Raw genomic sequence first — 56047 nt, 5'->3', positions numbered from 1 at the left:
TTAAGGTGTTTTCTGTAATTTTATCAAAATTTTTAGGATAAAGTTTTTCTAATTCCTTTTTATTTTTATTTGATAGTAAGGCTTTGCCTAAAGATGTTGCATAAGCAGGATACGAAGTGCCTATAAAAGATTTTAATTGTACTGTATTATTAGCATCAATTTTTTCTAAATAAAGCACATTTCCATCTTTTAAAATTCCCATTTGACAAGTTTGATTGGTTAAATTTCTTATATTTTTCATATGCTTTTTGATTATTTCAAAAATATTATTTTCATTTTTTATATTACATCCTAATTCTATAATCTTAAAATCCAAATAATAACTTTTATTTTTTAAATCACATTTGATATATTTTTTTTCTTGAAGAGTTTGTAAAATAGGCCAAAGAGTTCCAGCAGGAATGTTTAATTTTTTAGCTATAGCACTTAAGGTAAGCTTTTCTTTTGCAAGTAATTCTAGAATATTTAACACTCTAAGAGTGGGCTGATGCATATTGTCTTTATCCTTGTTTTATTTTTATAAATTTTAGCATATTTTTTACTTTTAGTAACATAAAATCATAATTTTTATTATTTATTAATTTTAATATTTTTTTGTAAAAATTGGCAGTTAATAAGAATAAAATACGAATTTTTACCAAGTTAACAGCTTGATTTTTTTACAAATATTTTGTTATATTTTTTGTATATAAATATATTTTTGTATATACGAAAGGAAAAAAATGGGAATTTTAAAAGGAACTTTACCGGCTTTACTTACTCCATATAAAGATGATGGAAGTATCAATGAAAAAGAATTTATTCGCTATTGTGAATTTGGTATTTCTAAAGGCTTGAACGGATTGTTTTGTAATGGAAGTGCAGGGGATTCTCAAGCTTTGAGCGTGGAAGAGCAAGTTAAGTTAATGAAACTCACCAAAAAGGCTACAAAAAATAATATACCTATCATCACGGGTATTACCTCGACAATTTATGAAAACACTTTTATTTTGGCGCAAAAAGCTTATGAATTAGGTCTTGATGCCTTATTACTTGCTATGCCTTATTATTATAAATTGAGTGAAGATGCACTTTTTGAATATGTAAAATATTTAGCTTCTGAAGTGAAACTTCCCTTATATGTTTATAATATACCTCTTTTTGCACCAGCACTAAGCTTAAAATTTATAGAAAAGGTTTCAAAGCTTGATAATGTTGTGGGTATAAAAGATAGTAGCGGAGATGCTTTGCTTTTAAATCATATTTTAGATGTAGTACCTAGTAATTTTGATGTTTTTGTAGGAAGAGAAGAATTTTATGTAGGTGCATTATTAGCAGGTGCAAAAGGTTCTATGACTAGCATAGGTGGAGTTTTTCCAGAACTTATGAGCGAAATTTACAAATCAATCAATGAAAAAAATATAGGCAGAGCTTTGCTAATACAAAAAAGTTTATTAAAGGCCATAAGATTTGGTATGAGCATAGCTTTTCCTATGGGTTTTGCTTTGCTTTTAAAGGCCAGAGGATTTGAATTTGTAAATGCTAGTATTCATCCTTTATCACCTGCTACAAAAGAAGAATTAAACACTCGCTTTGATGAAGCAAAAGAGCTTATTAAAACTATAGAAAAAGAAACAGGTATAAAACTATGAAAGGATATATTATAGTCAATGAAAAAGACAATGTTGCCACAGCTTTGCGTGACTTTAAAAAAGGCGAAAAAGTGGCAAATATTGAGCTTTTAAATGATATTGCAAGCGGACATAAATTTGCACTAAAGGATATAAAAAAAGATGAAATTATTATCAAATACGCAGAAGCTATAGCTAGTGCAAGTTGCGATATTAGTACAGGGGAATGGGTGCATATCCATAATACTGCGGGAATTAGAGGTCGTGGAGATAAGGAATGAAAATGAAAAAGATAATGGGTTATAGAAGGGAAGATGGAAAATTTGGCTTAAGAAATAAAGTCATTATCATACCAAGTGTACATTGTGCTAATAAAGTGTGTGAAAATATAGCTAGAAAATGTAATGGAGCAGTTTATATCAACCATCAGCATGGTTGCTCCCAGCTTGAATTTGATGCTTTACAAACTAGAGATGTTTTAATAGGTCATGGGAGCAATGCCAATGTTTTTGGTGTTTTAATTATAGGGCTTGGTTGTGAGGTAATACAAGCCAAAGCAGTAGCAGAAAAAATCAAAGAAGCAACGCCTTATAAAAAGGTTGAATATTTAGTGATACAAGAATGTGGTGGTAGTAAAAATACCATTGAAAATGGTATCAAAATAGTCAATGAAATGCTTGAAAGTGCTGCAAAATTACAAAAAAGTGAAGGAGATTTCAGTGATTTGATTTTAGGCACAGAATGCGGTGGAAGTGATAGCTATAGCGGACTTAGTGCTAATCCTGCTTTAGGAAGTTTGAGTGATTTTGTAATCGATGAGGGTGGTGCGGTAATTTTAGCAGAAACTACAGAACTTATAGGTTGTGAAGCCATACTAGCTAAGAGAGCAAAAAACGATGAAATAGCTAAAAAGGTATATGATAAGATTTTAGCTTATGAGAATTTAGTCAAATCTTTTCATGCTGATATTCGAGGAGCAAATCCTAGCCCAGGAAATATGGCAGGCGGGCTTAGTACTATAGAGGAAAAATCTTTAGGCTGTGTTTATAAGGCAGGAACTAAAACCTTAATGGATGTGATTGATTATGCTAAGCCTGTAGTTTCTAAAGGTTTAACTTTTATGAATACACCAGGCAATGATATAGAACAACTTAGTGCTATGGTTGCAGGTGGAGCAAATATTTGTGTTTTTACTACAGGTCGTGGCACTCCAACGGGTTCTGCTATCGTGCCTACTATCAAAATGAGTTCTAATACTTTTTGTTATGAAAATATGAATGATGCTATTGATATTAACGCAGGAAGCATTATAGATGGGGTAAAAACAAAAGAAGAAGTGCGTGATGAGCTTATAGAATTAATCGTGCGAATTTCAGATGGAGAATTGGTAAAAGCCGAGCTTAACGAGCAAAATGATTTTTCAGTTTGGAGACTTGCTACAACTTGTTAAAGGGTAAAGTGATGAAACATGCAAATTCAATAAAGTTAGAGTTAGTATGTAAAAAAATATCTTGGCGTATTTTGCCTTTGATTGTTTTGATGTTTTGTCTTTCTATGCTTGATAGGACAAATATTAGCTTTGTGAAATCTCATATAGAAATTGATGCAGGCATCGGTGAGGCTGCTTATGCTTTGGGTGCTGGAATATTTTTTATAGGTTATGCCATTTTTGAAGTGCCTTCAAATTTATTTTTGCATAAATTAGGAGCAAAAATTTGGTTAAGTCGCATAATGATCACTTGGGGACTTGTAACTATGGCAATGATTTTTATACAAGGAGAAATAAGTTTTTATGTATTAAGATTTTTATTGGGTTTAACTGAAGCAGGTTTTAGTCCAGGCATTATTTTATACCTTAGTTATTTTTTCCCAGCTATATATCGATCAAAAGCTTATGGAATTTATCAAATGGGAGTTCCAATTGCTTTTGTTTTTGGTTCTTTAATTAGCGGTTTTATACTTGATTATACACCAAATATATATTTTAAAAATTGGCAATGGATGTTTTTAATAGAAGGAGGTATTACCGTTTTAGTAGGTATTTTTTGTTTATTTTATCTTGATTCACATCCAAAAGATGCAAAATGGTTAGATATAAAAGAAAAAGATATTTTGCTAAAACATATTGAAATTTCCAATACTAAAGCTAAGGATTATTCTATAAAAGATATTTTTAAAAGTATTTTGGTGTGGAAATTTGTATTTGTTTATTTTTGTATTCAATTAAGTGTTTATGGAGTGCTTTTTTATTTACCAAGTAAAATTGCCCAAATATTGCAAATAAATGTAGGTTTTGAAGTTGGACTTTTAAATGCCATACCTTGGATTTTTGTTTTTATCGCCTTGCCAATATTTACCTCATTGGCTGATAAAAAACATTCTTGGAATTTACATGCGATTTTATTTTTACTGCTAGCAAGTTTGAGCATGATAGCTTCAACTTTTGTTACAAATTTGGCGGCATTTTTATTTTTTATTAGCTTGGCTGCTATAGGTTTTATAGTCATTCAGCCTATATTTTGGAATTTGCCAACTCAAGTTTTAAAAGGAAAAGGAGCCGCGGCTGCTATTGCTCTTATAGGATCCTTGGGAAATTTAGGAGGTTTTGTAGCTCCTACTTTAAAAACATATATAGAAAATCATTTTGGAGTTGAGTTTGGACTTATAGTGTTAGCATTGATAGCAATTTTAGGTGTATTGGTATTAATACATTTAAAAATAACTTTAAATTTAGATAAAGGAGAATAAATGGATTTAAAAATTAAAAATAAGGTTTGTATTATTACAGGAGGGGCTAAAGGTATTGGGTATGGTATTGCTAAATTATGGGCAAGCGAAGGCGGAATTCCTGTAATTTTTTCAAGATCTATGCCTAAAGAGCACGATAAAGAATTAAAAAAATTATCTAGTGAGTATGAATTTTATGAAATTGATTTAAAAAATTATGAGCAAATTGAAAAGCTTGTAAAAAAAGTTGCTATCAAACATGGTGGAATCTATGCTCTTGTAAATAATGCAGGTACAAATGATAATTTACATATTGAAAATACAAGTACTCAAGATTTGATAAAATCTTATGAAAATAATCTTTTTCATTATTATACTATGACCAAAGAATGTTTGCCTTACATTAAAAAAGAACAAGGCAGTATTTTAAATATAGTGAGTAAAACAGGCATCACAGGACAAGGAAGAACTTCAGCTTATGCTTCGGCCAAAGCGGCTCAAATGGGTTTTACTAGAGAATGGGCTTGTGCTTTTGCTAAGGATAATGTTAGGGTAAATGCTATAGCTCCTGCTGAAGTTATGACTCCTCTTTATGAAAAATGGCTGCAAAATTTTCCTAATCCTAAAGAGCAATATGAAAAAATCGCAAAAGCTATACCTTTAGGCCATCGTTTTACTACCATAGAGGAAATTGCAAATACAGCGGTTTTTACACTTAGTCCCCTTGCTTCACATACTACAGGGCAAATTTTAATGCCAGATGGAGGTTATGTGCATTTAGATAGAGCATTAAATTGGGATGAAAACTAAGGAGTAAAAAATGACTGATTCTAAAAATATAAAAATAGCTATTGTTTTGGTAACTTCTCTTTTCTTTTTATGGGGAGTAAGCTATGGACTTATTGATGTGATGAATAAAAATTTTCAAAATCATCTTCATATTAGCCAGCATGAAAGTGGTTTTTTACAGTTTGCTTATTTTGGTGCTTATTTTATCATAGCCTTACCCGCAGGTTATATAGCCAATAGATTTTCTTATAAAATGGGAATCATTTTTGGCTTAGCTCTTTATGCCATAGGAGCTTTGCTTATTATACCTGCTACAAATTTGGCTTCTTTTCATTTGTTTTTGTTTGCGTTTTTTATTTTAGCTTGTGGTATTGGTTCTTTAGAAACTAGTGCAAATCCCTACATGACAAAGCTTGGTGATGAAAAAAATGCGAGTTTTAGAATCAATGCTGCGCAAAGTTTTAATGGTTTGGGGCAATTTGTAGGACCTATTATAGGCGGAGCTTTATTTTTATCTATTACTAAACAAGAAGAGGGTGCGAGTAAAGAGCAAATCGAGGCTGCATTGGTAGCTAATATGGGAAATGTCCAGCTTGTTTATATAGGAATTGCTGTCATTGTTATTTTGATTTTAATTGCTTTTGTTGCAAATAAGCTTCCAGAAGGAAGTGCGGTAAGTGATGATTATAAGCAAAAAGATGATTCTAAGCCCATATATGTTTTTAAACACAGACATTTTAACTTAGGGCTTTTAGCACAGTTTTTGTATATAGCCAATCAAGTTGCAGCAGGAGCTTTTTTTATCAATTATGTTGTGGAACATAATGAAGGTTTAAAAGATGCGCAAGGTGCTTATTATTTTTCTATAGCTTTGGTTGCATTTATGTTAGGACGCATTGTTTCTACTCCTTTGATGAAGATAATCAAAGGTGAAAAAATTTTAGGATTTTATTCTCTAATCAATGTGCTTATATGTCTTAGTTTATATTTTGTTAGCGGGTTTTTTAGCATAGTGCTTTTAATAGCTTTATTTTTCTTTATGTCTATTTCTTTTCCTACTATTTTTGCGGTAGCAACAAAAAATTTACCTTTAAATCAAGTAAAACTAGGCGGATCTTTGCTTGTGATGAGTATAGTAGGTGGAGCGATTATGCCTATAATTATAGGCTTTATTAATGATCATTATGGTACAGGCACTGGGTATTTAGCAATCGCACCTTTGTTTTTATATGTGGCTTGGTATGGCTTTATAGGTTCAAAAGTGAGAAAAAATGCAAAAGATTTTTGATGCTCATCTGCACCTTTGGGATTTGGGAAAAATACCTATTTCATGGATGAAAGACGATGAAAAATTAGAGCAAAATTATGATTTTTTTAGGATGAAATAAGAATATAAAGAATTTGAATTTATAGGTGCTATGTATGTTGAGGTTAATAGTGATGATTTGGAAAAGGAAATCTTGTTTGCTTTGGAACAAAAAAAGCTTCATAATCTTTTGCTTTGTCTAGCAGATTTAAAACATAAAGAAAAACTTAATTCTTTTAGAGAAGTAATGCATGTAAGCAAAAAAGGAGCTAAAAGATTGTTTGAAGTAGATTTTGAAGAAAAAATAGAAATTTTAAAAACTTTTAATATACCTTTTGAAGCTTGTATGAAAAATGAAGAACTCAGTTTTTTGGAAAATTTTTTAAATAAAAATTCAAATTTAAAAGTAGTTTTAAATCATCTAGGAAGTCCAAAAATAAATCGTTTAAATGAATACAAAAAAGATTTAAATCTTTTGAAAAAATTTCCAAATTTATATATCAAGCTTTCTACTCCTGATGATTTTTCACAAGAAACTCCTAAGGAATTTATTTTTGAACTTTTTGCTTTTTTAAAAGAAAATTTTAGCGAGGATAAGTTTATATTTGGCAGTAATTATCCAGTGTCTAATTTGTCTCCAAAGCAATGGATTGAGTTGATTATACAAAGTAAGGTTTTTAAAGATTTGGACTTGATATTTTATAAAAATGCTTTATCAATTTATAAAGGAGAATGAATGCAAAGATACGGTCAAATCATAAAGATAAAAAAAGAGAAGATACAAAAATATAAAAATCTTCATGCAAAGCCTTATGAAAGGGTTTGTGAGATGATTAAAGAATGTAATATACAAAATTATTCCATTTATTTGTTTGGAGAATATTTATTTGCATATTTTGAATATGTGGGTGCTGATTTTGAAGCAGATATGGCTAAGATGGCAAGAGATGAAAACACGCAAAAATGGTGGAAAGTAACAGATCCTTGTCAAATATCTTTAGGTTATGCAGGACAAAAGTGGCTAAATATGGAAGAAGTGTTTCACTTAGACTAAAAAAGGAGAAAAAATGACAACTTATTTAAATTATATTGATGGAGAATTTATCTCACATAATGGGGATTTTATCGAAGTTTTAAATCCAGCTACTAAAGAAGTAATTTCAAAAGTAGCGAGTGCTTCTTTAGAAGATGCCAAAAGAGCGATTGAAGCAGCCAAAAAAGCACAAAAATCCTGGGAGACTAAGCCAGCAATTGAGAGAGCAAATCATTTAAGAGAAATAGCTAGTTTAATACGCAAAAATGCTAATTTCTTAACAGAAATTTTAATGCAAGAGCAAGGAAAAACTAGAGCTTTAGCCAGCGTGGAGGTTAATTTTGCAGCAGATTATATGGATTATACGGCCGAATGGGCTAGAAGATATGAAGGTGAAATCATACAAAGCGATAGAGCTAATGAGCATATATATTTATATAAAAGTGCTATTGGGGTAATTGGTGGAATTTTACCTTGGAATTTTCCATTTTTCTTAATCGCAAGGAAGATGGCACCTGCTTTACTAACAGGAAATACCATAGTGATAAAGCCAAGTAGTGAAACTCCAAACAATGCTTTTGAATTTGCAAAACTTGTTTCGCAAAGTTCTTTACCAAAAGGTGTGTTTAATTTGGTTGCAGGTAAAGGTAGTGTAGTAGGATATGAATTATCAAGCAATGAAAATATAGGCATGGTAAGTCTTACAGGAAGTGTTGAAGCAGGGGCTAGAGTAATGGAAGCTGCAGCTAAAAATATCATAAAGGTTTCTTTAGAACTTGGCGGAAAAGCTCCTGCTATAGTGTGTAAAGATGCGGATATTGATTTGGCAGTAGAAGCGATTAAGGCAAGTCGAATTTGCAATAATGGACAGGTTTGTAATTGTGCCGAAAGAGCTTATGTGCATACAAGCATTTATGATGAATTTGTAGATAAATTTGTAAAAGCCATGAGTAAGGTAAGTGTTGGAAATACCTTAAAAGGTGATTTTGATATGGGACCATTGGTCAATCAAGCAGGGGTTGATAATGCTTTAGCAATGCTTCAAAGAGCTACAGCTAAAGGAGCAGTTGTGGAATGCGGTGGAAAAATCACTGATACAAGTGGGTATTATTTTCCTGCAAGTGTTCTTACTAATGTTAAGCATGAGGATGAAATTATGCAAAAAGAAATTTTTGCTCCCATTTTGCCTATTGCTAAATTTGATACACTTGATGAAGCTATTGATATGGCAAATGATTGTGAATATGGTCTTACAAGTTCTATTTATACACAAAATTTAGATATAGCAATGAGAGCTAGCAGAGAAATTAAATTTGGTGAAACTTATATTAATCGTGAAAATTTTGAGGCTATGCAAGGTTTTCATGCAGGCTTTAGAAAAAGTGGCATAGGCGGAGCTGATGGAAAACATGGTCTTGAAGAATATTTAGCTACCCATGTGGTATATTTGCAGTATAATACTAATAAACAATGATTTTTATCCTATCTAAATTTTTAGATAGGAGTTATTATAATCTTGGAATCAAGTATGATGCTTTATAACTATGGATTAAACACTTTTTTAGTAATTTCTTAAAATCAATTTTGGAATTTTTCATTTTGTCTAAAATGAGTAAGATTATTTTTATAAGTAAAACAATAATTAAAAATTAGTTTATGTTTTATAAATATTAATGTAAATTATGTAGGTTTATTTTATAAAAATTTTTAAAAGCATTTAAATTATTTCTAGTTTATATTTTTATAAGTAAATTTTAGATATCATCCAAAGTTTATTACATTTTTAAAGAAAGGAATTATTGTGCCTACCATAAATCAATTGGTTAGAAAAGAGCGCAAAAAAGTTTTAGAAAAATCTAAATCTCCAGCGCTTAAAAATTGTCCACAAAGAAGGGGAGTTTGCACTAGGGTTTATACTACAACACCTAAAAAACCAAACTCAGCGTTAAGAAAAGTTGCCAAAGTAAGACTTACTAGTGGCTTTGAAGTGATCAGCTATATCGGCGGTGAAGGTCATAACTTGCAAGAACACAGCATTGTTTTAGTGCGTGGTGGTAGGGTAAAAGACTTACCAGGGGTTAAATATCACATCGTTCGTGGTGCTCTTGATACAGCAGGTGTTGCAAAAAGAACAGTTTCTCGTTCTAAATATGGTGCTAAACGTCCTAAAGCAGGCGCTGCAAAATAATCATTCATACAGACAAATCCGTTAGATTTGATTTTGTTTGAGTAAAATTTAAAATTTGAAGGAAAAATAATGAGAAGAAGAAAAGCTCCGGTAAGAGAAGTCTTGCCTGATCCGATTTATGGTAATAAAGTAATCACAAAATTTATTAATTCTTTAATGTATGATGGTAAAAAAAGCACAGCTACAACAATTATGTATGGTGCTTTGGAAGCTATTGATAAAAAAGGTGGCGAGAAAAAAGGTATTGATATTTTTAATGATGCGATTGAAAATATTAAGCCTTTATTAGAAGTAAAATCTCGTCGTGTAGGTGGTGCAACTTATCAAGTTCCAGTTGAAGTTCGTCCTGCTAGACAACAAGCTTTGGCGATTCGTTGGATTATTTCTTTTGCAAGAAAAAGAAGCGAAAGAACTATGATTGATAAACTTGCAGCTGAGCTTTTAGATGCAGCAAATAGCAAAGGTGCTTCATTTAAGAAGAAAGAAGATACTTATAAAATGGCTGAAGCAAATAAAGCATTTGCTCACTATCGTTGGTAAGAAGGAGTGTGTATGTCAAGAAGTACTCCTTTAAAAAAAGTTAGAAATATCGGTATTGCTGCTCACATTGATGCGGGTAAAACGACTACATCTGAAAGAATTCTTTTCTTTACAGGCATGAGTCATAAAATCGGTGAAGTTCATGATGGTGCTGCAACTATGGACTGGATGGAACAAGAGAAAGAGCGCGGGATTACTATCACTTCTGCGGCTACAACTTGTTTTTGGAAAGATCATCAAATCAATCTTATTGACACTCCAGGCCACGTGGATTTTACAATTGAAGTTGAAAGATCTATGCGTGTTCTTGATGGTGCTGTTGCGGTATTTTGTTCAGTGGGTGGGGTGCAGCCTCAAAGTGAAACAGTTTGGAGACAAGCAAATAAATATGGTGTTCCAAGAATAGTATTTGTAAACAAAATGGATAGAATCGGTGCAAATTTCTACAATGTAGAAGATCAAATTCGCAACCGTTTAAAAGCTAATCCAGTTCCACTTCAAATTCCAATCGGTGCTGAGGATAATTTTAAAGGCGTAATCGATCTTGTAACTATGAAAGCTTTAGTTTGGGAAGATGATACTAAGCCAACGGATTATGTAGAAAAAGAAATTCCAGCTGAACTTAAAGAAAAGGCAGAAGAATATCGCACAAAAATGATAGAAGCAGTTTCTGAAACTTCAGATGAGTTGATGGAAAAATATTTAGGCGGAGAAGAATTAAGCCTTGAAGAGATTAAAACAGGGATTAAAGCAGGATGTTTAAGTCTTTCTATCGTTCCTATGCTTTGCGGTACAGCGTTTAAAAATAAAGGGGTTCAACCTTTACTTGATGCTGTTGTGGCTTATTTACCAGCTCCTGATGAAGTGGCAAATATCAAGGGTGAATATGAAGATGGCACAGAAGTTTCTGTAAAATCAACTGATGATGGCGAGTTTGCAGGACTTGCATTTAAAATTATGACAGATCCATTTGTAGGACAACTTACTTTCGTGCGTGTTTATCGCGGTTGTTTAGAAAGTGGTTCTTATGCTTATAACTCAACTAAAGATAAAAAAGAAAGAATTGGTCGTTTGTTAAAAATGCACTCTAACAAAAGAGAAGAGATTAAAGTGCTTTACGCAGGCGAAATTGGTGCTGTTGTAGGACTTAAAGATACTTTAACAGGGGATACTCTTGTAAGTGAAAAAGATAAGGTAATCCTTGAAAGAATGGATTTTCCAGATCCAGTTATTTCTGTTGCAGTTGAGCCAAAAACTAAAGCAGATCAAGAAAAAATGTCTATTGCTTTAAATAAATTAGCACAAGAAGATCCAAGTTTTAGAGTTTCTACAGATGAAGAAAGTGGCCAAACTATCATTTCAGGTATGGGTGAGTTACACCTTGAAATTATCGTTGATAGAATGCTTCGTGAATTTAAAGTTGAAGCTGAAGTAGGTCAACCACAAGTTGCTTATCGCGAAACTATTAGAAAAACTGTTGAACAAGAATACAAATACGCTAAACAATCAGGTGGTCGTGGTCAGTATGGACATGTATTCTTACGCCTTGAACCACTTGAGCCAGGTAGTGGATATGAATTTGTTAATGATATCAAAGGTGGAGTAATTCCAAAAGAATACATTCCTGCAGTTGATAAAGGTGTTCAAGAAGCATTACAAAATGGTGTTTTAGCAGGTTATCCTGTGGAAGATGTTAAAGTAACTGTTTATGATGGAAGTTATCACGAGGTGGATTCATCTGAGATGGCGTTTAAACTTGCTGCTTCTATGGGCTTTAAAGAAGGTGCTAGAAAAGCAGGTGCTGTGATCTTAGAGCCTATGATGAAAGTTGAAGTAGAAACTCCTGAAGATTACATGGGTGATGTTATTGGAGATCTTAACAAACGCCGTGGTCAAGTAAATAGCATGGATGAGCGTGGTGGAAATAAAATCATCACAGCATTTTGTCCTTTGGCTGAAATGTTTGGTTATTCTACTGATCTTAGAAGTCAAACTCAAGGTCGTGCGACTTATTCTATGGAATTTGATCACTATGATGAAGTTCCTAAAAATGTTGCGGATGAAATCATCAAAAAAAGAAACGGTTAAATTTTTAGCGGGATTTTTCCCGCTTTCTGTCCTCGTAGCTCAGCAGGATAGAGCGCAAAATTCCTAATTTTGAGGCCGTGAGTTCGAATCTCGCCGTGGACACCAAGTAGTAATTCATTAAGTAATATTAAGATACAAAATACACTATTTTAACAACTTTTCTACATTAAAATTTTTCATTATGATTGAAATTTTTTCTATTTTTTCTTATAATTCTGTAGCCATTTATGTAGCCAAAGTAAAAAAGCTAATTCTGGCTACAAAAATACTAAAAAAAGGTTTTTTTAATGCTAACTCAAAAAGATATAGACAATTTAGAAATAAAAGATAAAAGGTATATGATTAGCGTAGGAGAACCAAAAGAATTATATGTCCGAGTTAATCCAACAGGTAAAAAAGTTTTTTATTTAAGAGCTTCAAAATTTAAAAATTTTATAACAATAGGGGAATGCCAAAAAGGTGTTTTAAATGTTACAAATGCAAGAGAAAAAGCAAAAGATCTTTTAAAATCAATGTATGATGGAAAATTTATCGGCAAAAATGATAAGGTTATGACACTTGAAAAAGCAAATTTTCTTTATGTTGATATAAAATCTAAAAAATTAAATTCAGCTACAATCAAAAAAGAACAGTCAATTTTTAAAAAATATATTATTCCAACTTTGGGACAAAAAGATATAAATGAATTGAAAAAAGATGATTTTCTACCTATTTATGATTTAATGCAGAAAAAAGGAATATACGAAACAATAAATAAAAATATATCTTTGCTATGTAGGATATTTGAGATTAGTAGACAAAGAGGTGACTTAAAAACAGATATAATACTTCAATTGAAAGATTTAAAGAAATTTTACAATGAAGCAAATCACAATAAAGTTAAACATTTTAAAGCTATAGTAGAAGAACAAGAAATAAAAAATATGTTAGAATGTATGAAAGAATATAAAAATCATCCACGGACAAATACAACTATAATTAATGCAATTTATTTTACGCTTTTAACAGCACAAAGAAGTAAAAATATTCGATTTGCCAAATGGAGTGATATTGACTTTGAAAACAATCTTTGGATTATAAAAGCAGATGAAATGAAAGTAAGAACTAATGGTGATAATATTATCCCTTTAAATAAATATGCTTTAAAGATACTAGATATACAAAGAATTTTAAATGGAGATAAAAAGTATATTTTCGCTAATAATAATGGAACTATTAGCGAAAATTTTGCTGTAAGATTTTTTAAATTTTATAATTTAGAGCACACTATACATGGATATCGTTCTACTTTTAGAAGTGTTTATACTAATAAAAGCAATGAGTTAATTCAGCAAGGTATTAGTAAGGATATAGCAGAAATGATATTACATCATATAAACGGTAATGAAATAGAAAGGGCTTACAACAGAGCCAAGGCAATTGATTTAAGAGTAAAACTTATGCAATGGTATGGAAATTACTTAAACTCTCTTTGTGAGTTTTGCTTTTAATGTCTTTTAGCTTTAAGCCATTTTTCTATTTCTTTTATTTCATATCTTATGGATTTTCCTATGCGAATGTAAGGTATTTTACCATCTTGTCTTAACTTAAATAATGATGTTATACTAACTCCTAAATATTCGCTCAATTCTTTTTCTCTAAAATATTTTTTAACCATTTTCAACTCCTAATCTTTTATCTATAATTTCAAAAATAGTATCCTTGTAATAATTCCAAAGCCATTTCTGTTCTTCATCTTCTAAATCATCAACGCTTAAATTACGCCATTCTTTTATTGTTTTAGTATCACAACCTAAATTCATCATGGTTTTTGTAAAAGTCATAACATAGGTATCAACGACAACACTAAAGATATTTTTCATATCTCCTATACAATCCCTAAGATCTACATTTTCAAATATACAATTTTCAAATTCTGTTCTTAAGAAATTACAAAAATTAAAACTTGCACCGCTGAAATCACAATCTATAAAAGATGCATTTTTGCTTGAAATATCATTTAAATTAGAATTTTTAAAACTAGCACCATTTATAAATACATTATCAAAATCCAAACCACTTAAATTTAGATTTTCTAAGTTTGCATCATTTAAAGAAATACCTTCTAAAATGCAATACTCAACTAATTCTTTTTCACTTTTTCTATCATCTTCGATAATGATAGTTTCATCAAGTCTTTTTAAAATTCCCATCTTATTTCCTTAATATTTTTTTCCATTTTTCTTCAAATTCATCATAATTTTTCCAATACTTAAGCTCTTTTTCTAATTTATTTAAAACAGCTTCAAAAACAGTATCTTTACCTATTTTTTCGGCAAATAAACTCATTTCCCATTCTTTTATGCAAATCATTCCATAATCACGAGCAAGTATTTTTCTAAGCTCAAGCAATTCTTTTTGACTAAGCTTTCTTTTAAAGCTTAACTCGTTTTTATGGTCTAGGTCGTATTTTAGGGCTTTGATTTTGTTTTCATATTTTTCCTTTTGCTGTGCTAATTGTGATTTGTAGCCGATTTTTTGATGATGATTTAAAGAATTTAGTCTTTGATTTTCATCGCTTATTTTGTTAAGTTTTTCAGCAATCCATATTCTTATAGAGCCTTTTTCTATAGATTTAATTTGAATATTTATATCAATTTCTATACCAAAAACAGATACTAATGAATTATTCAACTTATCAATACTTAGTAAAAAATCTGTAATTTTTTGGAAAAATAATGTAGCATTTTCTTCATTAAAATATTCAAATCTTAACTCATAAGTTTGTTCTGACATGTATTTCTTTCTTTATTAATAATTATTCTTTTATTATTTTATCAAAATTTTACTTAAGCAAATAGACTTCTTTCTATATGTTTAAACATAATTTCATTAGCACTTTTAAAAAAGTCTTTTTTAATCTCAAAGCCATAAGCTTTGCGGTTTAAATTTGTAGCTGCTAAAAGAGTGCTTCCGCTTCCAGCGCATGGATCTATAACAACATCACCTGCATCTGTAAAAATAGTGATTAATCTTTCTAGCAATTTAATAGGCTTTTGTGTGGGATGTACTTTAGGAATACCTTCATCTTTTTGCCAATCCATGCAGTTATAAATCATCTTTCCATCATTGTTAAATTTTGGAAGTTTTTCACGATATAAGATTAAAGCATATTCACAATTTCCAACTATTTTCATATTTGCTTTTAAAACTTGAGATGAGCTTTGTTTTCTAAAAACCAAATTTATATAATGATTAAAGCCATATTTTTTAGCTACTTCAATTAACATTACTTGTTGTTCAAAAGAGCAAAAAACAATCATGCAAGGACTTTTACCGCATTCTTTAGGTTCTTTTATAAGCATTTTTGAGCAAAAGTGCATAAATTCGCTAACTCTAAAATCATTATCTGTATCAAAAAATGCCTTGTTTGCTTTTTTGCTTTCTCCATTTTTATTATCCCCATTTATATACCATTCAGGAGATGAAGCATAAGCATTGTTTCTTAGATTATAAGGAATATCAGCTATTACAAGCTGTGCTTTTGGTATATTATATCTTTTAAAATTTTGAAAATGGTCGTTATATAAATTTAGTTTCATTTTTACTCCTCAGCTCCCTCGCATTCAGTGTTTATTTCTTTTAAAGTTTTCCCAGATTTGTCTTCATATATTATTGTTATCCTATAACTATACTCTCCATTTTGTTCCGAGTAACAAGGAATAAAGAATGTTCTGTTTTTATCTCCAAATCTGAAACCATAATCATTTGGCACCAGTTGAAAACTTTCTTCATCAAAGTCATAATTTAACGCTGATGGTTCTAATTGATCCCACTCTGCGTAATTGTATTCACAACAACTTTGACTATAAGTGTCCCACAATGAGTTGCCATTGTCGAACACAATTCCTTCATCATTTCCATATTTAATTATTTTCATCTTCATCCTTTCAATAATTCTTTATTTTCGTGTATATTGCCTACGACATATACATCTTCAATTGTTTTATTATTTTTATGTCTACGAAGGTCAAATAAGTACCCACCATCTCCATTAGATAATTTAGAACACAATCCCAACTCCATATCAAAACAAATAATTTCATAAAATATTTCTGAATTTTTTTCATTAGTAAATACTAAGCATTCTATAATATCTCCTATATAGATTTTATTACCTTTGTAATCATAGTAGCCTGTAAATAACTCTATCTCTAAATCATTCTTATTCTTTACAAACTCTACTTCATTAATTCTGTCAGTTTCAGTAAATGTGGCTCCTGCTTCTACAGGAGATTTGTCATATTTATGAAGTTCTATTTCATTAAGATATCTCTTTTCAGTATTATCCCAAATTCTAAAATCAAAGTCTTTTAGTTTCATTTTTATTCCTTAAAAATTTTTCAACATCTTCAAAAGCTTTAATAATAAGCTTTTTTTCATGAAAGTAATTTCTTCCGCTTGGCTTACTTTTGTAAATTTTGTAAGCCTTTCTGAGTTCTTTTTTACTTATGTGATTTTTATAATTTATTTTTTCAATTGCAATCCCATTGCTTCTTAAAAAATGACAAAAGCAACTTCTCCTCTCGCTAAATGGAACGATTTTTACAATTTCAAGATAATTAGAACGGCAAACTTTCATCATCATCATCTCCTATTTCGATATATTTTTCATTGTTATTGTTTTTTACTTCATTTCCATAAGGATTATAGCTTTGATTTTCTTTTGGAATAAATGATTTATTATTGTCGTTATTTAAAGATTTATGCCTTGCTTTAAAAGATTTTATAGATAAAGGCTCTTTATTATTTTGAAACTCATCCATGCTTTGCATTTTTTCATTAAAAATTCTATCAAGAAAGATTTTGTTAGCAAGTTCTCCATTTTTACTTAAATATTCTTCTGTTCCAAAACCTAAAACTAAAAGTTTATTAACTAAAGAATTTAGATAAATAACTTCAGTCTGCACCCCAAAAACATTCTCATTTCCCTTTTCGCTAAAATCAAGTTCATCAATTCCAAAGAATTTCATAATAGCATTTAATTGTCTAAATCCTAAATAATTTTCTTTTTCTCCATTTTTATTGATATAGCTAAAATCGTTATTTTTAGCTACAAAAAGATTAAAAATAGCTAGTTTTTGCTCTTTTCTGGTTAAAAATTCAAAACAAATAAAAGTATTATTGCTTCCATCGCTTGCCAATTTATCATATAAAAAGGCTTTGCGGAAAACTCCGCTATAAAGCCCACCTTCACTTAAATACTCTACGCTTGGCGAATAATTTGCCACTTCAAAACTTGCCTTAAATGCTGGTAACATTATAATCCTCCTTTTAATTGTGTTAAAAATTCATCTTTATTACTTAGAACTTCTTGTATTTTTTCACTTGTAAATAAAGAATGTTTTTTTATAAAATTGTTTTGCTCTTGGGTGTTTAAACCATTATCACTCATAAATTTTCTAAGTTCAGCACCTAAAGCTTTTATCTCTTTTGCTTTATTTTCTAAAGCTATTTTTTCATCACTACCCCAAACTTTTAAATCTTCATTTGGATTTAAAAATCGCTTTTCCTTTATTGTTTCTAATTCACTTTCATCAAGCATTCCAAGTCCGCAAATACTTAAGGTTACACGCCTTTTTGCTTTTGTGATAGCTTTCATTATTGCGTTTGCTAAATTATCGCCACCTAAATTTTTAATATTTAAAGCACCTGTATCGCAATCAGTTCTTCCATCTGGTGTTGCTGCGTAGGCTGTAACCATATAAATATCGCCAACTTGTGCCACTTCTGTTTTTGTAATACTTACTTTTCTTATTTGTCTTAGCTGATCTGTTGCTGATTTATTTGCATATAAAGTAAGTTTGCCATTTAATACTATATATTCAAAAGGCTTTGTAAGCATGTTTAAGCTTAAACTTTCACAAAGATTTTTAACATAACTCGCTCGTTCTACATCACTAAGTTTTGATAAATCACCTTTTACCAAAGCCAACTCATAAGGATTAAAATTTATTTCTAATTTATTTTCTTCTTTTAATACAACTTCATTACTCATTTTATGCTCCTTTTTTGATTTTTAAACACATTGAAATACTTTCTTTATAAAACTCTTTAGGCACAGTAATATTTTTTTGCTCTAAAAAGCCCTTATAATCAATTGTAGTTCTACTTTGCGGATAAATTGTAATATCCAAACATCTTGCTTTTTCTCCATTTGCTAAGGCTATGAGTTCTTTTTTAAGACTTTCTAGCTTTTCTTTAATAGGTTTAATCGTGTTTTCAAGCCTTATAATTTCAATCGTTAGATTTTTTGCTTTAGTATCTTCAAGCTCTTTATATTCACTTTTTTGATCTATGATATAATCTAATATAAATTGCTTTATATTTTTAACCAACCATTCTTGATAAGCTTCATCTTTTGAAACTTCGCACTCTACAATCTCTTCTTCTTTATTCATGGCTACAAAAATGCATTTTTCTTTACCACTGATATAGAGTTGAAATTGCACTTGAGCGTAGTATTTATCACTTGGCTTTTTATTTCTTTTGATAAAATCATACTCATCTTGCGAATATTTAAACTCATAAACAACCCCATTTTCATCAATACCATCTAAACTTGCTATAAACATTTCATTTTCTAGACTTTGCAAAACTACAGGAGTGATACTCACAGAATGTAAAAACTCAACTCTAGCTCTAATCAAAGCTTCATAGTTATTGCCTTTTTTCATAGCTTCATTTTGATAAACTTCTTTAAGTCCCAAGATGATATCTTTTGCTTCTTCTTTGGAATTAAAAGCACCTTTGATACCTACGCAAGATGCTACCATCGATGCACCTATTTTTCCTTTTCTAAAATTTAACCATTCATGGCTACCTTGTTCTAAGTTAATTATTCTGCAATTCATTTTATCCTGCCTTTTTTATTTTTGGAGTGCTTTTTAAAATATAAAAAGTATTTCTCGTTTCTTTGTTTCTAACTGTTTCTATTTCATAACCTTTATTTCGAAGATTATAAATATAAGCTCCAAGCCTTGTAGTAATTCTTTTATCAATGCAATAGAAATTATCTATAATTCCATTTTTTAATAATAGTTCTAAAACTATTTTTTCTTGTTGTTTTGATGTTATTTGCATTCTTTATCCTTTAATCTTTTTACTTCTTTAATAGCTTTATCATCATTTTTAAAAACGCCTATAAGCCCTAAAGCATCAAGTATTTTTATACGAAAATTACTAAGTTTTACATTGATTTTAATTTCTTCTTCTAGCTTCAATGAAATTTCATTTATAGCAGTATCTTTTAATGCTATTACACCTTTTAGCCTTTGAATTTCTTTTTCTAAATATCTTATTTTTTCATTTTTTTTACTATTTAGGAACATAGTTTCGACCTTTCTTTTATATAAAGAAGCTCATAAATTTTATTTTGCAAAGAGCTAATTTCTTTTATATTTTTCATATTTGCTTCTATTTGATCTTTTAACTCTTTTAAAAGTTCTATTTTTTCATTTTCAAGATTAGAAATTTCAGTTTTTAAAGATTTATTTTCATCTTTTAAAGACTTATTTAGCTTCATTTCTTTTCTATATTCATCTTTGCTAAGTTTAATGATGACTTGTTCTTTTGTGTGATAAGCTTTCATTTTTTTCTCCTTTTAGATTAATGCTTAAAAGGGACAACTGAGTTCTTTAGAATAGGAAATAAAACAAAAAGGTAAATTCTCAAGTAGTTAATTTGTAAAAGTTGCCCCATTTAAGCATTAAAGGAGTTTAAGAAAAGCCGAGTAAATCCGCAAGTCTCGGCATTGTATAATCGTTTAAGTTTATGCTAAGCGGATTTAGTTAAAATTTATCTGTGTTAAAAAATATTAGAGTTTTATAAGCTCTCTAATTAGCTCTAAGATTAAGATTAAAATTGTTAAAATTTTATCCCACATTTTAGAGCCTCCTTTCTCAACACCGAGACAAGTTAGCAACTTAAACTTTATAATTATACTTTCTTTTTCTTAAACTCTTGATTTTCTGTCGTTTTTAAAGTGCAAGAAAACCTTAAAAATAGCACTATAAACAATAATAGCGAGCCAAGTTTATGGATAACTTGCTAACCCTTCCGCTATACAGAACTATCAACGCAATAGTAAAGCTTAATTTTCAAGCGGTCAAAAGCTTAATAAAGCCCTTTTTTAAAGGACTTGTTAAACTTTTAAAAAAGCTTTTTGCAGTGTTTTTCGAATTTTCTAACTCTATCTAAAAGCTCATAAGCATTTCTTATAAATTCATCTCCATAAGCCTGTAAGGATATTGCTATTTCTTCATCATCTTCTAAGCTTATTTCCAAAGAGTTTTTAAAATCTTGCAAGTTTGCAAATATATTTTCTAAATTCTCTTTGCTTTCAAACTCATTTGCAATTAATTCTTTTGTTTGGCTAGAAATTCTTTTTTCTTCTCTATCAAAATAAAAATCTGTAAAACTCATTTTTTCTCCTTTTTGTTTTGTTAAAATAATTGTAGTATTACTACACTTAAACTATGCTTAAATAATAGTAGTATTCCTACATTTTTTAAAAATATTTTTTTGGTATAATTTCTTAATAGAAAATAATTAAAAGGATTGATTTTGTTTATTAGAGCATTAAGAGTTCTTTTCATCTTATCTTTTGTTGCGGATTTGACTATCATAGGACTGTTTGTTGGTATTCCTTTGTTTTTGATTTTATGGGGAATTCAATATATTATTTATGGTGAAAAAAATCCTTTTTTTGTATTTGCAAAACACAATTCTAAGCCTTACCAAGAAGATATTATAGATGTTGAAGTTGAAGATGAAAAACCAAAAAAATCCTTAAAAACATTTTTAGAAAATTGGAAGGATTAATGCGATGGATATAAAAGGTTGATGGAGTATTGAGAGTTATAAATATATGGATAAATTATTTGATATCCAGTTTTACTTGCTAATTGTTTTAGTATTTGGATTATATTTAAGTCTTAAGGTGTTGCTTGAAGTAAGCAATGGAAATTTAAAGTTTTTCTTTTTAAATCGAGACGTATTGTTTTGCATTATAGTATTTGCTTGCGGATTCCCAGTATATACTATAGCCGCATATCTTTTTTCAAATTTTTCGTTAAGAAAATCATGTGTAGTTAATATTTGCTCAATAGCTTTTTTTATATCTCCACCTTTTAGCTCTATATATATAATTATTTTCTTTAAGTCGGTTGTGGTAGCAACATAATCACATCTTGTGACTTTATTTTCTATTTTGTTGGTATCTTTTGTATCAATTAGAATTTTATAAAATTTCTCTCCATTGCAATGTAACTCTAGCTCTACATTTTGCTTACATTTTAATATCCTATCATGCTCTTGCTGATTTGGTTCTATAAATCTATTTATCATCATCCAATTCTGCTATTTTGTAAAAATCATCCATTATTTCACTTGATGCGATATCTATATATTCAGCATCAATTAGGCCTGTTTCTTTATGTATAATTAATTCAACTTTTCCATTTTCTAATTTATAAGCCGCTAGGTCTTTGTGATCCATAATATTTTTTTTATTAATTATTTCATAAATATTATTTTTTTTATTATCGTGTAGTTTTTGTTCAACCATTGAAGCATATAAGATATTATTCAATGATGTTAATATATACGGGCTATGAGTTGAAAATATGATATTTGGTTTATTTTTTGAATTCCTAAGGCTTGCAAGATAATAAGCCATATTTTTTTGATTAATTGGAAATAGATTTGATTCTGGCTCTTCTATAAAAATATCCAAAGATGGTTTATTTTTCTGAGAAAAAAGAAATTTAAGAGAATCAACGCGTTCCGATATTTCTTCTTCGATTCTTTGGTATTGCTCTTTTAAATTGTTTTTATTTATAATGAATTTATTTAATATGTTTTCAAGAATAATTTTTTTAACGCTTTTTTGTTCGATATCATAATCATAGGCAAAATAATTACATATTATTTCTAATATACTAGCACTTTTCTCCCCAGAACTTGATTGTTCAAATGGTATTTTAATGTCATTATATTTTAAATAATATCTATCAAAATTTGCTTCTCTTTCAGATGTAAATGTTATATTTTTTATAATATTTAGTTTAAAGTTCTTTGAATTTTTAACACTTTCAATAAAATTTGCTATCATATCATCTGTATGGTATGATAATTTGATTTTTCTTTGTTGAGGAAGTGCAAACAACTCTGGTAAAAAATTTCTAGTATCATTTATAAATATTATTTTTCCAATTGGTTTTTTACTTTTTATTTGATGTATGGTTATATCTTCATTTTTTATTTCTATTATTGGAGTTTTATCATCTATTAATTTAATTTCGGTTTTTGTATTTATATAAGTATCTAACATAGATTCTTTAAGATATTCATTAAATTTTTCTTGACTTATAGAATTAAGTAATTTTGGATCATGAAACGATTGCATCCATTCATGTTTATATATCCATTTAAGCAGACTAACTGTCCTTAAAAGGACACTCTTTCCACTTCCGCTTTTTCCTATAATTACTATAAAAGGTTTTAAGATTATTTTTGCTTCTTGTATAGGTCCTAAATTTTTAATTATTATTTTTTGCATTAAATATTACCTTATTAAAATATTTACAATTATATCTTATAAAAATAAAGAAAATGTTTTTGATATTAATTATAATTTTTGCTTTGTGGGATTTTGACCTTAAATATGAATTTTACCACAATTAACCTTATATTTTCTTATACTCTCATCTTCTACTTCATGATTTGGCACTTGGTAACATTCTTTAAAATTATCACCTTTTAAAATCTTAGTGTAAGAGCTTGGAATAGCAATTTGATTTCTTATTCTTTGTGGATTATTATCATAATTAACTAAATTTAAAACTTCTAAACTTCCAAGCTTCAAAGCTGCTTGTCTTTCTCTTTTTTCAATTTTATTCCAAACTCTTTGATTGATTTGTGGATTTTGTGGAGTAATATTACTCATTAAAAAAGTGCTTCTTTGAGCTTGAGTTGTTTTTCTCATTGAAGCATTAGAAAGAGTGTGCCCTCTATCATAACCGCTGTTTTTATAATCACTCCATGTAGTGCGGTATTTTTTAGGTATATTTGTATCATCTTCAAAGCGTGGGCGTTTTTTGATTTGTTCGCCTTTTAAATTATCCGCTTCTAATCTATAAGCTACGGCTTTAGTGCCTTTATAATTATAATCATAGCAATTTAGATAATAGAATTTATCTAAAACTTGTGAGCAGTTTTGTTTAGTAAAATACTTGGCAAAATCTTCGCTTGGCTTGTATTGTGTGTAATCAGCTAAAGCTAGAGTGGATAACAATGGTAAAAGTATGAGTTTTTTCACTGGCAATTTCCTCTTTATTTTAATTACAATCTTTAGTCATAAATTTATATAGCGTGTTTTTATCCAAATGAAATGCAAATTTTTCATTAAATGGTGATATTGAAACCTTATTATCTCCCAATAAATGTATATAAGCATTAGGTGAAACTTTTGAACATATTGTATTATTTTGATAATACGAAGTCATGTGGATAATGCTAGATGCAATATTAAGTATCTGAAAATAGCCAAACATTAAAAAAAATAAGAAATAAAAAATAGATAAAATGCCATAAAAAATAGAGCAAAATATATGAGTTCTATTTTTAAAATGAGTTTTTTGTATTATATAGTCAATAGGTTTTTGAGTTAAGAAATCAAGATTTAAAAATATAATTTTTAACAAATTTGGAAGCATATAGATTAAAAGGGATACTGCTATAATTAATAATAATATAAAAGTTGTTAAAATAGTTATTATTAGAATAATGTGAATAATATTAAAAATATTTATAGCATAATTATAACTGTCTGGCATATAATTCACTGTGGTATAAATTATATGTCTCGAAAAAAATTCAGCTATATAATATAATCCAAAAAAAATTAACAAATTATATATTTTAGCAAAATTAACTCTTTTAATAACTTGATATAAGTCTAAAAATCCCAAAATAAGAATTAAAATAAATCCTATAATACAAATAAATTTATTAATTTTAAAACCAGTAAAAATAACTGCAAAACCTATAAAATATAATACATAATAATTATTTTTTAGATAAACTATTATTTTATTTAAATTCATCCCACCACTTCTATAAAATTTTTAAAGGTTTCAATCGCCATTTTTGATACTACAGCACCTAAGATCTCGCATTGTTCAAATTCGCTATTATCTACTTTTTTATCCTCGTATTTTTTATTTTCAGAAACTAAAAAAATATAATCTTCAAAAGGTTCTTTTTTAATTTTTTTGCAAAATAAATCATCATTTTTTCTAAAAATAACAATATCTGCATTTGAAATAGTCTCAAGTGAATTTTTACTTCTATCTATAATAATAAAATCTCCATTAGATAAAATAGGTTCCATGCTATCGCCATTAATTTTTATAATATCATAACTCTTCTTTATAGGTATATCTAAAATTTCTTTTAGAAAATTTTCATCAACGGAAACTATTTTAACTTCTTCACTTTGAGATGAGGTTCCAAGTCCTGCACTTGCATAAATATCTGGAAAATATCTGAAATTTATTTGATTATCATCTTGTAAAAAAGATTTTATACTATCATTTACTGGAGCAAGTTTACTAACTGGTACTTCTAAAACTTTTGCCATAGTTATAATATTTTTGTAATCTTCAGGTTGATTGCTTTCACTTCTATACCAATAAGTTATTCCATCTAAAGTGATTTCATATCCATTTTCTGAAAGCATCTGTGCAAATTTTGCTCTGCTTATTTTTTTTTCTTTTAAAATTTGTGATAAATATTCTTTATCAAGCTTATAAAATGTTTTATTTTTTTCCATTTTTTATCCACCTTATTAATTGTAGTAATTATACATCGACTATTTAAAAAAATATATGTAGTATATTTACATATTTTTTAAACTTAATTTTATAGTAGTTATGCTACATTTTTAAAAATATTTTTAGGAATTGTAAGAATATGAATAGAAAAAAATTAAAAAAAATACTACTTGATTATTATAGTAAAGATGGCGTTGGAAGTATTTTAAGCTCTAGAATAGGAATTAAAGTTCAAGTAGCTGGAGAACTTTGGGAAAAACATCAAATACCACCTAATATTTGGGGTAAAAATAATAGGAATAAATTGCTTAAATTTTTGGGAGAAAGCGAAAGGATAGAGAATGAAAGTGATTAAAATCAACTCTTCTTTTATTAGACCACATACAATTAAAAGTTTTAGTGTTTATGCTGAGCAAGAATTTATTGTTCTTAAAATTTTTAATGGAATAAATTATATACAGCATTTTAAAATATTTCAAAACAAAGAGTTGGATTATCATTATATTTTTGGAGCAAAACAAAATTCAAAAACAGTTATGATATTGGATGAAATAGATAACTTGATGCAAAAACTCGCAGCAAATACTAGCCTTGAGGTTAAAAGACTTTTATCAAAAAGAAAGGGTTCTATTTTTAAAAATGAAACAATGTTTTTAGATTGTGAATTATTTAATTTTTTAGCGAAAAGCGAAGAAAAAAATAATATAGAACTACTTGTAAAAGAATATCGCAAAGAGCAAAGAAAAATAGGATTTTTCAAAAGGTTTTTTTATGAAATTAGTTTTTTTGATTTACATAGCATCAATACTTGACGATATCAATCGCGTATTCTTTACCGCAGGCATTTTGACTCTTGCTTGTGGTATTTTTTCAATTATTCTCTACTATGGTAGCAAATTTGAACACAATGAAGAATTTGCAAATATAGCAATAAAAGGAATGAAAATCTTTATTCCTATTAGCATAATAACAGGATCTATTGCAATTCTTACTCCAAGCAAACAAACTGCTTATTTAATGGCTGGTGCTTATATAGGAAATCAAGTTGCTACTAGTGAATTTGTAAATAATAGATTAGAAAAAATCATAGAAATTATAGATTTGAATCTTGATAAGCAAATCAAAGAATTACAAGGATTTAAAAAATGATACCAAGTTTTATAGCAAGCTTTGATGTGGCTGTCGGGCGAAAAAGATTGAGAGAAAGAAAAGGCTATTTGAAATTATCAAACACTATAGCTTATGGAGGACTTAGTGTTGATGCTCTGGCATTATATATACAACTAGCTAAACTTAGTGAAAAAACGATTATAAGCGAGATCTATCTAAGAGAGTTTATAAAAGTTAAAAATAATCAAAGAATGAGTTTAAATAGATTAAGAATTGCCAAAAAAGAATTAATTGAACTCAGACTTTTAGAAATTAAAAAGGTTAGAAATGGCTCTTTAAATTTTTATGAGTGGATTTTAAAAGATGAAAATTATCAAATTAAAAAACATTTTAACAAAGCTTTATCTTTGCTTAAAAGCAGTGATGAAAAGCTAAGCAAAACTCTTAAAAATAACACTTCATCAATCGACAGAAAATCAACTACTGAAAACGAAAAAAAAGAGAATTTACATTATATAGAAACACGCACGCACGCACACGATAATAAATTTATAAATAATATAAATATTAATAATAATAAATTTATAAAAAAAGAGAATTTAGAAAATTTAAAAAATAATCAAGAAAAGAAAGAATGCGTTTCTAATCAAAACGCCTCTTTTGTGACGAGCTTTATTGATTTTGGCAAAAAGGAGTTAGAGAAAATGGCAAAAAAAGAGTTTAAAGTCCCAAATGCAAATGAACTTATGAGACAAATAATAGCTTTTAATGAGAAAAATGGCACAAACTTTGGTGAAGAGTTGGCTAATGATTTTATAGGCTATTGGGATGCTAGAGAATGGAAAAGAAATGGAAAAAGAATGTCAAGTGTGGCAGGAAGTCTTTATACATGGCTTAAATACGCTAAAGAAAATGAAGCAAGAAAAAATCAGCGTTTTAACAGAAAAAAAGAAGCCAATCCTAGTGTGGTTGATAGCTTGATGGAGTATTACGGAATGAAAGATGAGAACAAAGACAAGATCTTAGGATGCTTTTAAGGAGTAAAAAATGCAAGAAAAAATACAAATTTTAATGGACTTATTGGAAATTAATAAGGCTCAGGCAACTGATATTGTAGGTAGATATCTCAAAAGCGTTAAGGATATTCATGCTTTCTTAGATTTTTATTTCGAAACTTTAGAAAGAGAGAATATCGTAGGGACAACCTATGAGAAATTAAGAAGAGTTTGCAAAAGGGCTGAAATCGAGTTTAAAAAGCGTTTTGAAGACAAAGAAATTTTTTTAGAATGGTTAAAAAATAAATATAAAAATAGTCCATTTTTTAGATTGCTTGAAAGTGATTTTAAATACTCATATGTTTGTTATGATGGACAGGGCAACCTTTTTAAACGATTAGCAAAATCAATTAATATGTTGGTTTGTCTAAATAATTTTGGAGAATTAACCTACGAAGATGGAGAAATGCTAAAAAATAACGAATTTAAACACGCTTTAATAGATTTTATATTTAAAAATCAAGAGCGCATAGGAAAAGATATATATATAAATACTTCTTATAAGATAAAAGGATATACATCTTTAAGCCATGAAGAAGAATATAATAACTTTAAGAAGGTACAGAAAAAATTTTTTAAGGAGAATCAAGAAGAATTTCAAAAGAAAGTAAAAGTCAAAATGGCTTTTAAAAATATAAGCTAAATTTAAGAAAGTCTGAAATGGAAAAGTATATTTTAAAAATTGATTTAAAAAGCAACCCAGTTCCTTATAAAAGAACCACGCAAAGATCTAAATTTGCATGTAAAGATTATCTTAAATATTTAGATTTTAAAAAACTCTTGCAAATGGAGTTTAGAAGACAAAATAATATTAGCTGTTTTCAAGCCTTTGATAAGCAAAAGAAATATGAGTTTTCTTTAAAAATAGGATTTAACAGCAAAAGGCATGGCGATGGGGACAATATCGTAAAATGCGTGTTAGATGCGTTATTTGAAAACGATAAGAATGTTTTAAAAGGCGATTATGAGATTATTAGTTTTAAAAAATCTTTTTTAGACTTAGAAATCAAAGAATTTAATTTTAAAGAAGGGGTGGCTTGATGGCTAGAATGATGACAAATGGCAAAAGTATGACAAAAGAAGAGCTTGTTTCAAAAATAGAGAGTTATTTTAATGAAAGAGTTGTCTTAAAAGAAACTAAGGAGAGTATTATTTTTGCACCTAAAACAAAAGTGGGATTAGCTGTGTATTTAGGAATTACAATACAAACTTTAGGCGAGTGGGAGAAGGATAAGGATTTTGGAGAAATTGTATCTCAAGCTAAGCAAAAATGTGAAATGGATATTTTAAACCATTCCTTAATCGGCACTTATACTCCTAGCGTTAGTATGTTCTTGCTAAAAAATCAACATGGATATGTGGATAAACAAGAAGTTGTCAGCGATAACGTTCAAAAAATTGAAATTATAAGAAGTGAAATCAAATGAAATTAAAAATCGATTTTTCTTACACTCCGGCACAACTTAAAGTTTTTGATGATAAAAATCCACGCTTTATAACTGTAGCAAAGGGCAGAAGACTTGGTTTTACAAGGGGAAGTGCTAAGTTTGTTATCGAAAACTTGCTTTTAGGACAAAATGTTTTATGGGTGGATACCATACAAGCAAATTTACAAAATTATTACGAGTTATATTTTACACCTGAGTTAAAAAACTTGCCAAAAGATTTTTACTCATGGAGTGTGCAAGATAAGAAACTAATTATTAATGGAGCAGTGCTTCATATGAGAAGTGCTGAAAGAAGTGAAAATATCGAAGGTTTTGGATATGACCTTGTTATCTTAAACGAAGCAGGAATTATTTTAAAAGGTAGTAAAGGAGAGTATCTTTGGTATAACGCCATACGCCCTATGTTGCTTGATAACCCTAAATCAAGAGCGATTATCGGTGGAGTTCCTAAAGGAAAAAATCTATTTTATGAACTTTGCAAAAAAGAATTAAGTGATAAGAATTGGAAACATTTTCAATTCTCAAGCTATGATAATCCATTTTTAAAAGAAGAGCAAATTAAAGAATTAATTGAAGAAGTAGGCGGAGAAGGTAGTGAAGTTGTCAAGCAAGAAATTTATGGCGAGTTTATAGATAGCTCGAGTGCTGAATTATTTTCTCTAAGTGAAATTGAAAATGCGATGAGCAAGAACTCTTTTAGTATTGAAAAAATGCAAGGCGAGAATATTTGGGGGCTTGATGTAGCAAGATATGGAGATGATAAGAGTGCTTTAGCAAAAAGAAAAGGTTTTGTAATTTATGAGATTAAAAAATACTCACAACTTGGAACTATAGAATTAGCAAACAAAATACTAGCCGAATACAATCAAAGCGAAGATAAACCAAAAGGTATTTTTATAGACACCTGCGGTCTTGGCGTTGGCGTATATGATGTCTTGTTAAATTATGGTTTGCCTGTATTTGAGGCAAATTCTGCAAATTCTGCAACCAGTAATGAATACTTAAATAAAAGAGCGCAAATGTATTTTACATTTGCTAAAAACTTAAAACACATGGAGCTTGTTAAAGATGAAGAATTAAAAAAAGATATGAGAATGATTGAATATGAATATAGCGACAAGGGGCTTTTAAAGATAGTTTCAAAAGAACAATTAAAAAAGAACTATGGCAAAAGTACTGATGTTAGCGATGCGGTGGCATTAACTTTTTTTGAAAAACTATACAGCAGAAACAATACTAATGAAGATTGGAGTTATGATGGCTGGTGAGTTTTTAATGATCTATGATGCAATTGATGTAAACAAAATAAAAAAGCTTTCAAATTTAAGCGATGAGGCTATAAAGTCAAGTCTTGCAAATGAATTTTTAGAACTTGTATCAGGATTTAATAATATTTCTAAAAAGAAATTTAAAAGAGAATTTGCGGAGTTTTTATTTGAAAAAGGAGTGAATGAAAAAGATATTTTAAAAATAACAAATTTAAGCAAAACAACAATATGGAGAATTATGAATGAAAACAAAAAGAACTAATGATGAGAGAGTATCGTTTTTAACGCAACTCATTAGCGAAAGTAAAAGTGGATATGAAAATTACAAACCACACTTTAAAGAATTGCAAGATGCTTATTTGCTTGAAAATAAGGTAATGCAAAAATTGAGAAAAAGAAATAAATCAAGTATTTACATACCAAAAATAAACGCTAAGGTAAAGTATTTAATTACTAGCTTAAATGATGTATATTTTAATAGTGAGAGAATGGCAGATATTGAAACTTACATTAATAGCGATGATACGATTATAGAGCTATGGCAGAATGCAATTGATTTTTATAGTGGTAAAATCAATATGTTTAAGATTTTTCAACCGCTTTTCTTAGATGTTTTACTTGTGGGAACAAGTATAGCTAAGGTTACTTGGCATAAGGGAATGCCACGCATTGAAAGAGTAGATATTGATAGTATATTCTTTGATCCAAATGCGTTAAATAGCGAGGATGTAGGATATATAGTCAATGAAATTTACCTAACCTATAATCAAATCCATGAAAGACAAAAGCTAGGTTTTTATAAAAAAATTGAAATTAAAAAGCTTTTTGATGAAGATGATGAGTATAAAAAAGTAAAGCTTTATGATATTTATGAAAGAAAAAACGATGATGAGTGGGTGGTTTCTACCTTATTTGAAAATAATTTACTTAGAAATGAAGTTACTTTGCAAGATGGACAGCCTTTTATCTGGGGTTCAATGCTACCACAACTTAAAAAGATAGATAACGAAAACTATGTAAGTGCTTATGGCGAGCCTATAATGGCTTCTGCTATGCCTTTGCAAGATGAAATTAATATAACTAGAAATCTTTTAATAGATGCAGTAAGAACTCATATCATGCCTAAAATAATGATGCCAAAATCAATGGGAGTAAGCAGAGAAGATATAGAAACCTTAGGAAAACCAATATATACAGACGATCCAAAGGGTGTGCAAATATTACCACCACCAAATGTAAATAGTGCGGGAATGAATTTACAGCTTTTAGAAAGCGAACTCACAGAAGTTACAGGAGTTAGTCCACAAAACAATGGAGCTCAAACTGCACAAAATGAAACAGCAACAGAAATTAGCATAAAAGCACAAGAAGGCGGAAGAAGAAGTGCTGACTATATAAGACAGTATAACGAAACTTTTATAGAGCCTTTATTTGATAGATTTGCAATGCTTGTTTTTAAGTATGGAGAAGATAGTTTTTTTAATGGTTTTCAAAGAGAGGATATACCTAGTTTTAGATTTAAAATTCAAACCGGCACAGGTGCCATGAATAAAGAAATTAGACGCGCAGGAATTCAAGCTAGTATGCAAGTTTTTTCACAATTATATCAAATGTATATGAGCATAGGCGATGCAAATTCTGCTTATGGGATTATAAATGCTAGTAAAGAACTTACTAAAGAATTATTACCAATTTTAGGTGTAAAGAATGTAAATAGTTTATTTGCTTTTGAAAATAATGAAGATATTAATCCACAAATGCAAGGAGAAGCTAATGCTTAATATTGAAATTAAAAGTGATATATCTAAAACTAAAGGAGGAAAGAAATTAATAGATTTTATCAAAGCAAAATATAGTGAATGTTTTTATATAGCAAAAAATAACGATGAGAAAGAGTTAAGGTTAAAAGCTTTAGATACTATGGCTTTTTTAGACATAATAATCAATAAAATAAAGGATGAAGAAGATGGAAAATGATGCTTTAAAAGATTTAATAAATGTCATAACAGATGATGATAAAGGACAAGCTGCTAATAATGGCGATGAACCTACGCAAGTAGTAGATAATGAATCTACGCAGGTTGTTAATGAGAACGAGCCTGATTATAAGGCGATGTTTGAAGCTTATAAAAGTGAAAATGACAACAAATTAAATGCTTTAATGAGTGAGCTTGAAGCTTTAAAAAATCCAAAAAAAGAGCCAAGTGAACAAGAATTACAAAGAGAGCAGTATTTAAAAGAATTAGGACTTGATGGACTTGATGAGAAATTAAAAAGGCTTGAAGAGCTTGATAAAAAGCAAAAAGACAAAGAAGAGCAAGATGCACTAATCGCTAAATACGCACAAGTAGAAAGTGAGTTAAGAAAAGCCTATCCTGATGCGGATTTAAAGGCTATGGCAGAACTTGCAACAAAATTAAATGGTTTAGGCGAAGGTAATATTGACAGCTGGAAAACCTTGCTTAATTTGGTCGGAAAATCAAATAATGCCAAAAAAGCTGAAGATTTATCAAGTGCAAATAATAATGTAAGAACTAGTGATTTTAACGATAAGTTAAAAAAAGGCGAAGTTAGCGAGATAGATCTAGGCAAAGAATTATTAAGTTTAGTATAAAGGAGAAATTATGGATTTTATAACAGCTTTAAAAGGTGGTACGGGATTAGGATCTAGCTTTGCAGATACTTTGATGAAAACAAGCAATTTTACTCAAAATTTAGCAAGTAGCAGTGGTGGTTTTTTAAATGGATTAAAAAATTCTTTTAGTAATTTTGGAGATTGGTTATTTAAAAGTTCTGATGCAAATAAAGTAACTAATTTTGATAGATTGGGAAATGTTTTAGGCGGTGCCGGCGCTTTATATGGTGCTTATAATCAGCAAAAAATGGCAAAGAAAAATTTTGATTTACAAAAAGATGCTTATAACTTCAATAAGTATCTAGCCAATGAAGAGTTAAACAGAAGAAAGAATATGGAAAATAAACTTCAAAATGTTTGGAGTAATTAAATAGATTTGGATTTAAGGAAGCCAAAGGGAAATTATAGCTCCCCTTAAAAAAGGGGAAATCAAGTATTAATAAACCTTGACTATAATTATACAAAGTAGTATAATTATAACTATAATTTTGGTTAGCAATTTAATCACCTCCCAACTGGGCGGTAAATTAACGCTAAAGGGCGGCAACCCTTTGGCGTTGCACCCTTTTAAAATTATACACAAACTTCCTTAAATCCTTTATTTTAAAAGAAAGAATAAAGGAAACAAAATGGCATTTTATAACCCACAAAGAGTAGTATTTAATCCTGATACAGGCGTTATACAAAACGCAGGAAAAGTCGGTGGTGTCTTATATGACATCATGAGCAAAAGTTTTGATGATAAAGTTAAAGCTAATGAGTTTCAGCAAGAGCAAGATTTAAGAAAGCAACAAATGGAATTTAATCAGGCTATGCAAAATAATCAGCTTTTGCAAAATGAGAGAAACTTTGATTATCAAAAAGAAAGAGCAAATATAGCAGATCAGCAATGGCAAATGAATTATAACCAAAGAGCTAGACAATATGCCATGCAAAATGCTTTAAGACAGCAAGCAATAAATGCAAGACAGCAAAAAGATGAAATTTTAGCAGGCCAAGCAATACTTAATCTACCAAGCTATACAAAGTCAAATCCTGAGATGAGAGCAATACAAGAAAGATTTAATACCATAAAAAAAGGTGGTGGTGATTCTTATTATGATGGGCAAGGTCTTTTTGGTGGAACATGGCAAAACATAAAAGGACTTTTTGGTGGAGATAATATAAATGATGCTCAAGATAGCTTATTTAAATTTATAAGCGATAGTATTTATAATGAAAAGGTTAGAAGAGACACAAACTATAATAGAACAAGGCATGATGAAATTTACAAAGAGCCTTCAGCTTGGAAAGCTCAAACTATAAATGCTAAAGAATATGAAAAAGCAATAAGGGATTATATAGCCACTAGTGAAGCTAAGATTAATGCTTATTATGATGAGCAAATGGCAAAGATTTCTAATTTAAAAAATCCATACATCAATAATCTTTATGAAGAGCAAAGACAAAAAGATTTAAAATATTTTAGAGAGGGATTGGCAAAGGATCTTGAGTCTTATTACATTAAAGATGAAATCTCAAATAAACCTAGTAAAAATGCAGTAATTATAGATAATTCAACAACTAATCAAAATATACAAAACGATTTAGCCAAAAATATATTAGAAGTGCAAAATCAAAATACACCAAAATTACATAGCGTTAGTTTTAATGGAATTAATGCTCAAATATCAGAGCCTGATGCTAATGGTAATGTAATATTAGTTAATCAAGCAGGTAGAAAAATGCAAGTTAGCGTAGAAGAATTAAAAAAACAAGGATTAATATAATGAATATAAGAGAATTTTTATTAGAAAAACCACAAGAAAATAACATTATTTCATTTTTGCAAGATGGAGCAAGTCAAAGTGAAAATCAAAATACAAGTGAATATTTATCAAATTTAAAAAATGAAGTAATAAATGATTTTTATAAAAATAAAGATAAATATGCTAAAGAATATGAAAAATATAATTTCAAAGACCAAAATTTAACAAATCATATGGGAAATATTAGTGAATATAAAAGGGATTTATATGATTATAATAAAAATCCATCCATGAATGCTGATGATTTAAGTAATTATATTTTAGATAAGCAATCTAAATTTAATGCCTCTAAACCTATTTTTACTGATGATAATGAAGTAGCAAGAAAAAGTAATCAGTTTATGAGAGATTTAGGCGATGAGTTGCAAAAATCAGGGCGTGGAAGATTATTGCAAGATGATGATGGATCTTATTGGGTGCAAGATAATAACGGAAATTATTCTAAAGTGCAAGGTAGCACAATGGGTGATTTATATCGTGGATTAAGAGATAATGGTGCTAGTATGGCTTTAGGAACAGCAGGTGCCATTGGCGGTACAATGCTAGGTGGCGGAGTTGGTATGGTTGCAGGTGGTGCATTAGGTGCATCTTTAGGGGCAGGATATGATTACTACGGAAATACAAAAGATACAAATCAAGATATGAATTTAAAAGAAGCTCTTATGCTTATGGGCGAAAATGCAGGACTTTCTTTAATAGGAGATGCAGCTTTTGCAGGAGTTGCCAAAGGAGCAAGAGCTTTAAAAAATACCTATAATATGGCAAAAACAGGAGCACAAGCCGGTAAAGATATGATAGATGGCATGGCAGTAAAAGGTGGTAATTTAGGTAATAGGGTTATAGATAAAATCACCCAAAAAGATATCCCTATGATAGGAAAATTTACAGATGGTGGCTTACAAAATGCAGAAACAATTTTTAATAATCTTACAAAAAATGTAGAGAATAAAAAACAAATAGATGAACTTATAGCAAAAGAAAATCCAACATACCTAGAAAATGGAAAGCCTACAATAGAAATATTAAAAAACATTGTCGAGCAAGGACTTAACAAAAATAATCCACAATTTATACAAGATAGCGCTAAAAGAACAAGTACTATTTTAAAAAATATTTCTAATAGTTTACAAGGAATGCCAACTACACATAGAAGAGAAGTATTATTAAAAGCAGCACAAGCTTATCCAGAAATAGGAAGTTTTTTAGATGATGTTTTAAAGGCTGATAAGGATGCTAGTATTTCTTTTTTAAATATGATTAAAGGACAAGATGAAGTATTTAAAAATAAAACAGGTTTAAATGGTGAGTTTGATTATAAGGCTTGGCAAAAAGATAATCACGCTTATGAGAATAGAATAAAACAAGAGTATGGCAGTGCTATAAGTAAATTAGATGAGCTTAATAATGGAAAAATAGTATTAACTAGTGAAGATTTAGCAAAGCTTGAAAATTTTAAAAATAATAATTTTTTAGAGCAAGATGTAAAAAATAACATACAAAGCTATTTAGATGAAATAAAAGGAAAAGAAGTAAGTGTGGAGCAAATCTTTGGATTAAGAACAGCTATAAATAAGCAATTAAACACAGGAAATAAAACATATAATACAAAACAAGCTTATGGAATAGTAAAAGAAATTTTAGATGATGCGTTGATAAGAAATGCTAGTGACAAAGTATTAGCAAAAGAAATCCTAGATAATGCAAATAAAAATTTTGCTTTAAAGGAAAATTTTAAAGAAAGTTATTTAGGCATAATGAAGTCTCAAGAAACAAAAGAAGGGCTTACCGATAGATTGGTTAAAGGGCTTAGAAATATAAATGAAGATAAGAATTTAGAAAATGCTTTTAAAGGAATGAATGAACAAGAAAGATTGGCTAATGAAACTCATGCGATGAATTCTTTATTGGAAAAACATAGGATTGAAGGTGTGGGGTATGATTTTAAATCATTAGCAAAAGATTTAGAAGATGTCAATTTTTCAAGCAAAAAAATAAAAGATGCTAAAGATGTTATTAATGCATACGCTTTGATATATAATAATAATAGAGATTTGATAATGACAGCCTTAGCAAGTAGTGGAAAAAAGACAAACTCTTCAATGGCTACAACAATACAGGGCGTTTTTGATAGAATATTAATAAGTGGTATTTTTGCTAGATTACATGCTTTAGCTCCTTTTTTAAAAAGTGCTAAAGAACAAGCATTAAGAAATCAAATACTAGATGCTATAAAACTTGCTAAAACCAATAAAGAAGTTATATCTAATCTTAAAAACATAAAAATAGCAGATCAAGAACAAAGTAGAATTTTTAAAGATGCTTTGGATAATTATATTAAAGTAGATAAAGAACAAAATAAAATATTAAAAGATGCACTAATAAAAGAAGGTGTTATCAAAGGCGACAACTTCTTCATGGATAAGGCTGATCCTAAAGATAATTCTTTAAGATTTATAGGCAAAAATGGCAAAGAGTATACTATAAATAAAGATGTTAGAAATGAATGGATGAAAACTTTCAATCTTAAAAATATCGACGATGAATATATCCCTAATATACCAAAAGAAGCAAAGATAGCTTTAAAAGATAGAGAAATAAAACTTACAAAAGGAAGTTTACTAAAGCTGATTGAAAAAGATAGAATTAAATACATACCACATATCAAAGAAACTTTAGAAAGCCCACAGGCAATCTTAAAAGATAAAGATGATTTTATTTTTATTAAAAATATAGATAATCAAACTTATTTTACAAGTATAGGCAAAGACTATGAAACGCACTTGACTATAATTAGCAATTCACCAAAGAAACAAAATAATATAAGAAATAAAATTAAGAATGCTGAGGTAGTGTATTATAATAATGCGAGAGCCTTACCGACATCTAGGGCATCTTCAGAGACAAATCAAGTGTCGTTCTCTGATAAACATTCTACCCAAGCTAAACATAAAGAAAGCTTAGAAAAATACAATAGAAATTTTTATTTAAAACATTATAAAGACTTTATAGATAAAAGCGAGAATAAAAAGATTTTTTTTAAATATAATTTTGGAGATTTTCTAGACATAAAAAAACTAGAAAAAAGTCTTGAAAAATATAAAGAAAGCAAACCTCAAGAAATCAAGTATAAAGAGTTAAAAAGAGGTTATATTTTAGATGATTTACTTAATGTAGATGAAGATGTAAGTTATGCGGTTGTCAATAAAGACGATTTAAAACCTTCTTTGACAAGAAGTTTATCGCAATTTAGAAATAAACATTCTAATTCCACAATTAGCGATATAAGAAATTCTTTTAATGAAAGGGAGCATTTTAAAGAAAGTTCAAATTTTGATGGAATACCAACCATAACTAAGGACGGACTTGTTATTGCTGGAAATCATAGAACCACCGCTATAAGAGATTTAAAAGGAGAAAACTTAGCAAGATATATCAAACAAGCTAAAAGGGTTTATGGAGAAGATGTATTTAAAGGTTTTGATGAAAATAAAGCTATGATAGTAAGAATTTTAGATAAAAATGATGATGATACAATTATAAGACTTTCAAAACTTTCAAATGATGGTAGATTGAGCGATGAGAGTGAAAAGCTTCAAGCTTTAGGAGCTAAATATAAAGAAAAACTTTTAAAAATAGAAAATTCAAAAATTAATACAGAAAAAGAACTAATGAATTTTTTAGGTTCAAGAGATATTTTAGAAAGTAAAAGAGCTTTGTTAGATCATTTAATGCCTAATATTCATGACGCTTTACTCTCGTGGGAAAGAAGAAGTGGGGGAGATACTGAATTTAGTAAAATACTTAATGATAATGCCTTAAATTTATTACATTTAAAACAAGCTCTTAATAAAAATAAAGTATTCAAAGATAATGGAAATAACTTTTTTTCTCTTTTTAAAAGAGCTATTGAAAGCATAAACCAAAGTAATGTTTATAAAAATAATAATGAGCTCTATGATATTATTAAAAAATATACAGAACCAAGTTTAAATTTTGAAAAAGAATTTATATCAAGCAATAAAGATTTACAAGCTGATATTTTAGGTTTTATCATTAAATATAATGACACTCTTACAAATCCTAGCGAAGCTTTTGGTAATAAGATTAAAAAAGCTATAGAATTTATTTATGATAATGATAGTTTTTCTTTGTTTAATAATATAAAACTAAGTAATTATGATGTTTTAAATCAAATGCTTAATATAAACATTACAAATAGTATAAAATATCAAGAACTTTTAAATAAAGCAATTGATAATTTGTCTGATGAAAAAAATATAATAAAAAAGTTAAATGAGAATATTAAAAATAAAAAAAGCGTAAAACAAAGACTTGATGAAAAAATACAAGATGATAAAAAAGCTAGAGAAGATATTCTAAAAAGATATGATAATTTTCTAAAAGAAAATAAAGACAATAAACTTGATTTTTTAGATAAGATGAATTTAAATACTATTGAATACAACCTAACTAGACAGATGATAGTCAATGCTAAAGAAAGCACAAGTAAAGGGGTAAAAAAAGATATTCCAAGTGATTTAAGGGGTAAAATAGAAAAAGAATTAAACATACAACCTTTAAAAGAATTTGGCGAAAATTATACAGAATATTATCACGATGGAAAAGGTGCTTTACAAAAACTACTTATTGAAAAACAAGGACAGGTAGCAGGTGCTTTTCATAGAAAAGATTTAGGGGATATTGATTTGGTTTGGGGAGAGGTAACAGATAAGATAAAACATAAAGGTTATGGTTTAGCTCATATTATCGATAAGCATCCTGAGTTGGACTTGAAATTAATTAGCGATATTGTCGATAAGGGGAAATTAAATAACCAAAACAACATAAGATATAGAATAGAATATAAAAATTATATTATAGGTTTAAGCAGTGAATATAAAGGAAATAAAAGAACTTTTATAATTACAGCTTTTGAAAGATACAAAGGATAAAAACAACACTTTCACCGATTGTTTTTTTGCGGTTAGCTCGGACAATTTACTAACCAACCTTTTATCAATTATAGCATAAATTCATGTAATTATTTTTTAAAATAAAAAAGATAATTGGAAGGGAGATAATAGGATTGTGACTGCATATGAAAAGATTTAAGAGAAAAAGCCAGAAGGTAGTTCTCTCTTGCTTTTACAAAGGTCGAGATTCTACTCTTAAGTTCTTAATCAAAATTCTAATAAACAAAACTAAAAACAAAAATAAATTAGTTTTAATTTGTCTTGTTTTTAAAAATATCTAATTTATTTCAAAACACACTATATTTGAAATAGTCATTTTTGGAAAAATCCTTAAAACTAAACTAAGGAGAATTCAAAAATGGCTTTACCTTCAATGGGACATACCTCACCCGCAACAGAAAATGTTAAGTTAAAACAATCAATATATGAAACGATTATTAAAATTGGAGCTACTGAAACACCAATTTTAAATAAAATAGGTACTTCAAAGGTTACAAATCCTTTAACTCATAGTTGGATTACTGATACTTTTGAAGAACCAAAAAAGAATGCAAATTTAGAGTTAAGTAAATTTGTAGGTGAAACAAAAAACACAGCCCAAAAAACTACAAATGCTATTCAAATATTCATTACTGAAGCCATGGTATCAAAAGCTTTATTAAAAGCAAATCAATATGGTGGAAATGAAATGGAGTATCAAATAGGCAAAAAAACCAAAGAACATAAAATGGATATGGAATATGCTTTATTTGGTCTAGGCAGAGATAGTGATGTAAAAAAATCAGTTTTCAAAGATTATGTTCAAGCACAAGAAGCAACAAGTGGAGAAATGGCTGGACTTTTTCATTATATCGCTAAAGGAAAAGATAGCTTTTCTGATGGAAAGCGTGGAAATGTATTAGCTTTTGATGAAACAGGAGATTGGAGTGGAACTGCAACAGAACTAACAGAAGATAAACTTAATCAAATTTTGCAAACCATTTGGAATAGCGGAGTGACGCCTAAAGATGTCTTTTTAGGAGCTGACTTAAAAGGAGCTATCAATAAATTCGCTACAAGAATTTTAGGCAATGAAACAAAACTAGCAGGACAAGTAGTGAGCCTTGAAACAGATTTTGGAACGGTAAATTTCCATATGCATAGATTATTAAGCCCTAAATATGGTTTGGGTGATGTTTTAATTGCTGGGGATTTTGAGTATATGAAACATGGGCTTTATATTCCTACTATGATTGAAGATGTTCCAACTGATATTACTGCAAAAGCAAAAAGATTTTATACGCAAAGCACTTTAGAAGTAAGAAATGCTGATGCTTTTGCTATAGGCGTGGGATTAACTAGTGGAAATAATGCAAAGGCTAAAGCGGTTTTAAAAGCAGCAAAAGGTGCATAATGCTTTGTGCTACGGCTAAAAAACTCATTATCGCTAAAGTTAAAAATTCTTACAAAATGATAGAAGATGATGAAGTTTTGAAAGCCTATTTTATGGAAGCATTTTATTATATTTTATCAAAATGTGTTCCTAGCGTTCTTTTAAAAAATGTAGAGCAAGGCGAAAAAGTTTTTAGGCAAGTTAGAAATAATCATTTTTTGATTATTCCTGATGAGCCTGATTTTGACAATGAAAAAGAACATTTAATGATAGATGAAACACTTAGTTTTGCTGTGATTAATTATGTTTGTTATTTGATTACAAGATGCGAAGAAAAAGACTTTCTGGCATTATGTGACAAGATAATTTATGAGTATATAGCTAATGATGGCAAGGAGCTTGATGATGAAAGAACATGGTTGTAATTGTAATTTCACAAAAAAAATTAATAGAGCTTTGAGTTATAAAGACTATGTGCAAAGTATAAATAGTGCTGATTTTATAGCTTATTTAGATGATAAAAAATGGCTTTTAGCCATGGATGATCTGCTTTTCTTTTGCGAAAAGAGAATTAAAGATAGTGATTATTATGAAGGTTAAAAATGGGAACAAGCTTAAATGAATTAAAAACAGGTAGAGAAAAACTTGAAATCATAAATCAAGTTTTAGCTAGAATAAACAGCATTTCAGAAGCAATAGACAATACAAGACTTGATGAAGTTGTAGGCTTAAAACAAGCTTGCGAATCTTTAAAAAATGAATGTTTAAAATTTAAAAATGATATTGTAGATAAAAATGATGATATTTTAAGCAAATATGATGATATTAATAAAAAATATTCAAATATAAGTGAAAAATACAACAATGTAAATGCAAAATTTGATTATATTAAAGAAGCGTATGAAGATTTTTCTTTAAATAAACAAGAAATACAAAACATTAAAGATTTTTTAGAAAATAATACAGAAGAGTTTGAGAATTTAAAAAAAGATATACAGAAATATGAAGAAATAAAATTTAATTTAGATAATTATATTAATGAAATTAAACAAAATAAAGATTTTGTAAAAGAATATTTTGATTTGAACACAAAAATTAAAGATGAAATTTTAAGTGAACTTAATCATGCTTTAGAAATTGTAGATAGCTTACATTTAAATGTTGATGAATTAAAAGAAATAAAACCTGAATTAATAAGTATTAAAAAAGAAGTAAAAGATTTAGCAAATGAAGCAAAATTAGTAGTAAGTAAAGCAAGCGAAATTATAAAAAATAAAATTAACACTATATTCTTTGAAAACCAAAGATTAAATCAAGAAATGATAGATAGTGTTAAAAAGCTAGAAGAAATTAAATTTGATATTGGAGTTAAATATAAAGAAATAGCTAGTGCATATGAACTACTTTTAGAAAGCAAGCAAAATATAGAAGATTTAAGAGAAGTTATAGCTTTATATAAAGAATTTGAAAATGATATAACATCTTATTCCCAAATTATAAAAGATTTTAAAAGTAAAATAGAAAATTTAGAACGAGATTTAAAATCACAGTCTGAAAGTATCTACTCTTCTTTAAATGATAAACAAAATGAAATATTAAAAAAATTAAATGAAGTAAAAAATGAAGCTTTAGTTAAATTTGATGAACTTACAGCAAAATGTGAAGGGTATAAAATACATTTTGAGCAAAGTTATGATAGGTTTAATCAAAGAGCTTTGATAGCTAATGAAGATTTAGGTAGGTTAGCTGAAGTTGCTAAAAAAGAACTAGGTAATGATAAGTTAATTTATGAAACAGAATTAAAAGTTTTAGCTGAAGAAACAATAAAACAAATGGAAGAAATGCTCAAAGGTTTAAGTGATGAAAGAAATGAAGTCACAGAGGTTTTTGAAACTCAAAAGAAAGAATTTACTACTCTTGTAGATACTTCTAAAGTTATGATTGACAACTTAAATCATATTTTTAATGCGAATTATCAAGCAAAGAAAAATGAGTTTAGTATTATTTTTAATGAAAAATTACATAGTTTAAACGAGAATAAGCAAGATTTTTTAAATGAGCTTGTGAGCGCAAAAGAAAACGGACTCAATAAAATAAATGAAACAAAAGAGCAAAGCCTTAATGAAATAATCCAAACAAAAGAACAAGGACTTAATGAGCTTGAAACTAAAAAAGGTGAGTGCATAGATGAGATTGACAATCAAGCAAGAATCTATGATATAAGTGGTGTTAAGGCTAATGTTGAATATCTTCTTTCTTTGCTTAATGAGAAGGATGATGGTAAAGATGATGGAATTAAAGATGAAATTGCAAATATAGAGCAAGGTATAAAAGATAAAGAACAAGAGCTTGAAGAGATAAAAAAGCAAATTGAAGAAGCTTTAAATAATAATGATGAATTAAAGCAAAAAAATGAGGAATTAAAGGAAATTAAAAATCAAATCTATGAGGCTTTAAGTCAAGAACCACCTGCTGATACAAGCGAACTTGAAGAGAGAAAAGAAGAACTTGAAAATCAAATTGCTGAGCTTGAAAAAGAGATTGCTGGTGAATTAATTAACAAAAAAGAGGAAATTGAAAAAGAACTTGAAGAAGCTAATCAAAACTTAGAGGACAAAAACAATGAGTTAGAGCAAAATGAAAAAGATAAAAAGCTAATTACACAAAAAGTATTAGATATAACTATTAAAACTTTAGAAGCACTTATAGATATAAAAGTAAGTTTAAATGGCGATGAAGAGATAAATGGAAATAAAACTTTTGCTAATCCTATTTTAGTAAAAGTAGATCCAACTAATGATAACCATTTAACAAATAAAATCTATGTAGATACCGCTTTAAATACAAAAGCAAATTTAAATGGAGATAATATATTTAATGGCGCAAATACTTTTAATCAGGCATTAACTTCTCGGGCCGATCCAACAAATGATAATCACTTAACTAGAAAATGGTATGTAGATTATGGTGGTGGAATTAAAAATCTTGGCACAACTGGCAGTATAAATCTAGATTTAAGACAAGCTCAACATTTTATTTTAACAGCAAATGCAGGAACAAGCATAGGAATAGCTAATTTTGGAGGAGTAGGAAAAAGCGGAACAATAACTATAAATAATTGTCAAAATGTAGTAGCTTTTAATGCCCCTTTTAAATTTAGAATAGCTCAAAGTGGATTTAGTGGCACTGAAACTTTTGCTTATTTTTGCATAGCTTCGAATAATGTAAGATTAGTAAGGACTTAAAATGAACTGCCTCCTTCTTTCTAATAATGGCATAGCACTAAATTTACCTCCATCTTTAGGAGGCTCGGTTGCAAATTATAATTATATGTTAAAGCTAGACATGATTTATAAACAAGCAGTGGTATTGCCATCAAATATTAATAATAAAGAAGTGGTTATGTTAGGCGAAGTTTGGACGACTGGAAATATGTCTAATAAAACTTCTGGAAATACTTTAGAAATAACTTGGAATAATTTTAATTCAAAAGTAACACTACATGCTTTAAGTAAATATTACACTGCCAATGCAAAAATCAAAGTAGAGAAAAAATTCAATTTTGGAAATATAAATAACTTACAAATAATGCTAAGTTCTTATCAAAGTGGTAGTGCAAATGCAAGTGCTGGTTGGAACTTAAATGATGGGAATAGATTAAACCCAAGAGCAAATTTAACATTATACTGGAATTAAGAAAGGATAAATATGTTTTATGATTTAAAAAATAAAAGTTTAAAATATGATGATATTTTTTTAAAAGATGTAAAAATACAAAACGAAGAAGGTGAAATTGATGCACAAGATACTTATTTTTTAAGTGCTTGCGATGATAAGCTTTTAAAAGAGCTTGGTTTTGCTAAAGTTAAAGAAGAAGAAATCCCAAGTTTTAATGAAAAAATTGAAGAACTTCGCCAAATTCAAACTTATGATGAAGAAAATAATCTTTATATTATTTCTTATAAGATTAAAGAAAAAGCATTAGAAGAGTTAAAAGAATTAAAATTAGAAGAACTAAAAGCTATAAAAGAAGAAAAGCTTTTGTTTATGCCTTTTAAAAATACTATATTTCAAATTGACACGGAAGCAAAAATTAATATTAGCGGAAAAGTTAGCGAGATAATGTTAGCAAATCTCAATAATACTCCTTTGGAAAATATTGCTTGGATTGATAAAGATAATAAAATCACTACATTTAACAAAGAAGAATTTTTGGAATTTGGGGTTGGTATCGCTAAATATACTGAAAGTATTATTTTTAAAAATGATGAACTAAGAAATAAAGTGAAAAATGCGACATCTTTAGAAGAATTAAATTTAATTGCATGGGAGAGTGAAAAATGAGTACTGAAAATATAATAAAAGAAGGTGCTATACTCGGTTCTTTAAGTGGATCTGCATTATTAGGATTGATGGTTTTTGTCTTAGCTGGGATTGCATGGCATTTATATAAAACTTTACATAAAGAAGCTGGGGAAAGAACAAAAGAACTTATAAGTGAAACCAAAAATACTAATGTTCTTATTAGAGAACAAATTGCAGTATCCAGAGTAAGTAGCGATAGTTTGGTTAAATTTATAGAAACACATTGCTCAAAAACCAATGACAAGCTAGAAGCTATAGAAACAGATCTTATGAGAATGGATGAAAGGCTTGTTAAGCTTACTCAAATAAGAAATGATGAATTAAGAAGTATTTTTAAAAAAAAGGAAAACAATGACTAAAACAGAATTAAAAAGGGTTTGTGTAAAGCCATACGATAAGGACAGGTTTGAAGTGATACAAGATTATGAGTTTATTTTGCCAAATTACAAAGGCATTGTACCACAAGGTTTTAAAACTGATGGAGCGAGTATTCCACGCCTTTTTTGGTCTTTGTTTCCACCTTTTAAAAGTGAGTATTTTAGCGCTTGTGTTGTCCATGACTATTTGTGTATAAATGCAAAATCAAGAGATGATTATAGGCTAGCTGATCTTGTTTTAAAAGAAGCAATGCAAGCTTTAGAAATAAATAAATTTAAGATTTTTGTTTTTTATTACTCTTGTAATTTATTTCATCAGATCAAATGTTTAATAAAGGGGATAAGATGAGTTTAGAACAGGTTATAAATACTCAAAATGAAAGTTTAAATCAAATTATAAGTAGTTTACAAGAATTAGTTTTAAGTTATAAAAATGGTAATTTGAGTTTAGAAGATGTTAAAAAATTAATTAACGAAACTATTGAAAATATATCAAATGATTATATAAAAGAAAGCGAGCTAAAAGAAAAACTAGAAGCCTTGCTAGAAGAGCTTGGCATCAATGCAAATATCAATAAAGAGAGTTTAAAAGAAGTTGTATTAAAAGTTGTTTTAGAAAATCAAGAAAGTTTAAAAGGTGATAAAGGAGATCCTTTTACTTATGAAGATTTTACAGAAGAACAGCTTGAAAATTTAAAAGGGCAAGATGGAGCTAAAGGAGCTGATGGTAAAAGTGCTTATGAACTTTGGCTTGAAAATGAAGAAAACACTGGAAAAAGTCAAGATGAATTTTTAGAAAGTTTAAAGGCTCAAACACCAACAAAAGAAGAAATTAAACCTATTATAGAAGAGACGCTCGAAGATATGAAATTAAATTTAGGCATTAATGGAATAAAAGTATCTAATTCTATTCCCACTCCAAAAACAAAAGCTAATGTTAATGATTTAATTATAACTTATAATGAAAATGTAAAACAACTTTGGCTTTGTGTGGCAAGTGATGATAAATACACAAGTTGGATTAATTTGCTTGGAAATGAAAATATTACAGCACAAGAGTTGATTATTATTAGTTTTGATACAAATTTAAATAGTGGTCAATATGGCGGATGTTTAAGTGATTTGCGTTTTGGTTTTGAAAATTCTTTAGCAAGCACTACGCAAATTATAAAAGGACTTAATGAAGGCAGTTTTTTAATCACTAAAGATGGAATGGGTTTAAAATCTAAAAATTATACTGAAGTTAGCGTTCTTTCAAAACCAAGTAAAAATCAAATAGAAGGAAATATTAAAACGAGCGGAATTTATAATGATCCTGCTTGGCATAATATTACCAATGCTTTAAAAAAATATGATGGCAATGCAAATGAATGCTGTCTTTGGGCTTCTAATATAAAAAATAGTGTAAGTATAGAGCTTTTTACAAATGAAATTCCTATGAGTCTTTTTTATAGGCAAGCTGGATATTATGGAAATGTCAATCTTTCAAATATAAAAATGCAAAAAGCCCTTAGAGTTCAAAATGAAATTATAGTCGAGAGAAGCTTTATAGGAATAAAAAAAGAAATTGATAAAACTACCTATGGTGATAATGCTTTTTTATTTGAATTTGAAGAAGAAAAATGAGTTTAAATCTAAAAATAAAATACAAAAAATAAAAAGAAAGGAATTATAATGAAAGTAACAATTAATAGAAGATACACAGGTAAAACTTGTGTTATTGGTAAATTTAAGGTTTTAGATGATGAAGAAAAAATTCTTTTTGAATGTTTTTCTTTGGAAGAAGACAAAGAAGGTTTAGAAAGTGGCAAAGATTTAAGAATACCTGAAGGAAATTATAATTTAAAAAGACATAGTCCTTCACGATTTGAAAATACTTTAAGAAGTATTACAAAAAAAGATGATACAATGATAAATGTTTATAATGATGAAGTTCCTTCAAGTCGTGCAATTTTAATACACTGGGGAAACACTGACAAAGACACACAAGGTTGTATCTTGCTGGGGCTTACTAAAGATAATAATAATGAAAGTGTCGGTCAAAGCAGACAAGCTTGTAAAGAATTTTATGATTTGGTGTATGGTAAAAATCTTGAAGACATTAAATTAGAAATAACAAATGAGTTAGCATGAAAGGAGATAAAGTTTAAGTAGGTTAAAGTTTACACCCCACACTTAAACTTCTAAACAAAATATGATAAATCTTTTATTTGGAAATGCAAAGCTTTATATAGCCTTAGCTTTAATGGCAATCTTAACAGGATATTTTTATCTAAGACTTGATAGCACAAAGGCCAAATTAGAAAAAAGTCAAAGTGATTTAGCTTTGGCTTTAAAAATAAATGAAAATAATCAAGAAAAATTAAAAGAATTAAATCAAATTCATAAAACAGAATTAAAGGCTTTAAATGAAGCAAACAATCAAAAAAATCAAGTACAAGAAAGGGTGCAATATGTTAAAGAATACATTTATAAAAGCAATGAAAATAATATTACCAAGCTTTTTAACGATGTCGTTGATAGGTTGTGGGATGCAAACTCAACAAGTAGTAACCAAAATAGAAATTCAAAAAGTAAGAATTCCGCAAGAACTACTAACATTAAGTCCTCTTGAAAAGCCAATAGCAAAAAATGAACTAGATATTTTAAATGCTTATTCTATGCTTTTTTACAAATACAAACAGTGTGAAATTCAGATAAGCAAAATAAAGGAGCTAAATAATGAGTAATACAAATGTTGATTACAACAAAAGACTTGAAGCATTTAAAGAAATTTATCCGCAAATTTTAGAAATGAGTTTAGCGGAAAAATCTCCATTTGGAGAATTTAAAAAGCTTTTAGAACAATTTGGAAACGATAATGTTATAAGAAATGACCAACAATTTCAAAGCTTGGCACAAGCGTTGGTAAGTGTTGGACAAACCATAGTGGCTCAAAGTCAAAATACAGCTTTATCCATGATTTTACAAGGCGATGAAAACGAGCTTAACGCTGAAAAATCTTTACTTTTAAGAGCTCAAACAGAAACAGAAAAAGCAAAACCTGCATTAATAGCTAGACAAACTTCACAGATAGATGATAATTTAAGAATAGAAGCTGCAAAAGTTACACAGAGTGTTCAATTTGGATATTGTACCGGTGGTCTTGATATACCACAAGAAATTATGAAGCTTGTTAAAGAAAAGATAGAAAATATAGAAAAGTCTTCATAATGCTTATAGATGAAAAAAGGCTTATGAGAAATTATACTCTTAAGCCTGCTTATCCATCAAACATAGGAGAATTGGATACACAAGAAGTATATAAACAATGGTTTACCTATGCTATGATAGGGGTAAATAAATATGTTGAGCTTTTACATAAACAACTTGTAAGAAAAAGTAGAAGTCAAATTCAAAATATAAACCATCCGCTATTTAAAAATTCGTATATAGTGAAAAAATATAACATTAAAAGTTCTAGCACTGCACCTTATAATAAGGAAAACTATAATGATTTAGGACTTAACCAATTTTTCGTAGGGCAAGATCCATACAAACCTTATCAGGGAGATCCTAGTAGTGAAAATGGAATATATCATGATATTTGCGAAATAAGAACTAATTATAATTTAGGAAGTATGCAGTATTATTATGGTTTTCCAAATAATTTAGCTCTTTTATTTGAAAAAGAAAAAGCTTGGAAATATAATGGAAAAGGATTTTTTTATATTGATGAAAAAATAAATTTCAAAGATATATTAAATAAGGCATTGGAAAATATAAATTATGAAATGCTTATAAATGATATAGAAGTAGTTATTTTTTCTCAAACCATCCAAAAAAATAATGAATGGATATATCCTAGTATTGATGATATTAAAATACCAGAAATTAAAGTAGAAAATGTTGAATTTAAACCAACTTTTGGAAAACCTTATAAAAAATTATGCATTGATGTTGAAAAATTTTATAATGATTTTAAAGAATTAAATAAAAATATATTTAGAATCGAAAAAGTAGAAATAACCTATAATGTATATGAGAAAGCACAAAAAACTAGAGAGAGTGATCCGAGTAAAATATATTATACTTTAACAAGCAAAAAGATATCTTTTTTTGAAGTATTTAACTCAATAAAAGAAAATTATAAATGCAAATATGCAACTCCTTTATGTTTTTATAATGGGTTTAATTTAGTTTGTTATGAAGAGCCTTATGTTGCTTATTCTTACCTCAATAATCAAAGCTTTGGAAAAAAAGATACAAGTGTTACGCCAAGCGTATATCCGTTATATAGAAAAAGTTCAAATTTACCTTATGGGCGTAGAGATAGATGGTTTGCATTATGGGATAGTTTTTATTATCTTTATGTATACGAAAAATCAAGCAAAGGAATTTTAAGCTTTTTGGCACCTATTGTTACTATTATTTTGGCTGTAGCTACTTGGTGGATTGGCGGACAAGGTGCATGGCTAGGAACATTGATAGGAGTGAGTGAGAATGTAGCTGCGGGTATCACACTAGGAATTAGCTTAGGTTTAGCCGTGGGTTCACTTACTGGAAATAAATTATTTTCAATTCTTAATGCTGTTTGGGGTTTGGTTAATTTTTTAGGTGCTTGGGGTGCTAATAATTGGAATTTAGCTGCAGATTTTACAAAAAATACAGCACAAGCAGCACAAGAAATGACAACTTTTGAATCAACTTTAAATATTGTTGGAAATTTACTAAGCGGAGCTAGTAAGATTTTTGATGTTGTTCAAAGCATTACAGCAGAAACTCCTGATATGATAAATGAGCAAAGCGATGATTCTGATAATGAAGGTGGAAATGGAAGTGAAGCTGAAGAATTAGCAAAAGATGCAATTAATCCAACTTTATGGTATAATTTTGAAACTGCAGATATATTAAATGAAAAAATAGAAAAGAAAGAAAAACCTATTTTTATATTTTAATTTTTGTAGCCATTTTGTAGCCAAATTAAATTTGAAATATTTAAAATTTATATTTTATGGTATTTTATAGTTATTGTTAGGTGTTCGCCGTGGACACCATTTTATGAGGTGTTATTATGATAAAAATTGCTTTTTTTATAACTTTTGTAATTTCTTTTTTGACAGCACAAAGCCCAGTAAATTTTAAAGAAGATAATAATATAACAAAAGAACAAAATATATTTAAAGAACAACCTCCAAAACGCATTAAAATTCCAACGCATTAAAATATATGTCAGATTTGATTACGCTAGCACAATTATCACAAGGGTATCGTTACAATAGTGATTCTTTAATTTTAGCTAATTTTATTTTAAAACAAGGAATTAAAGGCGCTGTTTTTGATGTAGGTGCGGGCTGTGGTATCATAGGTATTTTACTTAAAAAAAATATTGCAAATTTAAGTTTATCTTTGATTGATATTCAAAAAGAAAATATAGAATTGATTGAAAAAAATTTAAAATCCAACCAAATACAAGGCGATATTTTTCATGATGATTTCAATCAATTTCAAAGCATAAAAAAATTTGACTTCATAGTTTGCAATCCTCCATTTTATAGACAAGGAGCTTACAAGAGTGAAGATCAGCATAAAGCTATAAGTAAATTTCAGGAATTTTTACCCTTGCATAGCTTTTTAACTAAAGCAAATTCTATGCTTAAGCCAAATGGTACTTTGTATTTTTGCTATGAAGCTTTAGCTTTGGATGAAATTTGTTTTATTTTAAAAGATATGAAAATAAAAATAACAAAGCTTTGCTTTGTACATACACATCAAAACAAAAAAGCAAGACTTGTTTTGATACAGGTAAAAAAAGGTTCAAAATCGCCTTGTGAGATTTTACCTCCTTTTTTTGTATATGAAAATGAAATTTTAAGCAAACAAATGCAAGAAATTCACTTAAGATTTAGGTTAAAAAGTTATGATATTTGATAAAAATTTTTCTTATGCTTTTGATGAAAATGCTTGTGAGAAATGCGGTGGAAAGTGTTGCACTGGAGAAAGTGGCAATATTTTTGCGAGCAAGGAAGAATTAGAAGCATTAAGAAAGCATTTAAATTTAGAAAGCAAAGAATTTGCTGAAAAATACTTGAGAAAAGTGGGCTTTAAAATGAGTTTTAAGGAAGTCGAATTTGAAGATGGTTTTGCTTGCATTTTTTTTGATACTCAAAAAAGAAATTGCAGTATCTACGATTTTCGTCCAAAACAATGCAGAACTTTTCCATTTTGGGAATATTTTAAAACACATCAAAAGGAATTAGAAAAAGAATGTATAGGTATTTGTTATTTGTCTTAGCAGCCTTTTTTTTGGCAGCTTGTGGAAGTTCAAAAATCAATGTTGTTTATCCTGATTATACAAAATATAAAAGCAATGATTTTGATTTAAGGGTTATGAAGGCTTATAATTATGAGTATTATAAACAATACAAAGAAGCCAGAGATGAATTTTTAAGTCTTTATCAAGATTATAATAATACTAATTTTTTAGAAAATGCATTTTTACTTACTTTAGCAAACAATCTTGACAAGCAAGCAGAGTTAAATAATCTAGCAAAGCCTTATTTAAATCAAAATGACAATCTTAAGCGACTTAGTGCTCTTTATGCTTTAAATTCAAATGATATCAACAATGCTCAAAAACTTATGAAAGAGCTTTTAACAAAAAAGGATAGTGATCCTAGAAATTTAGAGCTTTACGGGGATATTTTGGTTAAAAAAAATGATTTAAAAAATGCTACAAAATACTATAGATCTGCTTATAATCAAGTGCAAAATGAAGAAATTTTATTTAAACTCATAGGAATTTATGCGATTTTGAATGATACTTTAAATATTAAAAATGTTTTAGAATTTTCAAGAAAAACCAATGGTTGCACTCTCAAAACTTGCGTCTTGCTTGCTAAAATTTATTTTGATGAAAAAAATATCGAAGCTTTAAAAAGTATATATAAAGAGCTTTATCAACTTACCAAAAATAAAAGTTTTGTATTGGCTTTAGTTGAGCTTTTAAATTCTCAAGGCAAAACAGAAGAAGCTTTAAAAATTTCTTTGCAGTATGATTTAGATGATGACATTAAACTCGCTTTGTATCAGAATTTAAAACGCTTTGATGATGCTAAAAAAATGAGTTTAGCTCTTTATCATAAAACAAAAAATAAAGAATATCTTCTACGAGCGGCAGTTTTTGAATTTGAAGCTGCAAATGAAGCTAAAAAAATCACTCCAAAAGTAATTGATTCTGTAAAAGAAAAATTCGAACAGGCTATCGATAAAGATAGCAATGCTTTGTATTTAAACTACTATGGATATTTGCTTATAGATTATGATTTAGATGTTAAAAAAGGTATAGAGCTTGTGAAACTTGCCTTAGAAAAAGATCCACAGAATTTGTATTATTTAGATTCTTTAGCTTGGGGGTATTATAAACTAGGCGATTGTAAGCAAGCATGGGAAATTTTAAAACAAACATTAGATGATAAAGAATTTGCAAATTCTGATGAGAGCAAAGCTCATATAAAAGCGATAAAGGCGTGTATAAAACCATGATATTGGATAAAATTTTTGAAAAAACAAAAGAAGATTTAAAAGAACGCAAACTAAAACTTCCTTATGATATGTTAGGGCGTTCTTTAGCTTCAAATCCTTTCTTTCCAAAAGATGTGATTAAGGCTTTAAAAAGAGTAGAAAAAGAAGTTAAAATCATAGCAGAAGTAAAAAAAGCAAGCCCTAGCAAGGGAGTCATTAGAGAAGACTTTGATCCTTTGAGTATCGCTTTAAATTATGAGAAGAACAAAGCTGCGGCGATTTCTGTTTTAACTGAGCCGCATTTTTTTAAAGGTTCTTTAGAATACTTAAGTCTTATACGCCGTTATACGCAAATTCCTTTACTTAGAAAAGATTTTATCTTTGATGAGTATCAAATTTTAGAAGCTTTGGTTTATGGGGCGGATTTTGTATTATTAATCGCTAAAATGCTAAGCATGAAAGAGCTTAAAAAACTGCTTGAGTTTGCAAGACATTTAGGTCTTGAGGCTTTGGTTGAAATTCATGATAAAGAGGATTTGAGTAAGGCTATTTTTGCTGGAGCGGATATCATTGGTATCAATCATCGTAATTTAGAGGATTTTACTATGGATATGAGTTTGTGCGAAAAACTTATCCCACAAATCCCAAATTCAAAAATCATCATCGCAGAAAGTGGTTTAGAAAATAAAGAATTTTTAGAGCATTTGCAAAATTTAGGCGTTGATGCTTTTTTAATCGGCGAATATTTTATGCGCGAAAAAGATGAAGGAAAGGCTTTAAAAGCTTTGCTTTAAGGAGGGAAAATGCAGTATTTGTATGCACCATGGCGGAGTGAGTATTTTGAAAAAGAAAAAAGCATTTGTCCATTTTGTGATTGTGCTAATAAGATCAAAAGCGATGAAGAATTAGGCGTGATTTTTAGAGCAAAGCATTGTTTTGGAGTGATGAACCGCTATCCTTATTCTGCAGGGCATTTTATGGTGATTCCTTATATACATGAAGAGCATATAGAAAATTTAAGTGATGAAATTTGGCAAGAAATGAGTTATTTTGTGCGTTTGGGGGTAAAAATTTTAAAAGAGCAAATTCATGCAAATGGAGTGAATATCGGTATGAATTTAAGCAAGGATGCAGGAGCTGGCATAGCTTTTCATTGTCATTATCATCTAGTGCCACGCTGGTCAGGAGATACAAATTTTATCACAACCATAGGAGAAACTAGGGTTTGTGGCACTAATATAGAGCAAGTTTATCAAAAACTTGTTTTGGCTTTTAAAAATGCTCAGTGAAGTTGAATTTGTAGAGTTTCAAAAAGAAAATTTCTCTTTTTTAATCGATGCAAGAAGCCCTAGAGAATTTTTGCATTCTCACTTGATAGGAGCTTTAAATTTTTATGCACTCAATGATGAAGAATATCAAGAAATAGGAACAATTTATAAGAAAAATCAAGCTTTAGCTAAGGCTATGGGTGCGAGTTATATTTGTCAAAATACCGCTAAGCATATATTAGAAATCACTCAAAATTTTCGCATAGGAGAAAAGGTGGGGATTTATTGTTCTCGTGGGGGTTTGCGTTCAAAGTCTATCGCAGTGATTTTAAGTGAGCTTGGCTTTAGGGTGGTGCGTTTAAAAGGTGGGTTTAAAGCTTATAGAACTTTTGTAACGCATTATTTCGAAAATGAAATAAATTTTGATTTTTTTGCTCTTTGTGGTAATACAGGTTGTGGAAAAACAGAGCTTTTAGAACAACTCCCACAAGCTATAAATTTAGAAAAAATGGCAAATCATTTAGGCTCGTCTTTTGGTGATATTTTAGGAAAACAACCTACGCAAAAAGCTTTTGAAGCAGAACTTTTTCACAATATTCAAAATTTAGAAAATTTTGCTTTCATAGAAAGCGAAAGTCGCAAAATAGGGGATATTATCTTACCTTTGAAATTTTATGAAAAAATGCAAAAGGCTTTTAAAATTTATTGTTTTTGTTCTTTGGAAAATCGCGTTAGAAGAATACAAAAAATTTATCAAGAAAAAATGACTCCTTTGAAATTTCAACAATGTGTGCAAAAAATCAGTCCTTATATCAGCTTAAATTTACGCCAAGATTTGCTTCAAAGTTATGAGAGAAAAGAATGGCAAAAGCTTATTGTTATGCTTTTGGAGTATTATGATAAAACTTATAAAAAACCAGATAAGATTGATCTTGAGTTAAATACTGATGATATTTTAAAAGCTAAAGAAGAGCTTTTAGATCATTTTAAAGCACAATTACTTTTTTAATATCAGATAATTTTATTAAATAATCAAATTTTTTCTTCATTATCTTGTAATAATCCTTTTTATCTTTGTTGTTTTTTAACTTGGCTCAAATTTTTATTTTAATGCTAGTAATTTTGAATTATAGAGAAGTAAAATATTTTTTAAAATACCTATTTATAGTAATTTAAGATAAAAAAATAAATTTTTATAAAAAAAATATATAAAATATTTCTTAAATTTATATTTTTTTAAATCATTTTAAATATAATTATCTCGCAATTAAATTTTTGTAAGAAAGGACAGGTAAATGAATGCGATAAATTCAAGTTTTATTGTGTTGTGTACTTTGCTAGTTTTGCTTATGACTCCAGCTTTGGCAATGTTTTATTCAGGTATGGTAAGAAGTAAAAATACTCTTAATACTATAATGAATTGCTTTATTGTTTTTGGTGTTATTACTTTACAATGGGTAGTGCTTGGATTTAGTCTTTCTTTTGGTAAAGATGAAGGACTTGGGCTTGTAGGAAATTTCGAGAATTTCCTCTTAGAGGGTATTAGCGGATACAACGCTTCAGGCGTTCCAAATATTCTTTTTGTGATTTTTCAAATGATGTTTGCACTTATTGCATCTGCCATCATAACAGGCTCTTTGGTGGGAAGAATTAAACTGGGTGTTTTGGTGATATTTCTACTTTTTTGGAGTACTTTAGTTTATGATGTG

70 protein-coding genes, 1 tRNA gene and 2 pseudogenes (2 of these 73 running past the window's edge) are annotated in these 56047 nt (G+C 28.7%); 53 read left to right on the top strand and 20 right to left on the bottom strand.

Annotation, left to right across the window (positions count from 1 at the left end; genetic code table 11):
* Positions 1 to 493 carry the 5' portion of an IclR family transcriptional regulator gene (locus FBF15_RS05975; RefSeq protein ID WP_002793545.1) on the bottom strand. 269 nt of this gene lie to the left of the window's left edge, so 493 of the gene's 762 nt are visible here — the first part of the coding sequence; it begins with the start codon at positions 491 to 493; its stop codon lies beyond the left edge, outside the window.
* A 229-nt stretch (positions 494 to 722) separates the two neighbouring features.
* Here FBF15_RS05975 and FBF15_RS05970 point away from each other — a divergent pair, with 229 nt between their 5' ends.
* The 14 genes and pseudogenes from FBF15_RS05970 to FBF15_RS05905 all read left to right on the top strand — a co-directional run bounded on the left by FBF15_RS05970 (position 723) and on the right by FBF15_RS05905 (position 13771).
* On the top strand, positions 723 to 1631 hold the full coding sequence (locus tag FBF15_RS05970) for a dihydrodipicolinate synthase family protein (RefSeq protein WP_002793543.1): 909 nt from the start codon (positions 723 to 725) through the stop codon (positions 1629 to 1631).
* Positions 1628 to 1891 (top strand): UxaA family hydrolase, encoded by a 264-nt coding sequence (locus FBF15_RS05965; protein ID WP_002779462.1) that lies wholly within the window; start codon positions 1628 to 1630, stop codon positions 1889 to 1891. Before FBF15_RS05970 ends, FBF15_RS05965 begins: the two co-directional genes overlap by 4 nt.
* Before the next feature lie 2 nt (positions 1892 to 1893).
* Positions 1894 to 3060, top strand: coding sequence for a UxaA family hydrolase (locus tag FBF15_RS05960; protein WP_002871641.1), 1167 nt, complete (start codon positions 1894 to 1896; stop codon positions 3058 to 3060).
* 11 nt (positions 3061 to 3071) lie between these two features.
* The gene (locus FBF15_RS05955; RefSeq protein WP_002872874.1) at positions 3072 to 4358 is read left to right on the top strand and encodes an MFS transporter; all 1287 of its coding nucleotides are present in this window, start codon (positions 3072 to 3074) and stop codon (positions 4356 to 4358) included.
* On the top strand, positions 4359 to 5147 hold the full coding sequence (locus tag FBF15_RS05950) for an SDR family oxidoreductase (RefSeq protein ID WP_002825115.1): 789 nt from the start codon (positions 4359 to 4361) through the stop codon (positions 5145 to 5147). It abuts the gene before it with no gap.
* A 10-nt stretch (positions 5148 to 5157) separates the two neighbouring features.
* Positions 5158 to 6414 (top strand): L-fucose:H+ symporter permease, encoded by a 1257-nt coding sequence (fucP, locus tag FBF15_RS05945; RefSeq protein ID WP_038817160.1) that lies wholly within the window; start codon positions 5158 to 5160, stop codon positions 6412 to 6414.
* Positions 6398 to 7168 (top strand): annotated as a pseudogene (locus tag FBF15_RS05940) (amidohydrolase family protein). Before fucP ends, FBF15_RS05940 begins: the two are co-directional and overlap by 17 nt.
* Positions 7169 to 7486, top strand: coding sequence for an L-rhamnose mutarotase (locus tag FBF15_RS05935; RefSeq protein ID WP_038816774.1), 318 nt, complete (start codon positions 7169 to 7171; stop codon positions 7484 to 7486).
* Between the two features lie 13 nt (positions 7487 to 7499).
* Positions 7500 to 8939: an aldehyde dehydrogenase gene (gene aldA / locus FBF15_RS05930; protein ID WP_052803874.1), complete on the top strand. Its 1440-nt coding sequence runs from the start codon at positions 7500 to 7502 to the stop codon at positions 8937 to 8939.
* A 327-nt stretch (positions 8940 to 9266) separates the two neighbouring features.
* Positions 9267 to 9653 (top strand): 30S ribosomal protein S12, encoded by a 387-nt coding sequence (gene rpsL, locus FBF15_RS05925; protein ID WP_002782934.1) that lies wholly within the window; start codon positions 9267 to 9269, stop codon positions 9651 to 9653.
* A gap of 69 nt (positions 9654 to 9722) precedes the next feature.
* On the top strand, positions 9723 to 10193 hold the full coding sequence (gene rpsG / locus FBF15_RS05920) for a 30S ribosomal protein S7 (RefSeq protein WP_002779471.1): 471 nt from the start codon (positions 9723 to 9725) through the stop codon (positions 10191 to 10193).
* Between the two features lie 12 nt (positions 10194 to 10205).
* Positions 10206 to 12281: an elongation factor G gene (gene fusA, locus FBF15_RS05915; protein ID WP_002797112.1), complete on the top strand. Its 2076-nt coding sequence runs from the start codon at positions 10206 to 10208 to the stop codon at positions 12279 to 12281.
* 28 nt (positions 12282 to 12309) lie between these two features.
* A tRNA-Arg gene (locus tag FBF15_RS05910) sits at positions 12310 to 12386 on the top strand.
* Between the two features lie 182 nt (positions 12387 to 12568).
* Positions 12569 to 13771, top strand: a complete 1203-nt coding sequence (locus FBF15_RS05905) for a site-specific integrase (RefSeq protein WP_002874346.1) — start codon at positions 12569 to 12571, stop codon at positions 13769 to 13771.
* On the opposite strand, the gene FBF15_RS05900 is transcribed toward FBF15_RS05905, so the two are convergent.
* The 14 genes from FBF15_RS05900 to FBF15_RS05835 all read right to left on the bottom strand — a co-directional run bounded on the left by FBF15_RS05900 (position 13768) and on the right by FBF15_RS05835 (position 20744).
* Positions 13768 to 13938 (bottom strand): helix-turn-helix domain-containing protein, encoded by a 171-nt coding sequence (locus FBF15_RS05900; RefSeq protein WP_002864902.1) that lies wholly within the window; start codon positions 13936 to 13938, stop codon positions 13768 to 13770. The two genes, FBF15_RS05905 and FBF15_RS05900, sit on opposite strands and share 4 nt — an antisense overlap.
* Complete coding sequence (locus FBF15_RS05895; protein ID WP_002801905.1) at positions 13931 to 14473, bottom strand: pentapeptide repeat-containing protein; 543 nt, start codon at positions 14471 to 14473, stop codon at positions 13931 to 13933. The genes FBF15_RS05900 and FBF15_RS05895 overlap by 8 nt, the downstream gene beginning before the upstream one ends.
* A 1-nt stretch (position 14474) precedes the next feature.
* A complete protein-coding gene (locus FBF15_RS09695; RefSeq protein WP_165434600.1) occupies positions 14475 to 15056 on the bottom strand; it encodes a phage regulatory protein in 582 nt (193 codons plus the stop codon).
* Between the two features lie 53 nt (positions 15057 to 15109).
* The gene (locus FBF15_RS05885; protein ID WP_052819867.1) at positions 15110 to 15862 is read right to left on the bottom strand and encodes a site-specific DNA-methyltransferase; all 753 of its coding nucleotides are present in this window, start codon (positions 15860 to 15862) and stop codon (positions 15110 to 15112) included.
* Positions 15863 to 15864: 2 nt separating this feature from the next.
* Positions 15865 to 16200 (bottom strand): hypothetical protein, encoded by a 336-nt coding sequence (locus FBF15_RS05880; protein WP_002874350.1) that lies wholly within the window; start codon positions 16198 to 16200, stop codon positions 15865 to 15867.
* 2 nt (positions 16201 to 16202) lie between these two features.
* Complete coding sequence (locus tag FBF15_RS05875) at positions 16203 to 16643, bottom strand: YopX family protein (RefSeq protein WP_002801610.1); 441 nt, start codon at positions 16641 to 16643, stop codon at positions 16203 to 16205.
* Positions 16624 to 16902, bottom strand: coding sequence for a hypothetical protein (locus FBF15_RS05870; RefSeq protein WP_002874351.1), 279 nt, complete (start codon positions 16900 to 16902; stop codon positions 16624 to 16626). Before FBF15_RS05870 ends, FBF15_RS05875 begins: the two co-directional genes overlap by 20 nt.
* Complete coding sequence (locus FBF15_RS05865; RefSeq protein WP_052773603.1) at positions 16883 to 17581, bottom strand: hypothetical protein; 699 nt, start codon at positions 17579 to 17581, stop codon at positions 16883 to 16885. The genes FBF15_RS05870 and FBF15_RS05865 overlap by 20 nt, the downstream gene beginning before the upstream one ends.
* Entirely contained in the window at positions 17581 to 18318 is a 738-nt protein-coding gene (locus tag FBF15_RS05860; RefSeq protein WP_002873576.1) for a hypothetical protein, read from the bottom strand. The genes FBF15_RS05865 and FBF15_RS05860 overlap by 1 nt, the downstream gene beginning before the upstream one ends.
* Position 18319: 1 nt before the next feature.
* Entirely contained in the window at positions 18320 to 19174 is an 855-nt protein-coding gene (locus FBF15_RS05855; protein WP_011049697.1) for a lambda-exonuclease family protein, read from the bottom strand.
* A gap of 1 nt (position 19175) precedes the next feature.
* Positions 19176 to 19403 carry a helix-turn-helix domain-containing protein gene (locus FBF15_RS05850; protein ID WP_002874355.1) on the bottom strand — a complete coding sequence of 76 codons (228 nt, stop codon included), beginning with the start codon at positions 19401 to 19403 and terminating at the stop codon, positions 19176 to 19178.
* A complete protein-coding gene (locus FBF15_RS05845) occupies positions 19394 to 19651 on the bottom strand; it encodes a hypothetical protein (RefSeq protein ID WP_002865124.1) in 258 nt (85 codons plus the stop codon). The genes FBF15_RS05850 and FBF15_RS05845 overlap by 10 nt, the downstream gene beginning before the upstream one ends.
* On the bottom strand, positions 19642 to 19911 hold the full coding sequence (locus tag FBF15_RS05840) for a hypothetical protein (protein WP_002874357.1): 270 nt from the start codon (positions 19909 to 19911) through the stop codon (positions 19642 to 19644). The genes FBF15_RS05845 and FBF15_RS05840 overlap by 10 nt, the downstream gene beginning before the upstream one ends.
* A 560-nt stretch (positions 19912 to 20471) precedes the next feature.
* The gene (locus tag FBF15_RS05835; RefSeq protein WP_002865126.1) at positions 20472 to 20744 is read right to left on the bottom strand and encodes a hypothetical protein; all 273 of its coding nucleotides are present in this window, start codon (positions 20742 to 20744) and stop codon (positions 20472 to 20474) included.
* A gap of 141 nt (positions 20745 to 20885) precedes the next feature.
* Between FBF15_RS05835 and FBF15_RS05830 the strand changes: the two genes are divergently transcribed.
* Positions 20886 to 21143 carry a hypothetical protein gene (locus FBF15_RS05830; protein ID WP_052789483.1) on the top strand — a complete coding sequence of 86 codons (258 nt, stop codon included), beginning with the start codon at positions 20886 to 20888 and terminating at the stop codon, positions 21141 to 21143.
* A gap of 72 nt (positions 21144 to 21215) precedes the next feature.
* Here FBF15_RS05830 and FBF15_RS05825 read toward each other — a convergent pair whose 3' ends face one another.
* The 5 genes from FBF15_RS05825 to FBF15_RS05805 form a co-directional block, all read right to left on the bottom strand.
* Positions 21216 to 21671: a hypothetical protein gene (locus FBF15_RS05825; RefSeq protein ID WP_052819868.1), complete on the bottom strand. Its 456-nt coding sequence runs from the start codon at positions 21669 to 21671 to the stop codon at positions 21216 to 21218.
* Positions 21658 to 22881 (bottom strand): AAA family ATPase, encoded by a 1224-nt coding sequence (locus FBF15_RS05820; RefSeq protein ID WP_052775414.1) that lies wholly within the window; start codon positions 22879 to 22881, stop codon positions 21658 to 21660. The genes FBF15_RS05825 and FBF15_RS05820 overlap by 14 nt, the downstream gene beginning before the upstream one ends.
* Positions 22882 to 22980: 99 nt before the next feature.
* Complete coding sequence (locus FBF15_RS05815; RefSeq protein ID WP_052819883.1) at positions 22981 to 23640, bottom strand: DNA/RNA non-specific endonuclease; 660 nt, start codon at positions 23638 to 23640, stop codon at positions 22981 to 22983.
* Between the two features lie 19 nt (positions 23641 to 23659).
* A complete protein-coding gene (locus FBF15_RS05810; RefSeq protein ID WP_052819869.1) occupies positions 23660 to 24427 on the bottom strand; it encodes a hypothetical protein in 768 nt (255 codons plus the stop codon).
* A complete protein-coding gene (locus FBF15_RS05805; protein WP_052819871.1) occupies positions 24424 to 25155 on the bottom strand; it encodes a S24 family peptidase in 732 nt (243 codons plus the stop codon). The genes FBF15_RS05810 and FBF15_RS05805 overlap by 4 nt, the downstream gene beginning before the upstream one ends.
* A 140-nt stretch (positions 25156 to 25295) precedes the next feature.
* Between FBF15_RS05805 and FBF15_RS05800 the strand changes: the two genes are divergently transcribed.
* The 38 genes and pseudogenes from FBF15_RS05800 to FBF15_RS05620 all read left to right on the top strand — a co-directional run.
* Positions 25296 to 25511 carry a hypothetical protein gene (locus FBF15_RS05800; RefSeq protein ID WP_002865054.1) on the top strand — a complete coding sequence of 72 codons (216 nt, stop codon included), beginning with the start codon at positions 25296 to 25298 and terminating at the stop codon, positions 25509 to 25511.
* Positions 25498 to 25968, top strand: a complete 471-nt coding sequence (locus FBF15_RS05795; RefSeq protein ID WP_002865055.1) for a hypothetical protein — start codon at positions 25498 to 25500, stop codon at positions 25966 to 25968. Before FBF15_RS05800 ends, FBF15_RS05795 begins: the two co-directional genes overlap by 14 nt.
* A complete protein-coding gene (locus FBF15_RS05790; RefSeq protein WP_002826744.1) occupies positions 25928 to 26305 on the top strand; it encodes a hypothetical protein in 378 nt (125 codons plus the stop codon). The genes FBF15_RS05795 and FBF15_RS05790 overlap by 41 nt, the downstream gene beginning before the upstream one ends.
* On the top strand, positions 26302 to 27303 hold the full coding sequence (locus tag FBF15_RS05785; RefSeq protein WP_032593200.1) for a hypothetical protein: 1002 nt from the start codon (positions 26302 to 26304) through the stop codon (positions 27301 to 27303). The genes FBF15_RS05790 and FBF15_RS05785 overlap by 4 nt, the downstream gene beginning before the upstream one ends.
* Before the next feature lie 10 nt (positions 27304 to 27313).
* Positions 27314 to 27964: a hypothetical protein gene (locus FBF15_RS05780; protein WP_002871222.1), complete on the top strand. Its 651-nt coding sequence runs from the start codon at positions 27314 to 27316 to the stop codon at positions 27962 to 27964.
* A 17-nt stretch (positions 27965 to 27981) separates the two neighbouring features.
* Positions 27982 to 28362, top strand: a complete 381-nt coding sequence (locus FBF15_RS05775) for a hypothetical protein (protein ID WP_002788333.1) — start codon at positions 27982 to 27984, stop codon at positions 28360 to 28362.
* Positions 28362 to 28748 carry a terminase small subunit gene (locus FBF15_RS05770; RefSeq protein ID WP_002861661.1) on the top strand — a complete coding sequence of 129 codons (387 nt, stop codon included), beginning with the start codon at positions 28362 to 28364 and terminating at the stop codon, positions 28746 to 28748. Before FBF15_RS05775 ends, FBF15_RS05770 begins: the two co-directional genes overlap by 1 nt.
* Entirely contained in the window at positions 28745 to 30037 is a 1293-nt protein-coding gene (locus FBF15_RS05765; protein WP_002874372.1) for a hypothetical protein, read from the top strand. The genes FBF15_RS05770 and FBF15_RS05765 overlap by 4 nt, the downstream gene beginning before the upstream one ends.
* Positions 30027 to 30299 carry a hypothetical protein gene (locus FBF15_RS05760; protein ID WP_002781524.1) on the top strand — a complete coding sequence of 91 codons (273 nt, stop codon included), beginning with the start codon at positions 30027 to 30029 and terminating at the stop codon, positions 30297 to 30299. Before FBF15_RS05765 ends, FBF15_RS05760 begins: the two co-directional genes overlap by 11 nt.
* A complete protein-coding gene (locus tag FBF15_RS05755; protein ID WP_002826750.1) occupies positions 30280 to 31818 on the top strand; it encodes a hypothetical protein in 1539 nt (512 codons plus the stop codon). The genes FBF15_RS05760 and FBF15_RS05755 overlap by 20 nt, the downstream gene beginning before the upstream one ends.
* A complete protein-coding gene (locus FBF15_RS05750) occupies positions 31811 to 32014 on the top strand; it encodes a hypothetical protein (RefSeq protein ID WP_000931940.1) in 204 nt (67 codons plus the stop codon). Before FBF15_RS05755 ends, FBF15_RS05750 begins: the two co-directional genes overlap by 8 nt.
* A complete protein-coding gene (locus tag FBF15_RS05745) occupies positions 32004 to 32651 on the top strand; it encodes a hypothetical protein (protein WP_002874373.1) in 648 nt (215 codons plus the stop codon). Before FBF15_RS05750 ends, FBF15_RS05745 begins: the two co-directional genes overlap by 11 nt.
* Before the next feature lie 10 nt (positions 32652 to 32661).
* Positions 32662 to 33042, top strand: coding sequence for a hypothetical protein (locus FBF15_RS05740; RefSeq protein ID WP_002865493.1), 381 nt, complete (start codon positions 32662 to 32664; stop codon positions 33040 to 33042).
* A gap of 259 nt (positions 33043 to 33301) precedes the next feature.
* Entirely contained in the window at positions 33302 to 34441 is a 1140-nt protein-coding gene (locus tag FBF15_RS05735) for a hypothetical protein (RefSeq protein WP_002874375.1), read from the top strand.
* Positions 34441 to 37440, top strand: a pseudogene (locus FBF15_RS09470) (PBECR2 nuclease fold domain-containing protein); the annotation flags it as partial. The gene FBF15_RS05735 and the pseudogene FBF15_RS09470, both read left to right, overlap by 1 nt.
* 45 nt (positions 37441 to 37485) lie before the next feature.
* Positions 37486 to 39432, top strand: coding sequence for a hypothetical protein (locus FBF15_RS09945; protein WP_261006504.1), 1947 nt, complete (start codon positions 37486 to 37488; stop codon positions 39430 to 39432).
* Positions 39433 to 39811: 379 nt separating this feature from the next.
* A complete protein-coding gene (locus FBF15_RS05725) occupies positions 39812 to 40846 on the top strand; it encodes a DUF5309 family protein (protein WP_002874378.1) in 1035 nt (344 codons plus the stop codon).
* Complete coding sequence (locus tag FBF15_RS05720) at positions 40846 to 41250, top strand: hypothetical protein (protein WP_002861675.1); 405 nt, start codon at positions 40846 to 40848, stop codon at positions 41248 to 41250. Before FBF15_RS05725 ends, FBF15_RS05720 begins: the two co-directional genes overlap by 1 nt.
* Complete coding sequence (locus FBF15_RS05715) at positions 41231 to 41425, top strand: hypothetical protein (protein WP_002874379.1); 195 nt, start codon at positions 41231 to 41233, stop codon at positions 41423 to 41425. Before FBF15_RS05720 ends, FBF15_RS05715 begins: the two co-directional genes overlap by 20 nt.
* A gap of 2 nt (positions 41426 to 41427) precedes the next feature.
* Entirely contained in the window at positions 41428 to 44070 is a 2643-nt protein-coding gene (locus tag FBF15_RS05710; RefSeq protein WP_002874380.1) for a hypothetical protein, read from the top strand.
* Between the two features lies 1 nt (position 44071).
* Positions 44072 to 44521 (top strand): hypothetical protein, encoded by a 450-nt coding sequence (locus FBF15_RS05705; RefSeq protein ID WP_002874381.1) that lies wholly within the window; start codon positions 44072 to 44074, stop codon positions 44519 to 44521.
* Between the two features lie 12 nt (positions 44522 to 44533).
* Positions 44534 to 45169 (top strand): DUF4376 domain-containing protein, encoded by a 636-nt coding sequence (locus tag FBF15_RS05700; protein ID WP_002874382.1) that lies wholly within the window; start codon positions 44534 to 44536, stop codon positions 45167 to 45169.
* Positions 45166 to 45549 (top strand): hypothetical protein, encoded by a 384-nt coding sequence (locus tag FBF15_RS05695; RefSeq protein WP_002874384.1) that lies wholly within the window; start codon positions 45166 to 45168, stop codon positions 45547 to 45549. The genes FBF15_RS05700 and FBF15_RS05695 overlap by 4 nt, the downstream gene beginning before the upstream one ends.
* Positions 45542 to 45916: a DUF1353 domain-containing protein gene (locus tag FBF15_RS05690; protein ID WP_002874385.1), complete on the top strand. Its 375-nt coding sequence runs from the start codon at positions 45542 to 45544 to the stop codon at positions 45914 to 45916. Before FBF15_RS05695 ends, FBF15_RS05690 begins: the two co-directional genes overlap by 8 nt.
* Positions 45913 to 47193, top strand: coding sequence for a hypothetical protein (locus FBF15_RS05685; protein ID WP_002874386.1), 1281 nt, complete (start codon positions 45913 to 45915; stop codon positions 47191 to 47193). The genes FBF15_RS05690 and FBF15_RS05685 overlap by 4 nt, the downstream gene beginning before the upstream one ends.
* Positions 47194 to 47241: 48 nt before the next feature.
* A complete protein-coding gene (locus FBF15_RS05680; protein WP_002858146.1) occupies positions 47242 to 47700 on the top strand; it encodes a DUF5675 family protein in 459 nt (152 codons plus the stop codon).
* A gap of 61 nt (positions 47701 to 47761) precedes the next feature.
* Positions 47762 to 48181, top strand: coding sequence for a hypothetical protein (locus tag FBF15_RS05675; protein ID WP_002857883.1), 420 nt, complete (start codon positions 47762 to 47764; stop codon positions 48179 to 48181).
* A complete protein-coding gene (locus tag FBF15_RS05670; RefSeq protein ID WP_002781772.1) occupies positions 48099 to 48296 on the top strand; it encodes a hypothetical protein in 198 nt (65 codons plus the stop codon). Before FBF15_RS05675 ends, FBF15_RS05670 begins: the two co-directional genes overlap by 83 nt.
* On the top strand, positions 48289 to 48780 hold the full coding sequence (locus FBF15_RS05665; RefSeq protein ID WP_002796176.1) for a hypothetical protein: 492 nt from the start codon (positions 48289 to 48291) through the stop codon (positions 48778 to 48780). The genes FBF15_RS05670 and FBF15_RS05665 overlap by 8 nt, the downstream gene beginning before the upstream one ends.
* Positions 48780 to 50504, top strand: a complete 1725-nt coding sequence (locus FBF15_RS05660; protein WP_032582853.1) for a hypothetical protein — start codon at positions 48780 to 48782, stop codon at positions 50502 to 50504. Before FBF15_RS05665 ends, FBF15_RS05660 begins: the two co-directional genes overlap by 1 nt.
* Positions 50505 to 50620: 116 nt before the next feature.
* On the top strand, positions 50621 to 50770 hold the full coding sequence (locus FBF15_RS05655) for a hypothetical protein (RefSeq protein WP_002857548.1): 150 nt from the start codon (positions 50621 to 50623) through the stop codon (positions 50768 to 50770).
* A 5-nt stretch (positions 50771 to 50775) separates the two neighbouring features.
* Positions 50776 to 51477 (top strand): tRNA1(Val) (adenine(37)-N6)-methyltransferase, encoded by a 702-nt coding sequence (locus FBF15_RS05650; RefSeq protein WP_038816844.1) that lies wholly within the window; start codon positions 50776 to 50778, stop codon positions 51475 to 51477.
* Entirely contained in the window at positions 51467 to 51841 is a 375-nt protein-coding gene (locus FBF15_RS05645; RefSeq protein WP_002933038.1) for a YkgJ family cysteine cluster protein, read from the top strand. The genes FBF15_RS05650 and FBF15_RS05645 overlap by 11 nt, the downstream gene beginning before the upstream one ends.
* On the top strand, positions 51814 to 53091 hold the full coding sequence (locus FBF15_RS05640) for an ATP-dependent nuclease subunit B (protein WP_038816845.1): 1278 nt from the start codon (positions 51814 to 51816) through the stop codon (positions 53089 to 53091). Before FBF15_RS05645 ends, FBF15_RS05640 begins: the two co-directional genes overlap by 28 nt.
* Positions 53088 to 53864 (top strand): indole-3-glycerol phosphate synthase TrpC, encoded by a 777-nt coding sequence (trpC, locus tag FBF15_RS05635; RefSeq protein ID WP_002854779.1) that lies wholly within the window; start codon positions 53088 to 53090, stop codon positions 53862 to 53864. Before FBF15_RS05640 ends, trpC begins: the two co-directional genes overlap by 4 nt.
* A gap of 9 nt (positions 53865 to 53873) precedes the next feature.
* Positions 53874 to 54359, top strand: a complete 486-nt coding sequence (locus tag FBF15_RS05630) for an HIT domain-containing protein (RefSeq protein ID WP_002854919.1) — start codon at positions 53874 to 53876, stop codon at positions 54357 to 54359.
* Complete coding sequence (mnmH, locus tag FBF15_RS05625) at positions 54349 to 55347, top strand: tRNA 2-selenouridine(34) synthase MnmH (RefSeq protein WP_002854897.1); 999 nt, start codon at positions 54349 to 54351, stop codon at positions 55345 to 55347. The genes FBF15_RS05630 and mnmH overlap by 11 nt, the downstream gene beginning before the upstream one ends.
* A 286-nt stretch (positions 55348 to 55633) precedes the next feature.
* Positions 55634 to 56047 carry the 5' portion of an ammonium transporter gene (locus FBF15_RS05620; protein WP_038817091.1) on the top strand. 822 nt of this gene lie beyond the right edge of the window, so the window shows 414 of its 1236 coding nt (coding positions 1-414); it begins with the start codon at positions 55634 to 55636; the stop codon falls past the right edge of the window.

This window comes from Campylobacter sp. CFSAN093233, assembly GCF_011068165.1.
Taxonomy (GTDB): Bacteria; Campylobacterota; Campylobacteria; order Campylobacterales; family Campylobacteraceae; genus Campylobacter_D; species Campylobacter_D jejuni.
Note: the sequence above shows the minus strand (reverse complement) of the source record. Positions and strands in the feature narration are given on the sequence as shown.

Coding starts and splice junctions, on each gene's coding strand:
- FBF15_RS05665 (WP_002796176.1), top strand. CDS start 48,289: ATGAGTAATACAAATGTTGATTACAACAAAAGACTTGAAGCATTTAAA.
- FBF15_RS05970 (WP_002793543.1), top strand. CDS start 723: ATGGGAATTTTAAAAGGAACTTTACCGGCTTTACTTACTCCATATAAA.
- FBF15_RS05835 (WP_002865126.1), bottom strand. CDS start 20,744: ATGAGTTTTACAGATTTTTATTTTGATAGAGAAGAAAAAAGAATTTCT.
- FBF15_RS05960 (WP_002871641.1), top strand. CDS start 1,894: ATGAAAAAGATAATGGGTTATAGAAGGGAAGATGGAAAATTTGGCTTA.
- FBF15_RS05675 (WP_002857883.1), top strand. CDS start 47,762: ATGATAAATCTTTTATTTGGAAATGCAAAGCTTTATATAGCCTTAGCT.
- FBF15_RS05640 (WP_038816845.1), top strand. CDS start 51,814: ATGTATAGGTATTTGTTATTTGTCTTAGCAGCCTTTTTTTTGGCAGCT.
- FBF15_RS05850 (WP_002874355.1), bottom strand. CDS start 19,403: ATGCAAATAACATCAAAACAACAAGAAAAAATAGTTTTAGAACTATTA.
- FBF15_RS05735 (WP_002874375.1), top strand. CDS start 33,302: ATGGCATTTTATAACCCACAAAGAGTAGTATTTAATCCTGATACAGGC.
- trpC (WP_002854779.1), top strand. CDS start 53,088: ATGATATTGGATAAAATTTTTGAAAAAACAAAAGAAGATTTAAAAGAA.
- FBF15_RS05715 (WP_002874379.1), top strand. CDS start 41,231: ATGAAAGAACATGGTTGTAATTGTAATTTCACAAAAAAAATTAATAGA.
- FBF15_RS05880 (WP_002874350.1), bottom strand. CDS start 16,200: ATGAAAATAATTAAATATGGAAATGATGAAGGAATTGTGTTCGACAAT.
- FBF15_RS05710 (WP_002874380.1), top strand. CDS start 41,428: ATGGGAACAAGCTTAAATGAATTAAAAACAGGTAGAGAAAAACTTGAA.
- FBF15_RS05820 (WP_052775414.1), bottom strand. CDS start 22,881: ATGCAAAAAATAATAATTAAAAATTTAGGACCTATACAAGAAGCAAAA.
- FBF15_RS05630 (WP_002854919.1), top strand. CDS start 53,874: ATGCAGTATTTGTATGCACCATGGCGGAGTGAGTATTTTGAAAAAGAA.
- FBF15_RS05885 (WP_052819867.1), bottom strand. CDS start 15,862: ATGAAACTAAATTTATATAACGACCATTTTCAAAATTTTAAAAGATAT.
- FBF15_RS05750 (WP_000931940.1), top strand. CDS start 31,811: ATGCTTAATATTGAAATTAAAAGTGATATATCTAAAACTAAAGGAGGA.
- FBF15_RS05695 (WP_002874384.1), top strand. CDS start 45,166: ATGAGTACTGAAAATATAATAAAAGAAGGTGCTATACTCGGTTCTTTA.
- FBF15_RS05965 (WP_002779462.1), top strand. CDS start 1,628: ATGAAAGGATATATTATAGTCAATGAAAAAGACAATGTTGCCACAGCT.
- FBF15_RS05860 (WP_002873576.1), bottom strand. CDS start 18,318: ATGAGTAATGAAGTTGTATTAAAAGAAGAAAATAAATTAGAAATAAAT.
- FBF15_RS05705 (WP_002874381.1), top strand. CDS start 44,072: ATGAACTGCCTCCTTCTTTCTAATAATGGCATAGCACTAAATTTACCT.
- FBF15_RS05745 (WP_002874373.1), top strand. CDS start 32,004: ATGGAAAATGATGCTTTAAAAGATTTAATAAATGTCATAACAGATGAT.
- FBF15_RS05805 (WP_052819871.1), bottom strand. CDS start 25,155: ATGGAAAAAAATAAAACATTTTATAAGCTTGATAAAGAATATTTATCA.
- FBF15_RS05865 (WP_052773603.1), bottom strand. CDS start 17,581: ATGTTACCAGCATTTAAGGCAAGTTTTGAAGTGGCAAATTATTCGCCA.
- FBF15_RS05810 (WP_052819869.1), bottom strand. CDS start 24,427: ATGAATTTAAATAAAATAATAGTTTATCTAAAAAATAATTATTATGTA.
- FBF15_RS05760 (WP_002781524.1), top strand. CDS start 30,027: ATGGCTGGTGAGTTTTTAATGATCTATGATGCAATTGATGTAAACAAA.
- FBF15_RS05855 (WP_011049697.1), bottom strand. CDS start 19,174: ATGAATTGCAGAATAATTAACTTAGAACAAGGTAGCCATGAATGGTTA.
- FBF15_RS05875 (WP_002801610.1), bottom strand. CDS start 16,643: ATGAAACTAAAAGACTTTGATTTTAGAATTTGGGATAATACTGAAAAG.
- FBF15_RS05950 (WP_002825115.1), top strand. CDS start 4,359: ATGGATTTAAAAATTAAAAATAAGGTTTGTATTATTACAGGAGGGGCT.
- FBF15_RS05720 (WP_002861675.1), top strand. CDS start 40,846: ATGCTTTGTGCTACGGCTAAAAAACTCATTATCGCTAAAGTTAAAAAT.
- FBF15_RS05765 (WP_002874372.1), top strand. CDS start 28,745: ATGAAATTAAAAATCGATTTTTCTTACACTCCGGCACAACTTAAAGTT.
- fucP (WP_038817160.1), top strand. CDS start 5,158: ATGACTGATTCTAAAAATATAAAAATAGCTATTGTTTTGGTAACTTCT.
- FBF15_RS05650 (WP_038816844.1), top strand. CDS start 50,776: ATGTCAGATTTGATTACGCTAGCACAATTATCACAAGGGTATCGTTAC.
- fusA (WP_002797112.1), top strand. CDS start 10,206: ATGTCAAGAAGTACTCCTTTAAAAAAAGTTAGAAATATCGGTATTGCT.
- FBF15_RS05690 (WP_002874385.1), top strand. CDS start 45,542: ATGACTAAAACAGAATTAAAAAGGGTTTGTGTAAAGCCATACGATAAG.
- FBF15_RS05775 (WP_002788333.1), top strand. CDS start 27,982: ATGGAAAAGTATATTTTAAAAATTGATTTAAAAAGCAACCCAGTTCCT.
- FBF15_RS05680 (WP_002858146.1), top strand. CDS start 47,242: ATGAAAGTAACAATTAATAGAAGATACACAGGTAAAACTTGTGTTATT.
- FBF15_RS05785 (WP_032593200.1), top strand. CDS start 26,302: ATGATACCAAGTTTTATAGCAAGCTTTGATGTGGCTGTCGGGCGAAAA.
- FBF15_RS05955 (WP_002872874.1), top strand. CDS start 3,072: ATGAAACATGCAAATTCAATAAAGTTAGAGTTAGTATGTAAAAAAATA.
- FBF15_RS05905 (WP_002874346.1), top strand. CDS start 12,569: ATGCTAACTCAAAAAGATATAGACAATTTAGAAATAAAAGATAAAAGG.
- FBF15_RS05845 (WP_002865124.1), bottom strand. CDS start 19,651: ATGTTCCTAAATAGTAAAAAAAATGAAAAAATAAGATATTTAGAAAAA.
- FBF15_RS05670 (WP_002781772.1), top strand. CDS start 48,099: ATGCAAACTCAACAAGTAGTAACCAAAATAGAAATTCAAAAAGTAAGA.
- FBF15_RS05780 (WP_002871222.1), top strand. CDS start 27,314: ATGCAAGAAAAAATACAAATTTTAATGGACTTATTGGAAATTAATAAG.
- FBF15_RS05935 (WP_038816774.1), top strand. CDS start 7,169: ATGCAAAGATACGGTCAAATCATAAAGATAAAAAAAGAGAAGATACAA.
- FBF15_RS05700 (WP_002874382.1), top strand. CDS start 44,534: ATGTTTTATGATTTAAAAAATAAAAGTTTAAAATATGATGATATTTTT.
- FBF15_RS05895 (WP_002801905.1), bottom strand. CDS start 14,473: ATGGGAATTTTAAAAAGACTTGATGAAACTATCATTATCGAAGATGAT.
- FBF15_RS09695 (WP_165434600.1), bottom strand. CDS start 15,056: ATGTCAGAACAAACTTATGAGTTAAGATTTGAATATTTTAATGAAGAA.
- FBF15_RS05660 (WP_032582853.1), top strand. CDS start 48,780: ATGCTTATAGATGAAAAAAGGCTTATGAGAAATTATACTCTTAAGCCT.
- mnmH (WP_002854897.1), top strand. CDS start 54,349: ATGCTCAGTGAAGTTGAATTTGTAGAGTTTCAAAAAGAAAATTTCTCT.
- FBF15_RS05755 (WP_002826750.1), top strand. CDS start 30,280: ATGAAAACAAAAAGAACTAATGATGAGAGAGTATCGTTTTTAACGCAA.
- FBF15_RS05840 (WP_002874357.1), bottom strand. CDS start 19,911: ATGAAAGCTTATCACACAAAAGAACAAGTCATCATTAAACTTAGCAAA.
- FBF15_RS05900 (WP_002864902.1), bottom strand. CDS start 13,938: ATGGTTAAAAAATATTTTAGAGAAAAAGAATTGAGCGAATATTTAGGA.
- FBF15_RS05795 (WP_002865055.1), top strand. CDS start 25,498: ATGAAAGTGATTAAAATCAACTCTTCTTTTATTAGACCACATACAATT.
- FBF15_RS05870 (WP_002874351.1), bottom strand. CDS start 16,902: ATGAAAGTTTGCCGTTCTAATTATCTTGAAATTGTAAAAATCGTTCCA.
- FBF15_RS05770 (WP_002861661.1), top strand. CDS start 28,362: ATGGCTAGAATGATGACAAATGGCAAAAGTATGACAAAAGAAGAGCTT.
- FBF15_RS05825 (WP_052819868.1), bottom strand. CDS start 21,671: ATGATGATAAATAGATTTATAGAACCAAATCAGCAAGAGCATGATAGG.
- FBF15_RS05800 (WP_002865054.1), top strand. CDS start 25,296: ATGAATAGAAAAAAATTAAAAAAAATACTACTTGATTATTATAGTAAA.
- FBF15_RS05645 (WP_002933038.1), top strand. CDS start 51,467: ATGATATTTGATAAAAATTTTTCTTATGCTTTTGATGAAAATGCTTGT.
- FBF15_RS05725 (WP_002874378.1), top strand. CDS start 39,812: ATGGCTTTACCTTCAATGGGACATACCTCACCCGCAACAGAAAATGTT.
- FBF15_RS05685 (WP_002874386.1), top strand. CDS start 45,913: ATGAGTTTAGAACAGGTTATAAATACTCAAAATGAAAGTTTAAATCAA.
- aldA (WP_052803874.1), top strand. CDS start 7,500: ATGACAACTTATTTAAATTATATTGATGGAGAATTTATCTCACATAAT.
- FBF15_RS05790 (WP_002826744.1), top strand. CDS start 25,928: ATGAAATTAGTTTTTTTGATTTACATAGCATCAATACTTGACGATATC.
- rpsG (WP_002779471.1), top strand. CDS start 9,723: ATGAGAAGAAGAAAAGCTCCGGTAAGAGAAGTCTTGCCTGATCCGATT.
- FBF15_RS05655 (WP_002857548.1), top strand. CDS start 50,621: ATGATAAAAATTGCTTTTTTTATAACTTTTGTAATTTCTTTTTTGACA.
- FBF15_RS05740 (WP_002865493.1), top strand. CDS start 32,662: ATGGATTTTATAACAGCTTTAAAAGGTGGTACGGGATTAGGATCTAGC.